Origin of the sequence: Bradyrhizobium sp. (genome assembly GCF_035570375.1) — a bacterium.
Classification (GTDB): Bacteria; Pseudomonadota; Alphaproteobacteria; order Rhizobiales; family Xanthobacteraceae; genus Bradyrhizobium.
This window is the reverse complement of record NZ_DATMLW010000154.1, coordinates 1-51,987: the sequence shown is the minus strand read 5'-3', so window position 1 is coordinate 51,987 and position 51,987 is coordinate 1. Positions and strand designations below refer to the sequence as shown.

The 51,987-nt window shown below is 62.1% G+C and carries 48 protein-coding genes; 24 read left to right on the top strand and 24 right to left on the bottom strand.

The window, feature by feature from the left end:
• From dxs to VNX23_RS16765, 4 genes are all read left to right on the top strand, one after another.
• Positions 1-1,510, top strand: a 1,510-nt coding sequence (gene dxs, locus VNX23_RS16780) for a 1-deoxy-D-xylulose-5-phosphate synthase (RefSeq protein WP_325631796.1), incomplete at its 5' end; no start/stop codon positions are given.
• A gap of 55 nt (positions 1,511-1,565) precedes the next feature.
• A complete protein-coding gene (locus tag VNX23_RS16775; protein WP_325631794.1) occupies positions 1,566-2,135 on the top strand; it encodes a nucleoside 2-deoxyribosyltransferase in 570 nt (189 codons plus the stop codon).
• Between the two features lie 2 nt (positions 2,136-2,137).
• Entirely contained in the window at positions 2,138-2,893 is a 756-nt protein-coding gene (locus VNX23_RS16770) for a TlyA family RNA methyltransferase (protein WP_325631793.1), read from the top strand.
• A complete protein-coding gene (locus VNX23_RS16765) occupies positions 2,886-4,127 on the top strand; it encodes an RNA methyltransferase (RefSeq protein ID WP_325631791.1) in 1,242 nt (413 codons plus the stop codon). Before VNX23_RS16770 ends, VNX23_RS16765 begins: the two co-directional genes overlap by 8 nt.
• 131 nt (positions 4,128-4,258) lie before the next feature.
• On the opposite strand, the gene VNX23_RS16760 is transcribed toward VNX23_RS16765, so the two are convergent.
• Entirely contained in the window at positions 4,259-5,137 is an 879-nt protein-coding gene (locus VNX23_RS16760) for a DUF1194 domain-containing protein (protein WP_325631789.1), read from the bottom strand.
• 276 nt (positions 5,138-5,413) lie between these two features.
• On the opposite strand from VNX23_RS16760, the gene clpS reads away from it, so the two are divergent.
• A complete protein-coding gene (clpS, locus tag VNX23_RS16755) occupies positions 5,414-5,719 on the top strand; it encodes an ATP-dependent Clp protease adapter ClpS (RefSeq protein ID WP_325631804.1) in 306 nt (101 codons plus the stop codon).
• Here the strand turns inward: clpS and VNX23_RS16750 are convergent.
• The 3 genes from VNX23_RS16750 to fabI form a co-directional block, all read right to left on the bottom strand.
• Entirely contained in the window at positions 5,683-6,921 is a 1,239-nt protein-coding gene (locus VNX23_RS16750) for an adenylate/guanylate cyclase domain-containing protein (RefSeq protein ID WP_325631788.1), read from the bottom strand. The genes clpS and VNX23_RS16750 overlap by 37 nt on opposite strands.
• Before the next feature lie 68 nt (positions 6,922-6,989).
• Entirely contained in the window at positions 6,990-8,078 is a 1,089-nt protein-coding gene (gene aroC, locus VNX23_RS16745; RefSeq protein ID WP_325631786.1) for a chorismate synthase, read from the bottom strand.
• Positions 8,079-8,399: 321 nt separating this feature from the next.
• Complete coding sequence (gene fabI, locus VNX23_RS16740) at positions 8,400-9,218, bottom strand: enoyl-ACP reductase FabI (protein WP_325631785.1); 819 nt, start codon at positions 9,216-9,218, stop codon at positions 8,400-8,402.
• A gap of 420 nt (positions 9,219-9,638) precedes the next feature.
• Between fabI and VNX23_RS16735 the strand changes: the two genes are divergently transcribed.
• A complete protein-coding gene (locus tag VNX23_RS16735; RefSeq protein WP_325631783.1) occupies positions 9,639-10,127 on the top strand; it encodes a sigma-70 family RNA polymerase sigma factor in 489 nt (162 codons plus the stop codon).
• A 141-nt stretch (positions 10,128-10,268) separates the two neighbouring features.
• Positions 10,269-11,036: an anti-sigma factor gene (locus VNX23_RS16730; RefSeq protein ID WP_325631781.1), complete on the top strand. Its 768-nt coding sequence runs from the start codon at positions 10,269-10,271 to the stop codon at positions 11,034-11,036.
• Between the two features lie 381 nt (positions 11,037-11,417).
• Here the strand turns inward: VNX23_RS16730 and VNX23_RS16725 are convergent, their stop codons facing one another.
• The gene (locus VNX23_RS16725) at positions 11,418-12,365 is read right to left on the bottom strand and encodes a J domain-containing protein (protein ID WP_325631780.1); all 948 of its coding nucleotides are present in this window, start codon (positions 12,363-12,365) and stop codon (positions 11,418-11,420) included.
• A gap of 529 nt (positions 12,366-12,894) precedes the next feature.
• Complete coding sequence (locus VNX23_RS16720; protein ID WP_414643021.1) at positions 12,895-13,293, bottom strand: RT0821/Lpp0805 family surface protein; 399 nt, start codon at positions 13,291-13,293, stop codon at positions 12,895-12,897.
• Positions 13,294-13,416: 123 nt separating this feature from the next.
• On the opposite strand from VNX23_RS16720, the gene pdxH reads away from it, so the two are divergent.
• Both pdxH and VNX23_RS16710 read left to right on the top strand, forming a co-directional pair.
• Positions 13,417-14,058: a pyridoxamine 5'-phosphate oxidase gene (gene pdxH / locus VNX23_RS16715; protein ID WP_325631778.1), complete on the top strand. Its 642-nt coding sequence runs from the start codon at positions 13,417-13,419 to the stop codon at positions 14,056-14,058.
• 106 nt (positions 14,059-14,164) lie between these two features.
• Positions 14,165-14,920, top strand: coding sequence for an SDR family oxidoreductase (locus VNX23_RS16710; RefSeq protein ID WP_325631776.1), 756 nt, complete (start codon positions 14,165-14,167; stop codon positions 14,918-14,920).
• Between the two features lie 73 nt (positions 14,921-14,993).
• On the opposite strand, the gene VNX23_RS16705 is transcribed toward VNX23_RS16710, so the two are convergent.
• Together VNX23_RS16705 and VNX23_RS16700 are read right to left on the bottom strand one after the other, a co-directional pair.
• Positions 14,994-15,197, bottom strand: coding sequence for a hypothetical protein (locus VNX23_RS16705; RefSeq protein WP_325631775.1), 204 nt, complete (start codon positions 15,195-15,197; stop codon positions 14,994-14,996).
• Between the two features lie 190 nt (positions 15,198-15,387).
• Complete coding sequence (locus tag VNX23_RS16700) at positions 15,388-16,368, bottom strand: magnesium transporter CorA family protein (RefSeq protein WP_325631773.1); 981 nt, start codon at positions 16,366-16,368, stop codon at positions 15,388-15,390.
• 508 nt (positions 16,369-16,876) lie between these two features.
• Here VNX23_RS16700 and VNX23_RS16695 point away from each other — a divergent pair.
• A complete protein-coding gene (locus VNX23_RS16695) occupies positions 16,877-17,563 on the top strand; it encodes a L,D-transpeptidase (protein ID WP_325631771.1) in 687 nt (228 codons plus the stop codon).
• Positions 17,564-17,603: 40 nt separating this feature from the next.
• Here VNX23_RS16695 and VNX23_RS16690 read toward each other — a convergent pair whose 3' ends face one another.
• The gene (locus VNX23_RS16690) at positions 17,604-18,602 is read right to left on the bottom strand and encodes an extensin family protein (RefSeq protein WP_325631770.1); all 999 of its coding nucleotides are present in this window, start codon (positions 18,600-18,602) and stop codon (positions 17,604-17,606) included.
• 58 nt (positions 18,603-18,660) lie between these two features.
• On the opposite strand from VNX23_RS16690, the gene VNX23_RS16685 reads away from it, so the two are divergent.
• The 3 genes from VNX23_RS16685 (at position 18,661) to VNX23_RS16675 (ending at position 22,875) form a co-directional block, all read left to right on the top strand.
• Positions 18,661-20,289 carry a fatty-acid--CoA ligase gene (locus VNX23_RS16685; protein ID WP_325631768.1) on the top strand — a complete coding sequence of 543 codons (1,629 nt, stop codon included), beginning with the start codon at positions 18,661-18,663 and terminating at the stop codon, positions 20,287-20,289.
• Between the two features lie 477 nt (positions 20,290-20,766).
• Complete coding sequence (locus tag VNX23_RS16680) at positions 20,767-21,624, top strand: DUF1499 domain-containing protein (RefSeq protein ID WP_325631800.1); 858 nt, start codon at positions 20,767-20,769, stop codon at positions 21,622-21,624.
• Between the two features lie 48 nt (positions 21,625-21,672).
• Positions 21,673-22,875 carry an ATP-grasp domain-containing protein gene (locus VNX23_RS16675; RefSeq protein WP_325631766.1) on the top strand — a complete coding sequence of 401 codons (1,203 nt, stop codon included), beginning with the start codon at positions 21,673-21,675 and terminating at the stop codon, positions 22,873-22,875.
• A gap of 25 nt (positions 22,876-22,900) precedes the next feature.
• Here VNX23_RS16675 and VNX23_RS16670 read toward each other — a convergent pair whose 3' ends face one another.
• The 4 genes from VNX23_RS16670 to VNX23_RS16655 all read right to left on the bottom strand — a co-directional run bounded on the left by VNX23_RS16670 (position 22,901) and on the right by VNX23_RS16655 (position 28,215).
• A complete protein-coding gene (locus VNX23_RS16670; RefSeq protein ID WP_325631799.1) occupies positions 22,901-23,821 on the bottom strand; it encodes an MBL fold metallo-hydrolase in 921 nt (306 codons plus the stop codon).
• A gap of 117 nt (positions 23,822-23,938) precedes the next feature.
• A complete protein-coding gene (locus tag VNX23_RS16665) occupies positions 23,939-25,153 on the bottom strand; it encodes an acyl-CoA dehydrogenase (RefSeq protein WP_325631765.1) in 1,215 nt (404 codons plus the stop codon).
• Positions 25,154-25,217: 64 nt separating this feature from the next.
• Entirely contained in the window at positions 25,218-26,294 is a 1,077-nt protein-coding gene (gene ribB / locus VNX23_RS16660; protein ID WP_325631763.1) for a 3,4-dihydroxy-2-butanone-4-phosphate synthase, read from the bottom strand.
• A 637-nt stretch (positions 26,295-26,931) separates the two neighbouring features.
• Positions 26,932-28,215, bottom strand: coding sequence for an amidohydrolase/deacetylase family metallohydrolase (locus tag VNX23_RS16655; RefSeq protein WP_325631762.1), 1,284 nt, complete (start codon positions 28,213-28,215; stop codon positions 26,932-26,934).
• A 495-nt stretch (positions 28,216-28,710) separates the two neighbouring features.
• Between VNX23_RS16655 and VNX23_RS16650 the strand changes: the two genes are divergently transcribed.
• Both VNX23_RS16650 and VNX23_RS16645 read left to right on the top strand, forming a co-directional pair.
• A complete protein-coding gene (locus tag VNX23_RS16650) occupies positions 28,711-29,985 on the top strand; it encodes a serine hydrolase domain-containing protein (RefSeq protein WP_325631761.1) in 1,275 nt (424 codons plus the stop codon).
• Positions 29,986-30,126: 141 nt separating this feature from the next.
• Positions 30,127-30,342: a hypothetical protein gene (locus VNX23_RS16645; protein WP_325631760.1), complete on the top strand. Its 216-nt coding sequence runs from the start codon at positions 30,127-30,129 to the stop codon at positions 30,340-30,342.
• 51 nt (positions 30,343-30,393) lie between these two features.
• On the opposite strand, the gene VNX23_RS16640 is transcribed toward VNX23_RS16645, so the two are convergent.
• Complete coding sequence (locus VNX23_RS16640) at positions 30,394-31,212, bottom strand: aldo/keto reductase (RefSeq protein ID WP_325631759.1); 819 nt, start codon at positions 31,210-31,212, stop codon at positions 30,394-30,396.
• Positions 31,213-31,379: 167 nt separating this feature from the next.
• Positions 31,380-32,966, bottom strand: coding sequence for an alkaline phosphatase D family protein (locus VNX23_RS16635; protein ID WP_325631757.1), 1,587 nt, complete (start codon positions 32,964-32,966; stop codon positions 31,380-31,382).
• 134 nt (positions 32,967-33,100) lie between these two features.
• Here VNX23_RS16635 and VNX23_RS16630 point away from each other — a divergent pair, with 134 nt between their 5' ends.
• Entirely contained in the window at positions 33,101-33,364 is a 264-nt protein-coding gene (locus tag VNX23_RS16630; RefSeq protein ID WP_325631756.1) for a hypothetical protein, read from the top strand.
• Here VNX23_RS16630 and VNX23_RS16625 read toward each other — a convergent pair.
• Positions 33,348-33,521 (bottom strand): hypothetical protein, encoded by a 174-nt coding sequence (locus VNX23_RS16625; protein WP_325631755.1) that lies wholly within the window; start codon positions 33,519-33,521, stop codon positions 33,348-33,350. The genes VNX23_RS16630 and VNX23_RS16625 overlap by 17 nt on opposite strands.
• A gap of 204 nt (positions 33,522-33,725) precedes the next feature.
• On the opposite strand from VNX23_RS16625, the gene VNX23_RS16620 reads away from it, so the two are divergent.
• From VNX23_RS16620 to VNX23_RS16595, 6 genes are all read left to right on the top strand, one after another.
• On the top strand, positions 33,726-34,664 hold the full coding sequence (locus VNX23_RS16620) for an ABC transporter substrate-binding protein (protein WP_414643022.1): 939 nt from the start codon (positions 33,726-33,728) through the stop codon (positions 34,662-34,664).
• A 9-nt stretch (positions 34,665-34,673) separates the two neighbouring features.
• Positions 34,674-35,546: an ABC transporter permease gene (locus tag VNX23_RS16615; protein ID WP_414643020.1), complete on the top strand. Its 873-nt coding sequence runs from the start codon at positions 34,674-34,676 to the stop codon at positions 35,544-35,546.
• On the top strand, positions 35,539-36,321 hold the full coding sequence (locus VNX23_RS16610; protein WP_325631753.1) for an ABC transporter ATP-binding protein: 783 nt from the start codon (positions 35,539-35,541) through the stop codon (positions 36,319-36,321). Before VNX23_RS16615 ends, VNX23_RS16610 begins: the two co-directional genes overlap by 8 nt.
• 52 nt (positions 36,322-36,373) lie before the next feature.
• Positions 36,374-37,714, top strand: coding sequence for an amidase (locus VNX23_RS16605; protein WP_325631751.1), 1,341 nt, complete (start codon positions 36,374-36,376; stop codon positions 37,712-37,714).
• Between the two features lie 418 nt (positions 37,715-38,132).
• Positions 38,133-40,217 carry a carbon starvation CstA family protein gene (locus VNX23_RS16600; protein WP_325631749.1) on the top strand — a complete coding sequence of 695 codons (2,085 nt, stop codon included), beginning with the start codon at positions 38,133-38,135 and terminating at the stop codon, positions 40,215-40,217.
• Positions 40,210-40,443 carry a YbdD/YjiX family protein gene (locus tag VNX23_RS16595; protein WP_325631747.1) on the top strand — a complete coding sequence of 78 codons (234 nt, stop codon included), beginning with the start codon at positions 40,210-40,212 and terminating at the stop codon, positions 40,441-40,443. Before VNX23_RS16600 ends, VNX23_RS16595 begins: the two co-directional genes overlap by 8 nt.
• Before the next feature lie 232 nt (positions 40,444-40,675).
• Here VNX23_RS16595 and VNX23_RS16590 read toward each other — a convergent pair whose 3' ends face one another.
• The 8 genes from VNX23_RS16590 to VNX23_RS16555 all read right to left on the bottom strand — a co-directional run bounded on the left by VNX23_RS16590 (position 40,676) and on the right by VNX23_RS16555 (position 49,808).
• Complete coding sequence (locus VNX23_RS16590; RefSeq protein ID WP_325631745.1) at positions 40,676-41,671, bottom strand: oligopeptide/dipeptide ABC transporter ATP-binding protein; 996 nt, start codon at positions 41,669-41,671, stop codon at positions 40,676-40,678.
• Between the two features lie 119 nt (positions 41,672-41,790).
• Positions 41,791-42,819, bottom strand: coding sequence for an ABC transporter ATP-binding protein (locus tag VNX23_RS16585; RefSeq protein ID WP_325631744.1), 1,029 nt, complete (start codon positions 42,817-42,819; stop codon positions 41,791-41,793).
• 29 nt (positions 42,820-42,848) lie between these two features.
• Positions 42,849-43,772, bottom strand: coding sequence for an ABC transporter permease (locus VNX23_RS16580; RefSeq protein ID WP_325631742.1), 924 nt, complete (start codon positions 43,770-43,772; stop codon positions 42,849-42,851).
• The gene (locus VNX23_RS16575) at positions 43,769-44,710 is read right to left on the bottom strand and encodes an ABC transporter permease (protein WP_325631741.1); all 942 of its coding nucleotides are present in this window, start codon (positions 44,708-44,710) and stop codon (positions 43,769-43,771) included. The genes VNX23_RS16580 and VNX23_RS16575 overlap by 4 nt, the downstream gene beginning before the upstream one ends.
• Positions 44,711-44,727: 17 nt before the next feature.
• Positions 44,728-46,332 carry an ABC transporter substrate-binding protein gene (locus tag VNX23_RS16570; RefSeq protein ID WP_325631740.1) on the bottom strand — a complete coding sequence of 535 codons (1,605 nt, stop codon included), beginning with the start codon at positions 46,330-46,332 and terminating at the stop codon, positions 44,728-44,730.
• Between the two features lie 487 nt (positions 46,333-46,819).
• Positions 46,820-47,977 (bottom strand): amidohydrolase/deacetylase family metallohydrolase, encoded by a 1,158-nt coding sequence (locus VNX23_RS16565; RefSeq protein WP_325631738.1) that lies wholly within the window; start codon positions 47,975-47,977, stop codon positions 46,820-46,822.
• A 328-nt stretch (positions 47,978-48,305) separates the two neighbouring features.
• A complete protein-coding gene (locus tag VNX23_RS16560) occupies positions 48,306-49,082 on the bottom strand; it encodes an SDR family oxidoreductase (protein ID WP_325631736.1) in 777 nt (258 codons plus the stop codon).
• 27 nt (positions 49,083-49,109) lie between these two features.
• Positions 49,110-49,808: a GntR family transcriptional regulator gene (locus VNX23_RS16555; protein WP_325631734.1), complete on the bottom strand. Its 699-nt coding sequence runs from the start codon at positions 49,806-49,808 to the stop codon at positions 49,110-49,112.
• Between the two features lie 231 nt (positions 49,809-50,039).
• Between VNX23_RS16555 and VNX23_RS16550 the strand changes: the two genes are divergently transcribed.
• Together VNX23_RS16550 and VNX23_RS16545 are read left to right on the top strand one after the other, a co-directional pair.
• Positions 50,040-51,278, top strand: a complete 1,239-nt coding sequence (locus VNX23_RS16550) for a tyrosine-type recombinase/integrase (RefSeq protein ID WP_325631732.1) — start codon at positions 50,040-50,042, stop codon at positions 51,276-51,278.
• 144 nt (positions 51,279-51,422) lie between these two features.
• Complete coding sequence (locus VNX23_RS16545; protein WP_325631731.1) at positions 51,423-51,893, top strand: hypothetical protein; 471 nt, start codon at positions 51,423-51,425, stop codon at positions 51,891-51,893.
• Positions 51,894-51,987 lie beyond the last annotated feature (94 nt).

Below are 51,987 nucleotides of genomic sequence, written 5' to 3'. Positions count from 1 at the left end.
CGGCGGAAAGAATAATGTCATCGCCGTGATCGGCGACGGCGCGATGTCCGCCGGCATGGCCTATGAGGCCATGAACAATGCGGGCGCGATGAATTCGCGCCTGATCGTCATACTCAACGACAACGACATGTCGATTGCACCTCCGGTCGGGGCGATGTCGGCCTATCTGTCGCGACTGTATTCCGGCAGGACCTATCGCAGCTTGCGCGAGGCCGCCAAGCAGCTCAGCAAACACCTGCCGAAAGTGCTCGCCGACCGCGCCAACCGCGCCGAGGAATATTCACGCGGCTTCATGGTCGGCGGCGGCACGCTGTTCGAGGAACTCGGCTTTTATTATGTCGGCCCGATCGACGGCCACAATCTCGACCACCTTCTGCCGGTGCTCAGGAACGTCCGTGACATGGAGACCGGGCCGATCCTGGTTCATGTCGTGACTCAGAAAGGCAAAGGCTATGCGCCCGCCGAAGCCTCCGCCGACAAGTACCACGCGGTGGTCAAGTTCGACGTCGCCACCGGCGCGCAGAGCAAGTCCAAGCCGAATGCGCCCGCCTATCAAAACGTCTTTGGCCAGAGCCTCGTCAAGGAAGCAGGGAAGGACGACAAGATCGTCGGCATCACCGCGGCGATGCCGTCCGGAACCGGCATCGACATTTTCGCCAAAGCCTTCCCTGATCGCACCTTCGACGTCGGCATCGCCGAACAGCATGCGGTGACGTTTGCCGCCGGGCTTGCCACCGAAGGCTACAAGCCGTTCTGCGCGATCTATTCGACTTTCCTGCAGCGCGGCTATGACCAGGTCGTGCACGACGTGGCGATCCAGAGCCTGCCGGTGCGATTTGCGATCGACCGCGCCGGACTTGTCGGCGCCGACGGCGCAACGCACGCCGGTTCGTTCGACAACGCCTATCTCGGTTGCCTGCCGAATTTCGTGATCATGGCCGCTTCCGACGAGGCGGAACTGGTGCACATGGTGGCGACCCAGGTCGCCATCAACGATCGGCCGAGCGCGCTGCGCTATCCGCGCGGCGAGGGTCGCGGCGTCGAAATGCCCGAAATCGGCGTTCCGCTCGAGATCGGCAAGGGCCGCATCGTCCGCGAAGGCACCAAGATCGCGCTGTTGTCGTTCGGCACGCGCCTTGGCGAGTGTGAGAAGGCGGCGGACGAACTGGCCGCGCACGGGCTTTCCACCACGATCGCGGATGCGCGTTTCATGAAACCGCTCGATGTCGACCTGATCTTGAAGCTCGCGCGCGAGCACGAGGTTCTTCTCACCATCGAGGAAGGCGCGATCGGCGGTTTCGGCTCCCACGTCGTGCAGATGCTGGCCGAGCATGGCATGCTCGACGGCGGCCTGCGGATACGCTCGATGGTGCTGCCGGACGCGTTCCTCGACCACGACACCCCGGCCGCGATGTATGCCCGCGCTGGCCTCGATGCCAAAGGCATCGTCGCCAAGGTGTTCGAGACGCTGGGCAAGGACTTCAAGACCGAGGCGGTCAAGCTCGCCTGAGGCGGCTCAGCGGCTTCGGCCTGCAAGGCCGGCGCCGCCCACTCGCCATTCAAGGATGAAAATATATCTGGCCGGCCCCGACGTTTTCCTGCCCGATGCCATTGATATCGGGCGGCGCAAGGCCGACATCTGCGCGCGTCATCACCTCGTCGGATTATATCCGATGGACAATGCCATCGACGTTGCGGCCAAAGAGGCTTCCCTGCAGATCTTCCGTGGCAACGAGGCCATGATGAACGAAGCGGACGCCGTCATCGCCAACCTTACGCCGTTTCGCGGACCGAGCGCGGACGCAGGCACGGTCTACGAACTCGGCTACATGGCCGGTCGCGGCAAGCTGTGCCTTGGATATTCCAACGATCCCTCACCCTATGTCGATCGCGTGCGTGAATTCACCAAAGTGACGTCAGACGAGGGAGGCCTGAAAGACGCGCTGGGATTAACGGTGGAGGATTTCGGCCTCGCCGACAATCTGATGATCATCCATGCGCTCGATCTTCACGGCTGCGCGCTGGTGATGCCGCGGCAAAGACCCGTTGATACCTGGCGCGATCTCGCCGCGTTCGAGATTTGCGTGCGCCTGGCGGCCGCTCGGCTCGGCGTCTCGCAACCCGCATCGGGCTGAACATGGCCGCGCGGGACACGAGCCGAGCCGTTCCCCGCAGGCGCGCGGATATCTTGCTGGTCGAGCGCGGGCTGTTTGAAAGCCGCGCGCGGGCACAGGCTGCCATCGAGGCGGGGCTCGTCTCGGCCAATCAGAAGCAGGTGCTGAAAGCTTCCGAAACCGTTCCCGCCGACGCGGTGCTGAAGGCGGAGCCGGCGCACCCCTATGTTTCACGCGGCGGAGTCAAGCTCGCGGGCGCGCTGGAGCAATACCCGATTGCGATCGAGGATCACGTCTGTCTCGATGTCGGCGCATCGACCGGCGGATTCACCGAAGTATTGCTCGCGAACGGCGCCAGCATGGTTTTCTCTGTCGACGTCGGGCGCGCCCAACTGCACCCGTCGCTGCGCCACCATCCGAAGATCCGATCCATGGAGGAAACCGACATCCGCTCGCTCGAGGGCAAGCGCCTGCCCGCGCGGCCCGATATCGTCGTGATCGACGTCAGCTTCATTTCGCTGAAGCTCGTGCTTCCCGTTGCGCTGTCGCTTGCGGCAGCACCGATGTATCTTCTCGCGCTGATCAAGCCGCAATTCGAGACTTCGCGAAAACATTCAAGGCGCGGGATCATCCGCGACGCGGCGGTGCATCAGGAAGTCTGCGACGGCATCGCCGCATTCGCAGCTTCGCTCGGCTGCACGGATATCCGCGTCTTTCCCTCGCCAATCAGCGGTGGCGACGGCAACGCCGAATTCTTCATCGGTGCGCGACGTGGTTGAGCGTCTCACCATCGATCATGTCGGGCATTTTGGCGACGGCGTCGCCTTTGCCGGCGGCGAGACGCTTTACGTGCCGTACACGCTTGGCGGCGAGACCGTGGAGGTCGTCCCGGCGCCGGGACAACATCCCGACCGCAGGCGCCTTCTTAAGGTCGAGCGCGCAAGCAGGGAGCGCATCGCACCGATCTGCCAGCACTTTGGAACCTGCGGCGGCTGCGCGATCCAGCATTGGGAAACCGAACGCTACCGCTCATGGAAGCGCAACCTCGTCATCGAGACGCTGGCGCAAGCCAAAATCGCTTGCGAGGTGCATTCGCTGATCGACGCCCATGGCCGGGGGCGACGGCGCATGACCCTTCACGCGCGCCTTGGCACCCACGACGTGCTCAAGGTGGGATATGCGGCGGCGAGCTCCCACGACATTGTCCCGATCGATCGCTGTCCGATCCTCGATCCGGCGCTTGACGGCGCGCTCGACGCAGCCTGGGCGATTGCCGAGCCGCTGAAGCCGAGCGGAAAGCCGCTCGACATCCAGCTCACCGCAACGGATGGCGGCCTTGACGTCGATGTACGCGGCTCGGGGCGGCTCGCGGCTGCGATGATCTCGACCTTGTCGCGCGTGGCCGAGCAACATCGCCTGGCGCGGCTGACGCGCCATGGCGAGCTGATATTGCTGCGTAACCCTCCCGTGATCGCGATCGGCACTGCGCAGGTCATGCTGCCGCCCGGTTCGTTCCTGCAAGCCACAGTTGCGGGGGAAGAGGCGCTGGCGACGCTGGTATCGGACCATTGCAAGGGCGCCAGACACATCGCCGATCTCTTCTGCGGCGTCGGTCCCTTCGCCTTGAGATTGGCGGAAAAATCGCGGATCTCGGCATTCGATAATGACGCGGGCGGCGTGGCCGCGCTGCAGAAGGCAGCAGGCACGACGCCGCGGCTGAAGCCGGTCAGGGCGGAGAGGCGCGATCTCTTCCGCCGGCCATTGGTGATGCAGGAATTGCGCGAATTCGACGCCGTCGTGTTCGATCCGCCGCGACAGGGCGCGCAGGCACAGGCGCAACAACTGGCAGCGAGCAAGGTCGGCGTGATTGTTGCGGTGTCCTGCAACGTAGCGACCTTCGGCCGCGACGCGCGCATCCTGATCGAGGGCGGATACAGAATCGAAGGCGTGAGCCCCATCGACCAGTTTCGCTACAGCCCGCATGTCGAGCTGGTGGCGAAGTTCGCGAAGTAGTATTCGCATGTCCGGACGCGGTGCAGCGTGCCATCAGCGCGTTTACGCGCGTCTTCGACGCGCTATGGCTGCTCCCAGAGCGGGAACCCAAACGGACCCCGGTTCAGCAGTTTCCGGGGCACATTGCGGCTTCAGCGGCCCCAGCGATCCTGCCAGATCTTCTCGCCGATCAGGCACGACACGCGCGGCTCCCTTTCCGCCGGCGCCTTCTCCGCCACCGGGACGACGCGGCGCTCTGGCGCGCGGCCCGCGACCTCGAGCAGGAGTTTGGTCCTTATCGCCTCCCTGAACTTGTCCTTGTCCTTGATCGGCACCACGAAGGAGCCCGGGCCGCCGATCACGCAATCCTCGTAGTACCAGTCGAGATTCTCGATATCCATCGACGAAAAGGTGGGCTCCTTGACCATGATCGGAAGGCCGTTGATGGTAATGCCCTTGGCGAGCGCGGCCTCCCGCGCGGGAAGGACCGGCGAGCCGTTGTTGTTGGGCCCGTCGCCGGAAATATCGATGACACGCCGCAACCCGCGATACGGGTTGGCCTCGAACAGCGGCATGGCAAAATAGATCGCGCCCGAAATCGAGGTGCGCGAGGCGCGACGGATCGGCGCCTTCATGATTTCGTCGGCGACCGCGTCCGCGGTTTCGGGGCCATCGATTACCCGCCAGGGAATGATAATCTTCTGATCGCTCGAGGCTGCCCATTCGAAATAGGTGATCGAAATCTTGCCGTTGGGGAGGCTCTTGAGCGCCTGCAAGAATTCCCTGGAAACGAGGGCCTGCGCATATCCATCGCGCTGCACCGCGAGTTCGTCCATGTCCATGGAATAGGAGACATCGACCGCGATCGCGAGTTCGACATCGACGGTGGCCGCATCTTCCTTGTCCGCCGTTCGCGCGTCCTGTCGGTCGACCGAAAACGGATGAAAATTCGGCGCGGCCAGGCCCGCAGCGACACCGCCTGCGATCACGCCTGCGACAAGCACCGCTCCGATCGAGATATACCTGCGCATGAGCGGCCTCCCGTCGTGTCCGATCATGTTGACACGCAAAGTGGCGAACGGAAAGGCGGAACGCGCATTCGCGTTCACATTCAGGTTAGCTTCAAGATTGCCTCGAAGCAGACAAGTTGCGCGGCGCTGAAACAGGCCGACCCGGCCGACGTCATCGCTGTTCCGCGCAGGAAACCCGGCAGCGAAGCGGGCTGCCGCAAATCCGCCGGTTCCAACGCCGGCCTTAAGGCTATATTCTCAATCGACCATGGCGAACGTCAGGAGGTGCTGAACGGAATGATCGAAACCGTCACCAAGCCGAAGACCAAGGTCAAGACCAAGACCGAACGCCCGCGGCTGCACAAAGTCATCCTGCTCAACGACGACTACACGCCGCGCGAATTCGTCGTTGCGGTGCTGAAGGCGGAATTCCGCATGACCGAAGACGAGGCGCACCGGGTCATGATCACCGCGCACCGGCGCGGGGTATGCGTGGTTGCGGTCTTCACCAGGGACGTTGCCGAAACCAAGGCGACGCGCGCCACCGACGCCGGCCGCGCCAAGGGCTATCCGCTGCTGTTCACCACCGAACCCGAGGAATGAAGCGGCGCGCCAGCCACCTCTGCGTCCGAGGTCTCGTCCAGCAATCCGTACACGCGTTCCGGCTTTGAAAATCCCGCGATCGGAAATTCGCCGAGGTCCGTCCAGCCGCCGGGGCAGGCGTCGGCAAATGCCCGAGATGCCACTACCGTGCGATGCAGGCGCCCTGCGATCTTTTCCAGCCGAGCCGCAAGATTGACCGCGGGTCCGATACAGGTGAAGTCGAGCCGGTCGCCGCCGCCGATATTGCCGTAAAGAATTCGACCGACATGCAACGCGACTCCGAAGCGGAAGTGCTCAGCGGTGTCGCCGATCGGATATTGCAGCGCTTCGACATTGGCGCGCGACTCGCGAACGGCTTCCACAACCTGCGTGGAGACCTTCCTGACGTCGCCGACATACTCATCGATCGGAAACACCGCGAGCAGCCCATCACCCATGAATTTGAGGACCTCGCCGCCATGCGTCCTGATTGCACCCACCTGACAATCGAAATATTGATTGAGAATATCGACCACGGTCTCTGCCGGAAGGCGGTCCGAGAGCGCGGTAAAGCCACGCAGGTCCGAGAGCCAGATCGCCGCATTCATCGTGTAGCCGTGGCCGCGGCGAATCTGCCCGCCGAGAATCCGCTCGCCGGCGCGGTTGCCGACATAGGTGTCGAGCAGGACGGATGCGGTGCGGCGCCAGCGCATGATCTCGACCAGCCGGGCAAGCGGCGCCATCAGCGAACGCAGGCCGACCAGCTGCTCGTCGGTGAATCCTCCGGGCTGCTTCGTGGTCCAGCTCGAGGCATGAAAGGAGCCATCGATGTGTACGAGCGGCAGAGCGATATAATCGGTGACGCCCTCCTCGCGCAAATCATCGAACAGCGGGAAGCGCTTGCCGTCGGGCCCGTCGAGCAGCGCCCTTACCTCCCGCCCCTCGCGAAAGACGATTGCGAGCGGACTGCTCAAAAATTCCGGCGAACCCAGCATGTCGTAATTGGCGGTGCCGACAACCACCTCGGCCCCCTGCCGCCATATCAAATTGCGGCCGATGATGTCGGGGTGCAACGTCCGAACAAAGATGCCGACGCGCCACAGCGGCAAACCCGCCGCAACCAGGCGTTCGCAGGTCTCGGCCATCATCCGCGGCGGGCTGGGCGCTGTCCTCGCACCGTCGATCAGCCATTCGGCCAGTTTCTGCAGGTCGGAAGCGTTCATGGACGGGACATTGCTGCGCGTTTTGCGGCTACGTCAAGGCCGGCAGCGACGTTCAAACGTTTCGCGCCTTACCCGCCCACCTGTCCGCGATGGCGCAAAAAGTGATCCGCGAGCACGCAGGCCATCATGGCCTCGCCGACGGGGACGGCACGGATGCCGACGCAAGGGTCGTGACGACCCTTGGTGACGATCTCGGTTTCATTGCCCTTGCGATCCACTGTGCGGCGGGGCGAAAGAATCGACGACGTCGGCTTGACCGCAAAGCGCGCCACCACCGGCTGTCCGGTGGAGATGCCGCCCAAAATGCCGCCGGCACGATTGGAGAGAAAAGTGACGCCCTGATTGCCCATTCGCATCTCGTCGGCGTTTTCCTCGCCGGACAGTTCGGCCGCCAGAAAACCCGCGCCGATCTCGACGCCCTTCACCGCGTTGATGCTCATCATCGCGCTCGCAAGATCCGCATCGAACTTGCCATAGACCGGCGCGCCCCACCCCGCAGGCACACCATCGGCGACCACCTCGATCACCGCGCCGATCGAAGAACCGTTCTTGCGGATGCCGTCGAGATAGTCTTCGAAGAAGGCGGCCTTGTCCTTGTCGGGACAGAAGAACGGGTTGCGCGCGACCTCGTCCCAGTCCCATTTCGCCCGATCGATCCTGTGCGGCCCCATCTGCACCAGCGCGCCGCGCACGGTCACGCCCGGAATGATTTTTCGCGCGATCGCGCCGGCCGCGACCCGCATCGCGGTTTCACGCGCCGAGGAACGCCCGCCGCCGCGATAATCGCGCAAACCGTATTTTGCGTCGTAAGTGTAGTCGGCGTGACCGGGGCGAAACTTGTCCTTGATGTCGGAATAGTCCTTCGAGCGTTGATCGGTGTTCTCGATCAGAAGCCCGATTGGCGCTCCGGTCGTGACCTGCACGCCCGTTTCCGGATGCGCCATCACGCCGGAGAGAATTTTCACCGCGTCAGCCTCCTGTCGCTGCGTGGTGAAGCGCGATTGGCCGGGGCGGCGGCGATCGAGATCGCGCTGGATCTCTTCTGCGGTCAGCGGCAACAACGGCGGACAACCATCGACCACGCAGCCGATCGCAACCCCGTGGCTCTCGCCGAAGGTCGTGACGCGGAACATGTGGCCGTAGGTATTGAACGACATGCTGTCCCCAGCTTCGCTCGCCCATGTTGACAATCAACATAATACGTCAAATGTCGGTAAAGCGCGCGGTTGAAGCGGTCAATCTCCACTCGTCATGGCCGGGCTCGTCCCGGCCATCCACGCCTGGCCTTGCCATTAACAAAGACGTGGATGCCCGGCACAATGGGCCTGTGCTCGGGCCGGCGAAGCCGGACCCGAGTGCCGGGCATGACGGTGGTGGGATGGGGTTTGCCACCAATTCTTAACCATACTTCGCAATACGTCGGCATGCACCCGGCATATTTTTTCCAATGCGCGGATCGAGCCCGCGCATGACATTTCTCATTCCCTGGCGAGCGAAATATCCGGCGCGTCCGGCCGCTTCATGCCGACGACATGATAGCCGGAATCGACATGGTGCACTTCGCCTGTGACCCCGCGCGACAGATCCGACAGGAGATAGAGCGCGCTGTCGCCGACTTCCTCGATGGTCACGGTGCGGCGCATCGGCGCGTTGTATTCGTTCCATTTCAGGATGTAGCGGAAATCGCTGATACCGGAGGCCGCCAGCGTCCTGATCGGCCCCGCCGAGATGGCGTTGACGCGGATGCTCTTTTCGCCGAGATCGGCGGCGAGGTAGCGCACGCTCGCCTCAAGTGCGGCCTTTGCAACGCCCATGACGTTGTAGTGCGGCATCCATTTCTCGGCGCCGTAATAGGTCAGCGTCAGCATCGAGCCGCCGTCGGTCATCAGCTTTTCAGCGCGCTGGGCGATCGCGGTCAGCGAGTAGCAACTGATCAGCATCGTCCTGGAAAAATTGTCCGCCGTGGTCTCCAGATAACGACCATCCAGCTCGTCCTTGTCGGAAAAGGCGATCGCGTGCACCACGAAATCGATCCTGCCCCATTTCTCCTTCGCGACGGCGAAGACGGCATCGATGGTTGCGGGATCGGTGACGTCGCAGTGCCCGAGCAGGGCGCCGTTCAGTTCCCTGGCCAGCGGCTCGACCCGCTTCTTCAAGGCGTCGCCCTGCCAGGTCAGGCCGATTTCTGCACCGGCCGCGTGGCACGCCCTGGCAATGCCCCAGGCGATCGAGCGGTTGTTGGCGACCCCGAGGATCACCCCGCGCTTGCCCTTCATCAGATCCGGATACTTGGTCATTCGATTTCCTGATCGAGGAGAAACAGGTTTGGAGGTACATTAGTGTCCCGGTTCCGACGTTCGCAGGACTTAGCCGCACGCATTTTTTGAACATCGGAAGGGACACTAACAACTCCATGAGTCTTCATGAGTCTAGTGTGGCTTTCGATTGGACGTTCCTATAACGCACTCGCGGCGAGACGGATAGGAACCTCAAATCCGCCACACTTGCCTCATGGACGGTAAGTCTCGATTCTTCGTGCCTGAGACCGTTTGTCGCGCAACCTTAGCGAGGGAATAGCCCCTTTATCCTGGTGTTAGTTGTGTGTGGCGCTCGAGACGCCCGGCACAGCAGTGGCGCGGACCAGACATTCGCTGCAGCACCAAACCACTGGCGCCAGTGCCCGTCTTGAGCCAAAGGGACAAGTTGGATCGCGCGCAATGACTGCGTTTCGCGAGAGTGTGGAAGCCATGATTCCAGCGCTGCGCCGCTATGCGCGCGCCCTCACGCGTGACGCTGATATTGCCGACGATCTGGTGCAGGATACGCTGGTGCGGGCGCTGCGTTCGGAGCGACTGTTTCTTGGAGGCGATGTCAGAAGTTGGCTTTACACGATCCTGACCAACCTGAACAAGAACCGCCGGCGATCGCTGGCGCGAAGACCGCAATTCATGCCGCTTTTGGAGAACAATCCCGATGCGAGCGGGACAGAGGCGGAGGGACGCGATATTGCCAAGGCGCTGGCAACTTTGGTCGAAGAGCAGCGCGCCGTGCTGCTGCTCGTGATGTTGGAGGGATTGAGTTACCGCGAGGTCGCCGACATTCAGGGCGTACCGATCGGCACCGTGATGTCACGCCTGGCGCGCGCTCGCGCCCATGTGAAGGCCGTTCTCGAAGGAGAACGCCCTGCATTGCGGAGAGTGAAATGACGATTAATTCCGTGCGTGAAGCATAGATGCGAGAGCCGTTTTCTGCCGGGTTTTCCGGGGCAACCACATTGCAGCCAGGCTTGTCCTTCCGCGGGGGCGGAAGGCAAACGGAATGATTGCGAAAGAGAAGAGATCACGACCATGAACGATACGAAGATCCCTGTTACCGAAGACGAACTCCACGCCTACGTAGACAATGAGTTGCCGGCGGAGCGGCTCGACGACGTCGAGGCCTGGCTCGTCGCCCATCCGGACTGTGCCAAACGGGTAAGGGCATGGCGCGAAATGGCCGAGATGCTGCATTCGCGCTATGATGAGGTCGCCGACGAGGCGGTGCCGAAGCGGCTTGAGATCGAGCAGCTGGTGCGGACTCCGCGCAAGTGGATGTACGGCGCGATTGCTGCAGCGTTGGCCGCGTTCGTGATCGGCGGCAGCGCGGGCTGGCTGGTGCGTGGCGTTGCGGCTGCGCCGTCCGCCCTTCAGAGCCTGACCGCCGACGCACTCGACGCGCACCGGCTTTACGTCGTGGACGTTCGCCATCCGGTCGAGATTCCCGGCACCGATCGGGCGCATCTGCAGACCTGGCTGAGCAAGCGATGCGGCTGGGACGTCCGGGCGCCGGAGCTCGATTCGACCGGGCTCAAACTGATCGGAGGCCGGCTGTTGCCGGGTCCCACCGGGCCGGCATCCTTCCTGATGTATGAGTCCGCAACAGGCGAGCGCTACACGCTTTACGCTTCACGCGCGAAGACCGGAACCGAGCAGATGCGCTACGCCGCCGCCGAGAACTCGGGCGCGATGTATTGGTCGGACGAGGACGTCGGCTACGTGCTGAGCGGTCCTGGCAACAAGGAGCGTCTGCAGCAGGTCGCCCGGCTGGTCTACGAACAGAACGAGAGGGGCGGCTGAGAGCCGGTCGAGCGGCGCGCGCGGCTGGTGTGGCGGTTCAGAAGTCCGCGTCATTATTGCCGCGAGTTCGTCATGCGGACTTCTGAACGAGAAGCCACACTAGAATCATAGATTTGCTGGTGTCCTTTCGATTCCGAAGTTCGTAAACGAGCGTGCCGTTGCAATGATACGAACTTCGGAATCAGGACACCAGTGTCCAAATTCGGACATTAAGAATCTGAAATTGGAACATGGACACGTCTCAATATCGCACCATGTACCCACGACAAATTGTCGCGCGTTCGATCCGCCGATCGACGCAAGCGGCCTCGCCTGGGGTCTTGTACCGCGCTGGTCCCCCAGGCCGAGGCCGCACCCTTTTTTGCGTCTCGCACCCGCTCATCAAAAATCGCTGCGCGGGTTGTAGGGATGTGTTTCCCGCCATTTCTGCATCAGCTGTTCCAGCTCCGCGTCATTGCCGTCCGGCAACATGATCCGGGTGGTGACGAACAGGTCGCCGGCGCCGCCGGCCTTGGGCAAGCCCTTGCCCTTCAGGCGAAAGATCCTGCCGCTTGAGGTGTTCTTGGGGATCGACAATTCGACCGCGCTGCCAAGCGTCGGCACGCGGACTTTCCCGCCGAGCACCGCTTCATACAGCGTGATCGGCAGATCGAGGCGCAGATCGCTGCCGTCGACCTTGAAGAACGGGTGCGGCGCGATGTTGACCGTAATCAGGAGATCGCCGGGCGGATGACCTGGTGCGGACTCGCCCTGCCCCTTGAGCCGGATCTGCTGGCCCGCAACAACGCCTGCGGGAATCTTGACGTTGAGCTCCTTTCCGTTTGGCAGCCGGACGCGTTTCTCGGCCCCCTTGACCGCCTCCTCCAGCGACACCGCCATAGAAACCGAAACGTCGAGGTCGAGCGCGATCGTGCCGGGGTCGAATTCGAAGGTGCTGCCGCCTGACCCCCTTCGCCCGCCGCGTGCGGCGCCGGCGCCGAACATGCTGTTGAGGATGTCCTCAAAGCCGCCGCCGCCGCCGAACCCACCCCCGGTCCGGAAGGTATGGGTTTCGAAGCCGCCGGCGCGCCCACCGGGGCCGCCTCCGGGGAATCCCTGGAATCGCGGTTTGCCATCAGCATCGATTTCGCCGCGGTCGAACTGCTTGCGCTTCTCATCGTCACCGATGATCTCGTTGGCCGAATTCAGTTCGGCAAATCGGGCCGCCGCCTTCGGATCGTTCTTGTTGGCGTCGGGGTGATACTTCTTGGCAAGCTTACGATAGGCGCTCTTGATCGCTGAAGCGCTGGCACCCCGTGGCACCCCCAAGACCTCATAGGGGTCGCGCATCCGTCAGGTCTCCTTCCGGGGAATCTTGAGATGGGGCGAAGCGCCCGTTTGAAAATTCATTTGGGGTCGTCGTGGCATTTTTGCAACGGGCATGATCCGCCTGGAACGAGGAGCCTCGGGTCGAAATGCACCAGTGCGGCGAATTTGAAGTTCCTATCAGTATCGCGGCAAGCTCGTGAAGGAACTTCAAATTCAAAGCCGCTACTCAAATCAACAAGTTGCTAGAGCTCCTTTGATTCCGAAATTCGCATCGGAGGTGGCCACGATAGCTTGCGAACTTCGGAATCGGGACACTAGTGTGGCGGTTCAGAAGTCCGCATCATTATTGCTGCCAGCTCGTCATGCGGACTTCTGAACCAAAGCCACACTAGAAACAATGACTTGCTAGTGTCCTTTCGATTCCGAAGTTCGTAAACGAGTATGCCGCGCAATGATACGAACTTCGGAATCGGGACACTAGCGCCCTTCCCATAGTTTAGAACCCGACCAGACGCAAAACCGGATTCTCGAGCGGATCGGGCTTTGCGGTTCAGCCCTGCCTCCACGGTTTGAGAGTGTGAATTTCCCACTGCCCATGGCCGGTCTGGCACGCTGCTCCCTGCAGCCAGCTTTCGGCTGTGCCGTTGACATAGCTCGCCAGGAAATCCCGGCAGGTCCGCCCGTCGGACGTGTAGGCCTGGGCCAAAGGCGTCACCGAGCCCCGCGCGCCGGTCTCGGGATTTTCCCAGGGCTGACTGGCATCCTTGTCGCCCTTGGTCAGTACGTCGGAGGCCGCATTGCGGGTAAAGGCCAGATCCGAATCGGTGGGCACCGGCGCGCCGGGTGGGCCGAGCGAACCGGTAAAATCATTGCCCGTTTTCGCGAAGCTGCCGTCCTGGCGGCCCATGCTGCAGCCGCCGGCGCCAATGCCGATGAGAATCAGCGCCATCACGGTCCCCGCGGGCGCGATCGCCGATAGGCCAAAGCGCCCCCATGCCCTATATAGAGCGAGCCTGGCATGAGGCTGCAAACCGCATCTGGCCGCGGGCGGGCGCAATCCGGAACTCCGAAAATGACGGACACGACCTCCATCAAACACCCGACACCCTTAACATCCGGTGATTTCACGGCAGCCGAAGAGCCGTTCGCGCTGTTCGGCGAATGGTTCGCCGAAGCGGTGAAGGCCGAACCAAGCGACCCCAACGCCATGGCGCTCGCAACCGTCGACGCGGACGGCCTGCCGGACGTGCGCATGGTGCTGATGAAGGGTTATGACGCCGAAGGATTCGTGTTCTACAGCCATGTCGCGAGCCCGAAGGGTCGCGAACTCGCCGCAAATCCCAAGGCGGCGTTACTTTTTCACTGGAAGTCGCTGCGCCGCCAGGTGCGCATCCGAGGACCCGTGAGCGCGGTGACGGAGGCGGAAGCCGACGCCTATTTCGCCACCCGGCCGAAGCAGGCGCAGATCGGCGCCTGGGCCTCCAAGCAGTCGCAGCCGCTGGAAAGCCGCTTTGCCTTTGAACAGGCCATTGCAAGCGTCGCGGCCAAATACATCGTCGGCGAGGTGCCGCGGCCGCCCGGCTGGAGCGGCTGGCGCATCGCGCCGTTGCAGTTCGAGTTCTGGCACGACCGTCCCTTCCGCCTGCATGACCGCATCGAATTCCGTCGCGACGTTCCAGGTCAAGCTTGGTCCAAGACGCGGCTTTATCCCTGACCCACGTCATTCCGGGGCGACGCGCGAGCGTCGAACCCGGAATCTCGAGATTCCGGGTCTGGTCCTTCGGACCATCCCGGAATGACGTAGACCGAGAGAATAGACTATGCCCACTTCATCCAATAACGGACCGCGTCGCACGCTGCTTCTGACCGGCGCCAGTCGCGGCATCGGTCATGCGACCGTGATCCGCTTTTCGAGCGCCGGATGGCGCGTGATCACCTGTTCGCGCCATCCGTTTCCCGAGGAATGTCCCTGGGGCGCAGGGCCCGAGGATCACATCCAGGTCGACCTTGCCGACCATGACGACACTTCGCGCGCGATCTCGGAAATTCGCCGGCGCCTCGAAGGCGGCGTGTTGCATGCGCTGGTCAACAATGCCGCGATCTCGCCGAAGGCCGAAGGCGGCGCCCGGCTCGGCTCGATCGATACCGACATCGAGACCTGGCGCCATGTCTTCAGGGTCAATTTCTTCGCGCCGATCATGATGGCGCGCGGGCTGATCGAGGAATTGAAGGCGGCCAAGGGCTCGGTGGTCAACGTCACCTCGATCGCCGGCTCACGCGTGCATCCCTTCGCGGGCGCAGCCTATGCGACTTCGAAGGCCGCGCTGGCGGCGCTGACCCGCGAGATGGCGTCCGATTTCGGCCGGCTCGGCGTGCGCGTCAATTCGATCGCGCCGGGCGAGATCGACACCTCGATTCTTTCGCCGGGCACCGAAAAGATCGTCGAACAGCAAATCCCGCTGCACCGGCTGGGTACGCCGGACGAGGTCGCCAAAATCATCTATGTACTGTGCACGGAGACGAGTTCTTACGTGAACGGCGCGGAGATCCACATCAACGGCGGCCAGCACGTTTGACGGCCGATGTGCTGCATCGGCGCGCCATCGCGTTCCCTGCGAGTTTTCGAAAAGGCCAGCGCGACAGTCGAGATCAGACCAATCCGCGCAGGATTTGCGCGGCCTGAAGCCGCAGCGACGCCTCGATATTGGCAATGCTCGAGCACTCGTCTTCGCGCTCGCCCTCCGACAGCACCGCGCCGCAATGCCGGCAGGTCCGCGCCGAGATCGCCTGCGCGCGGGCACCGTTGCGGCCCTGCTGATAGCTGGCGAAGTCGACGACGTTACGCGCGCGCATTATGACTTTCTCAACCATTGCTGTCCTTTCGATACAGGCCAGCGTTATCGCAGAAAGGCGTCGCGCAAAGGTTCAGTCCAACGCTCAAATTTTACCGGAGGGGCTCGCGCAGGCATCGACCTGGCCGCAGCAATTTTTTTAACCTCAAGGGAATGCGAATCCGATTGCGGAAAGAGCGCCAGGCGGTTCCCTACAGCCACTTCTTCCACTTGAAATACATGTAGGGCCCGATCGCGGCGAGCAGCATCGCCAGTATCGCGAGCGGATAACCGTGATGCCATTCGAGCTCCGGCATATCCTTGAAATTCATGCCGTAGATCGAGGCGATCAGGGTCGGCGGCATCAGGACCACCGCCATCACCGAAAACAGCTTGATGATGTTGTTTTGCTCCAGGTTAACGACGCCGAGCATGGCGTCGAGCATGAAAATGATCTTGTTGGAGAGATAGGAGGCGTGGTCGGTCAGCGAGATCACGTCGCGCTGCATGGTCTTGAGCTGCTCGCGCATGTCCTTGGACCATTTGACGCCATCGACCGCGGCCGCAACGAAGGTCACCAACCGCCCGATCGAGACCAGGCTTTCGCGCACTTTCGAGGTCAGGTCGCCCTTGCGGCCAATCGCGATCAAAATTTCGGAGTAGCGTCTGGCGTGGCCGGTGCGCGCGGCACCCTTGGGCTCGAAAATCTCGTGGCTGATCGCATCCATGTCGCCGGCGGCGCGCTCCAGAATGTCGGCGTTGCGGTCGATGACCGCATCCAGCAATTCCATCAGCACCATTTCCCCGGTAATGCCGGCCGAGCAGAAACGCGCCAGCTTGTTCTCCACCAGCACAAACGGCCGCGGGTCGTCATAGCGCACGGTCACCAGGCGATGGTTGGCCAGGATGAAGGTGACCGCCGTGGTGCGCGGGTTTTCCGTATCGGCCCCACACATCAGCGTCGCCGTCATGTAGCGCGCGCTGTTCTCGATATAGAGGCGGCTCGAAATCTCGATCTCCTGCATGTCTTCCCGGGTCGGTACGGCGATGCCGGCGAGCCGCTCCACCGCCTTGTCCTCGGCCGCCGTGGGCTTGACGAGGTCGATCCACACCGCGCTGTCCGGCAGGGCCTCCAGATCGGTAACGGCTGCCTTCTTCAGCGAGGATTCGGATGGGACGAACACCGAGAACATGGGTAACTCCGGGCGGAAACGGCGAATTGATCGAGAGTATTAGCCGGCAGATTTGACATCCGTTACCGTACCGGTCTCGATCTCAAAAGCGACCGTCAAATCCAAAACTCCACTGCAAACCAGCATTTGCAGGAGGTCGTTTGCTGCCAACTTGCGCAGAAACGGGCGGCTGAAGCGGGATGCGAGAGCCAAAATCGAACCCCGCCGGTTCGTTCCCGGCAGAGCCTTCCTGACCGGGCGGACGAGGGGGAAGTACACATTTTTGGCAACCTGGTGGCGACAGGATGGCAGGATTCGCTGGCAAAAGGGCGGCATTTCCGAGGGAATCGTGCCTTCTTCGTGGAACTTGCGGCAAAAAAGACACAACCCGACTGCCGCAGTGCAGGGCAAGCATCTAAGCGCTGGAATTGTACCCAAGTTGAGCGATAATGCGGGCCTTGTTAGTGGAATCGTGGCGTTAAGGCACAAATAACCGCCTTCACGCGTGGCTTTCGATTGGAACTACACCATGTCGTCTATGAAGATAACCTTGGGTGTACTGGCTGTCGGCCTGCTGCTGTCTGGTTGCATGGAAACTGCGACTTATGAGGCGACCAACACCGGCAACTTCAAGCAGCGCGACAAGGAGTTGTTGGCGAAGATCCGCTACGAAAACGTGCAGCCGCCGGACAATTTCCGCCGTGCGATCGTATCGTACCATCGCAAGGAAGCCCCCGGCTCGATCGTGGTCGATTCCGACAGCCACTACCTTTATTTCGTGCTGAACGACGGTAAGGCGATCCGCTACGGTATCACGGTCGGCGAGGAAGCCATGACCTGGTCGGGCATCGCCAAAATCGGCAGCATGGCCGAGTGGCCACCCTGGCATCCGACCAAGAGCGAGATCGAGCGTCTGGGCGTTCCGACCTTTGTGGCGCCGGGTCCGGACAATCCGATGGGTTCGCGCGCGCTCTACCTTTATTCGGGCGGCAAGGACACCCTGTTCCGGATTCACGGCACCAACCAGCCGGAATATATCGGCTCCTCAATCTCGTCCGGTTGCATCCGGATGACCAACGAGGACGTCATTGACCTTTACAACCGCGTGAAGATGGGCACGATCGTGGTCGTGCTCGAGCCGCACCATGGCGACACGCCCTGGGGCGCCGGTAGCTCGCAGATCGCAAGCCACACCAACTTCGGCGCGGTGCAGTAGCGGCCGAACGGACCATTTTCGGACCAACAAAGCGCCGGTCTTACCGGCGCTTTTTCTTTGCCGGCTTCTCGTTCGAGGATTCGGCTGGCTGTTTGCGATTGGCATCGCTCTCGTCGGCGTCGGGTTCTGCGCCGTCCGGCTTGGCCGCGACTTCGCGCGGCGGCGCGCCCTCGGGGCGCGGCGCGGGCAGCATCGGTGCGATCTGCGGCAGCGCCTCCCATATATCCCATTGACAGATCCTGTAGCCGTTACGGCGCTCCATCAGATCGAGATGGATATGGTCCTCGTGATAGCCGTCCGAACCCGGCCCAAGCACCGTCGTGAAGCGTGCGCATGCCGAACGCAGCACGGCCTCACGCACCTCGCGCGGCACCGTGCGATCGGTAAGTGATATCGCCCGGCCATTGGCAAGCGCGAACGAGCGCACGTCGAGCGCATTGGCACGGCCATGCTCGGACAATCTCGCACCGGCGATGCGGTTGCGGCCGCGGCACTCAAACGAGTCGAAATTGTCGAGCTCGGTAATGCCGCTGCCAAGACCCTTCGCGAGCTTCGTCATATCGGTGCGAATCCAGTCGGCGACCACTGAGGCCATTTCGCATCGCAGGATCGCCGCAGGCTTGACCGCAACTTGATGCTTGTCGGGCAGGACCACCGCTTCCAGCCGCACGAGATCTTCTCCGCCGCAACCGCCGGGACCATGGATATCGGGAATGCTGGGCGCGATCGCGATGGCGTCGCTCAGCGCGGCGCGGCAAGCCGAGACTTCACGCGCCGGTGGCGCTGCCGCAGGCGGTTTTGCGCCGGAGGACGTCTCCTGCCCGTCCGCGGGCCCCTCCGGTTTAGCAGGCGGAGCTTCGGCGGGCCGGGGTCTTGGCAGCGGTACCGCCGCCGGCCTGCCTCGCGACACGGCCGCGCCCGCTCCGGCATGCCAAAAGGACGCAAGCATCACCGCCGCCGCGGTAACCATGGCCCATTGGCGGCGGAAACCCCCGCGACAAGGCCATTTGCGGCGCGCACCGGTCGCGCTACAGTTCATGGCAATTCCGCAAAACAAAGCCGCGGGAAGCAATCGAACCTTGAGGAGGGACGTCCGTATGCTTGGGTTGATGCAAGACTGGCCTTTGCTCTGTCACCGGATTCTCGAACATGCCGCACAATTTCACGGGACACAGGAGGTCGTCACACGGTCGGTCGAAGGTCCCATCTACCGCACCAATTATGGCGAAATCCACAAGCGCGCGCTGAAGATCTCGCAACGGCTGGAACGCGACGGCATCAAGCTCGGCGATCGTGTCGCCACCATTGCGTGGAACACCTGGCGCCATCTCGAGGCCTGGTACGGCATCATGGGTATTGGCGCGATCTGCCATACTGTCAATCCGCGACTGTTTCCCGACCAGATCGCCTGGATCATCAACCACGCCCAGGATCGCGTGGTGATGACCGACATCACCTTCGTGCCGATTCTGGAAAAAATCGCCGACAAGCTTCCAAGCGTCGAACGCTACGTCGTGTTCACCGACAAGGCACATATGCCGCAGACCCCGCTGAAGAACGCGATCGCCTATGAGGACTGGATCGCAGAGGTCGACGGCGATTTCAAATGGAAGACGTTCGACGAAAATACCGCAGCCGCGATGTGCTACACTTCCGGCACGACGGGCGATCCGAAGGGCGTGTTGTATTCGCATCGATCCAACGTGCTGCACGCGCTGATGGCCAATTCCATCGATTCACTGGGCGCAAGCGCCAGCGATACGATGCTGCCGGTGGTTCCGCTGTTCCACGCCAATAGCTGGGGCATCGCCTTCTCCGCCCCCTCGATGGGCACCAAGCTGGTGCTTCCGGGCGCCAAACTCGACGGCGCATCGGTATTCGAACTGCTGGACACCGAAAAGGTGACCCACACCGCCGGCGTTCCCACCGTCTGGCTGATGCTGCTCAACCACATGGCCGCCAACAACCTGAAACTGCCGCATTTGCGAATGGTCGTGTGCGGCGGTTCGGCGATGCCGCGCTCGATGATCAAGTCTTTCGTCGACATGGGAGTTACGACCCGGCATGCCTGGGGCATGACCGAGATGAGCCCGATCGGCACGCTGGCGGCGCTGAAACCTCCTTTTGCCGAACTCAAGGGCGATGAGAAGCTCGACATTCTCCAGACGCAAGGCTACCCGCCGTTTGGCGTGCAGATGAAGATCACCGACGATTCCGGCAACGACCTGCCGTGGGACGGCAAGACTTTCGGACGGCTGAAGGTGAAAGGACCGGCGGTGTCGAAGGCCTATTTCCGCGTCGACGCCGACATCCTCGACGATGACGGCTATTTCGACACCGGCGATGTCGCCACCATCGACAAGCATGGCTACATGCGGATCACCGACCGCTCCAAGGATGTCATCAAATCCGGCGGCGAATGGATTTCATCGATCGATCTGGAGAACCTGGCGGTCGGTCATCCCGCGGTGGCCGAGGCTGCCGTGATCGGCATCCGTCATCCCAAATGGGACGAGCGTCCGCTGCTGATCATTCAGCTCAAGCAGGGCCAGAACGCGACACGTGAGGAACTCCTCAAATTCATGGATGGCAAGATTGCCAAATGGTGGATGCCCGACGACATCGTGTTCGTCGATGGCATCCCGCACACGGCGACGGGAAAGATCCTGAAAACCGCGCTTCGCGACCAGTTCAAGAGCTACAGGTTCCCGAACGCGGCCGCGTGAGCACCGCCGCGGGCGTCATCGCGCGGCGCGACCTCCATGGCGCTGGCCATCCGATAAAAGACTGGAATGCCCGGGACAAAGCCCGGGCATGACGGTTCCTGAGCAATGCGGCCGAATCCCTACCTTGAATTTGGGGCGGGTCCGTGGTCTCAAAGGGACACTAGTGTCCCGATTCCGAAGTTCGCATGATTTTCGCGGCGACCTCGTTTGCGAACTTAGAAATCGAAAGGACACCAGCAAGTCATTGTTTCTAGTGTGGCTTTGGTTCAGAAGTCCGCATGGACGAACTCGCAGCAGCAATGATGCGGACTTCTGAACCGCCACACTGGCAAATATCGGATTCTGGTGTGGTTTTGGATTTGATATTCGCTCTTTGAGGACTCGCGGCGGCACTGAAGCGAATGTCAAATCCACCACACTGGTTCGATGGTCAGGTCCATTTGGGCCGGCAAGATCCAACCCGGCAGAATTGAAGCGATGGCGCGCAGGTTTTCTGCTCCCTACCAATCGGAGCCCGTGTCTGGCCTCGCGTCCTGGTCGCGTAATCTGGCCATATTTTCGGTCGTGGCGGTGCTGGTCTCCGTCATCATCGTCCGGTTCGGCATTCTCGAGCTCAAGCCGGCGCTGGCGACCTTCTTCGGCGCGCTGGCCTTTGCCGGTCTGTCGATGCTCGTCGGCCTCGCCGGCGCGATCGCGATCTGGCGCGACGGCTCGCGCGGCATCAGCCGAATCCTGCTGGCATTTTTGATCAACGCGGCGCTCCTCGCCTATCCCGCCTATCTCGCCGTGCAATACCGCAGACTGCCTCCGATCCACGACATCACCACCGATCCGATCGATCCGCCTCGCTTCGACGCGCTGGCGCGGCTGCGCACCGGCGACGGCACCAACCCTGCCGTCTACGCCGGGCTATATTCGGCCGAACAGCAACGGATCGCCTATCCGGATATCGAAACGGTGGAACTCGAGCTGCCCGTGCAACGGGCCTATGAGATCACGCTGCAACTGGTCAACAAGCGCAAATGGCTGGTCATCGACGAGCGTCCGCCGCAGCTGCCGCGCCGGATCGGGCGCATCGAGGCGGTGGCACGCACGCCGATCATGGGGTTCCGCGAGGACGTGTCGATCCGCGTGACGCCGGATCGCGAGGATTCCCGCGTCGATATCCGTTCTGCATCGCGCTATTTCGAGAGCGATCTTGGCAGCAATGCCGCTCGCGTGCTCAAGCTGATCGATGATATCAATACCGCCGCCGAAAGCGCCGCCAACAAGCCGGCGGTCAAGAAGCCGCCCCTGCCGACACCCAAGACTCCGCCGAAGGTTGTGAAGAAGTGACGTGGCGCGCCCTTGCGCAGAAGCGTTGACACCACGCGGAATGACGTGATGCGCGTTCTGCTCAGCGAAGGCTCGGGATTGACATCGCGCCAGGTCGCAACGCGGCTTGGCGCGCTCGGCCATCATGTGGAAATCCTGTCCTCGACGCCATTCTGCCTCACCCGTTTCACCCGGCATGTTCGCGCGCTTCACGAGGTGCCGCGCTTTTCCGATGATCCGGTGGAGTGGTTTTACGCCGCCAATCGCATCGCAAAGGCACGCGCGATCGACGTGTTGCTGCCGACGCAGGAGCAGGTCGCAGTACTTTCGGCACTGCGCGCACGGCTCGAGGTCGCAACCGTGGTGCCGGATTTTGCCGCACTGCGCCGCGTCCAGGACAAGATCGAGGCGTGGCGCACCTTACAGGCCGTCGGGGTTCCGCAGCCAGCCTCCGTCGTCGTGCGCGGTATCGATGATCTGGCAACGGTGACGCAGTTTCCGGTGTTCGTTAAGCGGCCTATCTCGACCGCTAGCGCCGGCGTGCGTCGCGCCGCCACGGCTGACGAACTGATCGCGGCCGCAGCAGCGCTCGGGCTCGGCAAAGACGAGCTGTTGGTGCAGGTGCAGGTCTCGGGCGCCCTCGCGATGGTCCAGGCGCTCGCCGACCGCGGGCGCCTCATTGCCCATCACGCCAATCTGCGCATCGTCAAGGGCATCGGCGGCGGCGCTGCGGTGAAGGAGAGCGTTCGGCTGCCTGAGTTGGCCGCTCATCTGGAGCGCCTCGTGCAAGCGCTTGGCTGGCACGGGCCGATCTCATTGGACGTCATCGTCACGGACAAGGGACCACTCGTTATCGACGTCAATCCGAGGCTGGTCGAGCCGGTCAATGCACTATTTTCCGGTGTCGACCTTGTGGGCGCGATGCTGGAGCTGGCGAAAGACGGTCACCCGCCGGCGCAACCTGCCGGGAAGGCCGGGGTGCGCTCGCACCAGCTCCTGCTCTGTGTGTTGGGCGCTGCCGAACGCGGATCACGCCGCTCCGTGCTCCTTGAGCTTATGGCCGCGCTGGAAGGCCGTAACGACTATAAGGACGCCGCGGAAGAATTGACGCCGGTCGGCGGCGACCCGGTTGCTGCGATACCAGTCGTCGTCGCCACGCTCGCGACATTGATCGAACCGTCACTGTGGCGCCGGTTTTACACAGGCGCCACCGGCCCATATGCGCTGACGGCCGAGGCATGGCGCAAGATCATCGCGGCGAGCGAGCAATAACGCACCCAAGCGTGCAAGGCCGCGGCTAAGGCGCCAGCCTGTAGGTCCCGTCGATCACCGGATCGCCGTCGGTCGTTACGATCCCGCGCCCGACAAGGTCCTCAAGATGCGCCAGCACCGAATAACCTGCAGCCGTGGTGAGCCGCGGGTCGATGCCGATATAGACGGCCCGCACGATGGCCGGAATGTCCGCCTCCCCTTTCGAAAGGCGATGACGGATCGAAGCCTCGCGCGCCTGGCGGTGACGGATCAGAAAACGCACATAACGCGGCCCATCCGGGATTTCCGGTCCGTGACCGGAGAAATATAGATCCTCGCTGCGCGTCGTGAGCCGCTCCAGCGAGGCCATGTAGTCGACCATCGAGCCGTCCGGGGGCGCGACGATCGAGGTCGACCAGCCCATTACATGGTCGCCGACGAAGGTCATCTTCCGCTCGGTCCATGCGAACGCCAGGTGGTTGGCGGTGTGGCCGGGGGTCGCTACCGTCTCGAGTTTCCAGCCCTCGCCCTCGATCACCTCGCCGTCCCTCACCTCGACGTCCGGCCTGAAGTCGCGGTCCGCGCCGGATTCCGGATTGTGCTTCTCGCTTTCGAAGCGTGGCCGCGAGGCGCGATGCCGACCCTCGGCATATACCGTCGCGCCGGTTGCGGCCTTGATCGGCGCGACATTCATGGAATGGTCGCGGTGGGTATGGGTGACCAGGATATGCGTCACGGTTTCACCGCGTACCGCATCGAGCAGCGCAGCTGCATGGGCTTGATCCGCCGGACCAGGATCGATGATCGCGACCTTGCCCCTGCCCACGATGTAGCTCACCGTGCCGGTGAAGGTGAACGGGCTGGGATTGTTGCACAGGATGCGCCGCACGCCGGGCCTTGCTTCCTCGACGACAGCAGGCGGAAGCGGGAAGTTGCGGTTGAAGGGGACGTCGTCGTTATCGGCCATGCTTTTCTTTACCGTCATTCCGGGATGGCCCGGAAGGGCCAGACCCGGAATCTCGATGAGATGGAGTGATAAAGCCCGGGATTCCGGGTTCGCGCCCCGGAATGACGGTGTGAGGCGTTACGAAAACGCCTGAATGCCGGTGATGGCGCGGCCCAGGATCAGCGCATGGACGTCGTGGGTGCCCTCGTAGGTATTCACGGTTTCCAAATTCGCGGTATGCCGCATCACGTGATACTCGATCTGGATGCCGTTGCCGCCGTGCATGTCGCGCGCCACGCGGGCGATATCGAGTGCCTTGCCGCAATTGTTGCGCTTGACGATGGAAATCATCTCCGGCGCCATCTTGCCCTCGTCCATCAATCGACCCACCCGCAAGGAGGCCTGCAAGCCCAGTGCAATGTCGGTCTGCATGTCAGCGAGCTTCTTTTGCACCAATTGCGTCGCCGCCAGCGGACGATTGAATTGCTTGCGGTCGAGCGTGTATTGGCGCGCGCGATGCATGCAGTCTTCGGCAGCGCCCATCGCGCCCCAGGAAATGCCGTAGCGGGCGCGGTTGAGGCAGCCGAACGGCCCCTTCAGGCCCGAAACATTGGGCAACAGCGCGCTCTCCGGCACCTCGACGCCGTCCATCACGACTTCGCCGGTGACGGAAGCGCGCAAGGAAAGCTTGCCGGTGATCTTCGGCGCCGAAAGCCCCTTCATGCCCTTTTCGAGAATGAAGCCGCGGATGTGGTTGTTGTGTTCGGCCGATTTCGCCCACACCACGAAGACGTCGGCAATCGGCGCATTGGAGATCCACATCTTGGAACCGGTCAGCCGATAGCCGTCCGACGTCTTTTCGGCACGGGTCTTCATGCCGCCGGGGTCGGAGCCGGCATCAGGCTCGGTCAGCCCGAAGCAGCCGACCCATTCGCCGGTCGCAAGCTTCGGCAGGTATTTCTTGCGCTGGTTCTCATCGCCGTAGGCGTAGATCGGGTGCATCACCAGCGATGACTGCACCGAATTCATCGAACGATAGCCGGAATCGACGCGCTCGATCTCGCGCGCCACCAGCCCATACGCGACGTAGCTCGCATTGGCGCAGCCATATTCCTCCGGCAAGGTAATGCCGATCAGGCCGAGCTCGCCCATCTCGTGAAAGATGTCGCGATCGACCTTCTCCTCCAGATAGGCTTTGGTGACGCGCGGCAAGAGCTTGTCCTGCGCGTAGGCGCGCGCCGTGTCGCGGATCATGCGCTCGTCTTCGGTGAGCTGCTCGTCGAGCATGAACGGATCGTCCCACTGGAAGTTCACCGGGGACGGCTTGTCCTTGGCCTGAGGGCGTACGCTCATGGAAAATCCTTTCGCATCGCTGCCGCGTGTCGTGAGTATATCAAACTAATTAAATTCTTGAAGTTCAGCCTTCAAGCTGTTCGCTGGACACGATCTCGATTCCGAAACCTGACAGCCCCTTGTAGTCGTGCACCGACGACGTCAGATTCCGGATCGAGGTGACGCCGAGATCGCGCAGGATCTGCGCGCCGACGCCGACTTCGCGCCATTGCTTGTTGCGGTCTGCCTCCGCAGTCTTCTCCTCCGGCAGCGGCGAGACCGGCACGCCGGCGGCGCCGTCGCGCAAGTACACCAGAACACCGCTTCCGTTCTTCTTGAAATGCGCCAGCACCGACTGCATGTGCCTGGGCCCGGTGAAAATATCCCTGACGATGTTGGGCTTGTGGAAGCGCGTGAGCACGTTCTTGCCGTCGCCGACACCGTTGTAGACAAAGGCCATATGCGCGATCGAATCGAAGGGCGAACGATAGGCATAGCCCTGCATCGGCCCGATCGGGCTCTCGCTGGTGAAAGTGCAGACGCGCTCGATCAGCTTCTCCCGCGCCTGGCGATAGGCGATCAGCTCGGCGATCGTGACGTGTTTCAGCTTGTGGGCCTTGGCGAACCGCGCCACCTGCTCGCCTTTCATGACGGAACCGTCGTCGTTCATCAATTCACTGATGACGCCGACCGGCGGCAGGCCGCTCAGCTTGCAGAGATCGACTGCCGCTTCCGTATGGCCTGAGCGCAACAGCACGCCTCCGTCCCGCGCAATCAGCGGGAATACGTGGCCGGGCCGAGCAAAATCGCTGGCGCCGACATTCGGGTTGGCCAGCGCCCGGCAGCAGGATGCCCGCTCTTCAGCCGAAATTCCGGTTCCACCGTCCGGCTTGTAGTCGATCGAGACGGTGAAGGCCGTCGTGTGGCTGGATTCGTTGTGGGCCACCATGGGATCGAGCCGCAGCCGGCGCGCATCTTCGATGGTGATCGGCGCGCAGACGATCCCCGAGGTATGGCGAATGATGAACGCCATCTTCTCGGCGGTGCATAGCGACGCTGCGACGATCAGATCGCCCTCGCCTTCGCGATCGTCATCATCGGTCACGACGACGAGCTCGCCATGGGCGAAGGCATTCAAAACTTCCTGGATCGGGTCGGCCATTTAGGGGTCTCGTTTTGCGGTTGCGAGCAATATAGCGACTCGCGTGCCCGCGCCAGCTTCATTAACGCAGCCAGAACGGCGCCGGTGGCGTAACGATGCCATGACGGCAAGGGTGGCGATTCAGAACTCCGCATCATTGCTGCGGCGAGTTCGTATGCGGACTTCTGAACCAAAGGCCACACTAGAATCATAGATTTGCCTGTGTCCTTTCGATTCCGAAGTTCGTAAACGAGTATGCCGTGCAATGATACGAACTTCGAAATCGGGACACTAGTATACATATTTGCATAGGGCGAGGATCGATCAAGAGAGGCGGGCGATAGCTGCCACGCTGACCGGGCCGCGACAGAGCGAGGCCGCGTCGTCCCGGGCGGCTCGGATCGCGTACGCAATCCGAAGCAGCAGCACGATCGACACGTTGCCAGGCCGCAAGGATGTCCGGGATCGCATCACGCGCCACCTCACCCCCTTAACCCCGGGGCATGCTTGCCGAAGGTGAGATGGCCTGCATCGATGCGGATCAATCGACACTTGGTGACCCTTGGTGAGCCTTGGCGGCAGTGACCCTTGGCGGCAGTGACCCTTGGCGGCCCTTGGCGACCCTTGGGCCCGACAAAAGCCGGAAAGTCTTTCCGCACTACCTCACCGAGAACGGCGCCTGATAGGGCCGTCCGAACGGCACGCCGTTAACCACCGTCTGCACCGGCTTGAGAAGCACCTTGCCGTCGCGCTTGTTGTTGCGGGTATCGACGAAAGTGACGGGCCCCTCCACCACGTCCATGATCGCGACGTCAGCGGGTGCACCGACCTGAAGCGTACCGATCTTCGGCGCGCGGTTGATGATCCTGGCCGGAGCCGCGGTCGCCATCGACACCACCTGCTCCAGCGAAAAACCCAGCGTCATGAACTTGCTCATCACGTTGGGCAGATAGGGGATGCCGGGCGAATTGCCCGAGAATACGTGAATGTCGGAGGAGATCGTGTCCGGGGTGCAACCGCCGGGAATCGCGACTTCGGCCACTGTGAAATCGAAACTGCCGCCGCCATGACCGACATCGAAGAGTACGCCGCGCTGCTTGGCGGCAAGCGCGGCCGGCAACAGCCTGCCATCCTGCACGATATTGGTGGCGAGCCCTGCGTTGTTGAGAAAACCGGAATAGGAATGGGTCAGGACGTCGCCAGGCCGCAGCAAGTCGAGAATCTCCGACATCAGTTCCTTGGTCTCGACGCCGCCGATATGCACCATCATCTTGGCCGGCCAGCCGCACATCTCGCAGGCCTTGATGCCGCGCTTGAGCGGCTCGAGCCCATGCTTGAAGATCACGTTCTCCGACATCCTCACCTTGACGCCGATCAGAAAATCCGGGTTCTCGGCGAGCGCCATGGCGCAGGCCTCGACCTGCGCGTTGTCGATATTGTAGAGCTCCGCGACCGGGAAAGCCGACAGGCCATTGTTGGCGATGTGGACGAAGGCGTAAATTCGCGCGCGCGATTGCGCCACGATATAGCGCCGGAGCGCGGCCAGATTGTTGACGCCGGCATCCCCTGCGGAAACCACCGTGGTGGTTCCCTGGAATTGCACCAGCTCGTCGGCGGGAATGCCAATGGCAGAGCCGTAGGGGTAAACGTGGCAATGCAGGTCGACCAGGCCCGGCGTCACCAGCTTGCCGGACGCATCGATCGTCTTCGAGGCGCGCGCGGCTGGAATTTCCGCTTCCACCGCCTCGATCACGCCCCAGCGGATGCCGATGTCGCGCTTACCTCGCAGCGACTGGCTGGGATCGAGCACGTCGCCGCCCTTGATGACGAGGTCGAACTTGTCGGCCGGCCCCATCGCGGCGAAAGCGGAATTTGCAAGATGCCCCGACAATGCGGCGGCGGCGGAGCCGGCAAGAAAATGACGGCGTGACAGATCGGACATGCGAGGCGCTCCCCCCAAAGATGTTTTCTTATGCGGCGATGATGCGACGGCTCAAGGTTTTGCGCAAGCTGCCGGCGCGTTTGCAGCAAACGCAACCAGTGGCCACTTTTCGAAGTTCGTACTCCGTCGCAGCACCTCCCTTTACGAACTTCGAAAAGTCGAGGGCATTAGTGGTCCGATTCCAACATTCGCATCCCTTCCCGGCGGCCACTTTTGCGAATGTTAGAATCATGGGACCACTAGTAAATATAAGATTCTAGTGGAGTTTAGGATTTGACATTCGCTTTTCCGGACGCGCGGCCAGATAGGTAGCGAATGTCAAATCCACTCCACTAGCAAAGTTATGATTCCAGTGCCGCTTTTCCATTTGAAGTTCCTGATCGGAATTTGTCGCTTGTGGTGCAGGAACTTCAAATGGGCGGCACTGGCCGAAGGGTGGCGGTTCGGCATAGTCTGTCCGTGACGGGCCGCGCAGAGCCCGAACGGGAGACGTCCATGACTGGCCTTCGAGTTCTCGCGACCTCACTTTACCTGCTGGCTACCGGCGCAGCCTTCGCCGAAGACCCGCTGCCCCGGGCCAGGCCCGAGGAAGTTGGCCTCTCCAGCGAGCGGCTGGCGCGGATCGGCGAAACGCTGAAAGCCGACATTGAAACAGGCCGGATTCCGGGCGCAGTGATCGCGATCGCCCGCCACGGCCGACTGGTCGTGTTCGATGCCTATGGCTGGCGCGACAAGGCCGCCGGCATTCCCATGACCACCGACACCATCTTCAACATCGCCTCGATGACCAAGCCGATGACGACTGTCGGCGCGTTGATGCTTTATGAGCGTGGCAAGATGCTGATCGACGAGCCGCTCGCCAAATATTTCCCGAAATTTTCGACGATGCGCGTCGCCGCGCGCGATGCCGCAGGCGAACCCACCGCAGAAACCGTTCCGGCCAACCGCCCGATCACGATCCAGGACCTGATGCGTCACACCTCGGGCCTGATCTATGGCGGCCGCGGCAATACGCTGGTGCATAAACTGTATCCGGCGGGAAGCAGCGACGCTGCGCGCGAATATGACGGTCCGGCTTTCACCGACAAACTGGCTACTCTGCCGCTTCTGCATCAGCCCGCGACCGTTTGGGACTACGGCTTTGGTCTCGATGTGCTTGGGCTAACCATCGAAACCATCGCGAAACAATCCCTCGGACAATATCTGCAAGCCAACCTCTTCGCGCCGCTGGGAATGACCGACACAGGATTTTCGATTTCCGCCGACAAAGCCGCACGCTATGCCAGACCATTGCCGAACGATCCAGACACCGGAAAGCCACAAGCCCGCACCCCCGAACTGACGCAGCCGCTCAAGTTCGAATGCGGCGGAGGTTGCGCGGCCTCCACGGCGTCGGACTATCTGCGCTTTGCGATGATGCTGTTGAGTGGCGGGCGCAGCGGCGAAGCGCGCCTGCTCGGCCCGCGAACAGTTGCCTACATGCTGTCGGATCAATTGGGCTCCAACATCAAGAATCTTGTCGGCAATGCCGATCCGACCCGCGCCGATTACGGTTTCGGCCTCGGACTCGCGGTGCGCACGACGCCGGGCGTGGTCAGGATGATGGGTTCGCTCGGGCAATTCTCCTGGCCCGGTGCCAGCGGCACGGACTGGTGGGTCGATCCCAGGGAAGAACTTGCCGTGGTTTACATGTCGGCGGCGCCGGGTCCGATCCGCTGGCACTATCGGCAGAAGATCAACGCGCTGGTGTATCAGGCGATCATCGAATAGCGCATCGCCAATTGCGTCCCGCGCTCGAATTTCGACGAGACGATTCCAAAGCTGAACAGCCGTTCAGAATTCTCCTGCGGTTCCCGCGGAACGTTCCTCCTGCCTGCGGATTTAATTCCCCACTCAATGGAGGAGGAGAAAATGAGGAAGCTTGGATACGTTATCGCTGCGCTTGGCGCGATTGCGGTAGCGGCGCCGTCGATTGCGAGCGCCGAAACCGTCGTGATCAAGCATCGCGATCATGGCTGGCACCACGGCTGGCATCGCGATTGGCATCGCGCTTACGGTTATGACCGCGGTCGCGACTTCCGCCATCACGATCGAATGGTCATCACCAGGCATCGCGACGTCTACTGACACGGGAATGGCCCCGATAAGGGGCCATTCTTTTTTAAGTGGCGCGGATCCCTAATCCCAATCGGGCCCCCCTGCCGGATCGACGCAGCGCTTGTTCTTCGGCAAGCCTGCGATCGCCTGCCTGTCCTCGTCGTCGAGGCCGATGTTGAGTGCATCGAGATTGGCGCGCTGGCTCTCGCGCCGAGAAGCTTTCGGGATTGCCGCCACGCCGTCCTGATCGAGCAGCCATTTCAGCGCCACTTGCGCGGCACTCGCGCCGTGCTTGCGGCCGATTGCAACGAGCGTCGGATCGGCAGCTGCCCTGCCCTGCGCAAGCGGGCAATAGGCGACAAGCGGGATCGCTTTCGTGGCGAGATATTTTCGTAAACGAGTCTGATCGAGCATCACATGATATTCAACCTGGTTGCAGGCGATCGGCGCCTTGATCTCCTCGACCGCGGTCCTCAGGAGCGCAACGGGGAAATTGGCAACGCCGATTGCGCGGGTCCGGCCCTGTTCCTTCAATTTGAGAAGGGTTTCCAACACCGCCTGCAGGTTCATGTCGCTCCTCGGCCAGTGCACGAGGTAGAGATCCACATAATCGAGCCTGAGCTTTTTCAGGCTCGCATCGAACGCCTTTCGGATCGCATCCGGCGCCAAATTTTCGTGCCAGACCTTGGTGGTGACATGCAGATCGCTGCGCGCGATCCTGGCTGTCGCAATCGCGGCGCCGATCGCCTCCTCATTGCCATACATCTCGGCGGTGTCGATGTGCCGGTAGCCGAGCGCAAGCGCGCTTTCGACCGCCGCGCGGCAGGCCTCGCCCTGCATGCGGAAGGTGCCGAGCCCAAGGCGCGGCAGGCGGATGCCCTGGGTTTGCAGATATTCCATGGATGACTCCAAGACCAGAAACGGCTGTCAAGACGTTGCGGCACGCCACCAACCGCACGGCGAGCGCCGGCTGAGCACGATGCCCGCCACTCGCCACTTACTAATCTGCGTTTGGGACAGCGTCCAAATCAAAATGAGGTTAGCCCGTCGAGCCGAGCGCGAAAAGCTCAGATCGGCTGCGACGGCAACAACCCCGGCCGCGCGTCCGGTCGCGGTTCGATATCGACCGACCAAAGCGCGCGGTCATCGACATCCTTCAGCGTCACGGTCATCACTTCGGAACGTCCGTCGATGTCGACGCGGCCGAAAAACTGGAGTCCGAAACACGGCGCAAGATTCTCACCCTGATCCGCGCTGCACCCTTTCTGAAACATCGCCACCGGTCCGAACGTGTTGTCGAGTCGGCCCGGCGGCCAGGTTCCGGCGTGAATTGGACCGGAAACGAATTCCCAGAACGGCTCGAAATCGGAGAATACCGCCCGGTTTGGATCGTAGAAATGCGCAGCCGTATAATGCATGTCGGCGGTCAGCCAAACGATATTGCGTATACCGGCGCGCTTGGCGAAGCAGAGCAGATCGGCGATCTCGTGCTCGCGCCGCTCCGGCGGACCGTCACCGAGTCCTATCGCATCCATGCTGATCAATCCGATCGGAAGGTCGGCGGCAATCACCTTCCAGGTCGCGTCGGACGCTGCCAGTTCCCGCTTCAGCCAGGCCAGTTGAGCCTTCCCGAGTATGAAGGCTTCGGTCCCGGCGTCGCGCCTGTTCCAGGTCGAATCGCGATAGCTGCGCATGTCGATCAGAAAAACGTCAAGCAGGGGCCCGTATCCGATCCGGCGATAGATGCGGCCGGCTTGTTCGGGCACCTCGCGGATCGGCATGAACTCGAAAAACGCGCACCTTGCCCGCTCGACCAGTCGCGATTTGCCATCCTCGGTGTAACCGGTCTCGTCCGCTGTACCGATCGGCGACCAGTCGTCGCACACTTCGTGATCGTCCCATTGCGCAAACATCGGCACCCGCGCGTTGAAGGCGCGCAAATTCTCATCGAGCAGATTGTATCTGTAGTTGCCGCGAAACTGCGCGAGCGTATGCGCGATGAACGATTTGTCTTCTGTGACGACGTTGCGCCAGATGCCGCCGTCCGGAAGCTTCAACTCGGAAGGCACCGGGCAGTCGGCATAAATGTGGTCCCCTGAGTGAATGAAGAAATCCGGATCATTCTGCAGCATGGTGCGGTAGGTACGCATGCCGCCGCGGGAGCGATCGATCCCCCACCCCTGGCCTGCGGTATCGCCGGACCAGACAAACGAAATCGAGCTTTTGTCCGCGGGAGGGGTACGAAAATGCCCGGTCTGCGTTTTGCCGGCGAGCCCGCTCCCGAAGAGGTCTTCGAACCGCGCCCGGTAAATGATATCCTGACCCGGCGGAAGTCCGTTGAGCAGCGCCTTCGCAGTGAAGTCACGATAAGGCACTGCCTCCTGCTCGGCGACGCCGAGCAGGGCTTCGAAGCTCTCCATCGTGGCGTATTCGACCCGCAAGCGCGCGGGCCGGTCGGCTCTCGCCCACACGATTGCGGAGCCCCCCGTCACGTCGCCCGATTGCACGCCGCAACTGATTTCCGGGCGATCTGCTGCCCGGCTAAGGTAGGGCCTTGCGAGACTGCAGGTGCCAGCGAGCGCAAGCGTGGATGCGGATTTGACCAGCAATTGACGCCTGGTCAACGATCTGTTCGAGCGGATCGCAATCGCCATTTCGGCAGCCCTCGTCGAATCACGACGAAGGGTGCGCGCGCAACTTGACTCCTGGCCGAAGCTTTTACGACGAGCGTGTGACTCTCATGAGAGCCATGTGACTCCCGACGTGAGGGCGTGATGGAGATTTCTGCGTGGCCCGGTTTTCGCTACCGCTTCCAGTTGCAGATGCCGCCGGACCTGCAGGGCCAGACCTGGATCCGGGTATCGAGGGCCTGGGCATCGAGCGGGTTGCGATGGTGACGGGCGATCTTCGTGCGCGCCATCAGCCGCGGCTCGGCGCGAGCGTGTGCGACGCGCGCGCGCGGAGCAACCACCTTGGGCTCGGCTTTCGGCTCAGCAGTCACCTGCGCGCGGTTGCTCTTTTGATCGACCGTTACGTCACGGGCCCGGCGTGAAACTGGCGGCTGGGCCGAGCGGCCTGGGCGAAAGCACCGCCGTGGAAAGGTCGAGGCCGAGAAATTCGTCCGCCCGGTATTCGTCGGCGACCGCGAGGCTGCTCCAGACAAAAGCCGTGGCGCAAAAGCCTGCGATCAAAACCTTCTTCAGGACCATCAAGGCCTCCTGAAAAGCTGCAAAATACAATTTTACAATATCTAGGATACGCTCGGGGCAATTCCAATGCAATTTGCCGGCAAGGTTACCGCACGGATGCCGCGCTCCGATCAGCTCCAGGCGCATTTGGCGAGCCCTTTCGGGTGCTATAGAGTGCGCCGGCCGGGTTGCTGACAGAGCGCCCCCAAGAGGATTATGATGAAACTGGCGTCCAATTCGCGGTCAAACCTTCTCCTGTTCGTTGCCTTCGCGGCCTTGTCGCTTCTTGTTGCTCCGCCATCTCGGGCGGAAGACAGGGTTTTGCGGGTGGGCACGCTCAAACTCATTCACGGCATCACGCCTTATTTCTACGAGAAGTTCGCGCCCCCCGGCTACCGGATCGAGGTCGTGCCGTTCGAGAGCCCGACCGACGGCAAGAATGCCGTGCTGACCGGCACGGTCGACACCTGCATCCACGGGATTGCGGCCTTTCTGCTGGGCGCTGCCGCGGGCGAGCCGGTCGTCATCGTCGCGGCCGCGACCAATCGCGGCATGGGGATCGTTGCGGATGCCAAATCCGACATCAAGAGCATCAAGGACCTCAAGGGCAAGCGCGTGGCCATCTTCCCAGGCTCGACGCAGGAAGTCGTCATCCTCGAGCGCCTCAAGGCCGAAGGCATGTCGATCTCGGACATTCAGCCGATCCGGCTTTCGTTCAGCGACATGCCGGCGGCGCTCGCCCGCGGCGATGTCGATGCCTATGTCGGCGCCGAGCCCGGCCCCGGAATCTCACTTGCCAACGGCACCGGCCGTCTGGTCGAGTATCCCTATTCCACCCCGATCGGCTCGCTCAACATGATCCTTTCGACCAGCGAGAAACTGATCAAGGGCGACCCCGAGCGCCTCAAGCTGATCATCGACATGCACAAGAAGGCGACGGATTACGCGATGTCGCATCCCGACGAAATGGTGCAAGTCGCGATGCAGAAACTCGGCCAGCAGCGCAAATCGATCGAAATGGCCGTCCCCAACGTCGAATTGACCTGGAAGATCGATGACGAGTTCATCAAGCGCGCCAAGGCCTACAGCGAATTGATGGTCGAGAAGAAACAGGTTCGGCAGGCGCCCGACATGTCGCGGGCGATCACCGAACAATTCATGTAGACGGCCAACGTGAACGACCACGCCACCGCCTTGTCCGAGGGCGCGGAACGCACCCTGCCGGAAACGGCCGCCGCCGATCGCCGCAACCACCGGCAACGGCTGGAGAGGCTGCGCGCTTTCGTCCTCGGCGCCGGCTTTCCTATCCTGTTGATCCTGATCTGGGACCGCGCGGTTGCGGTCACCGGCACGCGGCTCATCCCGAGCCCGTACCAGGTCGCGGTGATGATGTATGACTTCACCTTCGGAGGCGTTTATGACGACGCCTTCTCCGGCACGATCCTCACCCACATCTTCAAATCGATGCAGCGCGTCTATGGCGGATTTCTTCTCGCCGCAGCGGTCGGCATTCCCTTAGGGATGATAATCGGGCGCATCAAGGTGTTGCGGCAACTGCTCGACCCCACAATCTCGCTGCTGCGCCCGATTCCCGTCACCGCCTGGCTGCCGCTGTCGATGATCTTTTTCGGGCTGGGGCCGAACGCGGCGATCTTCCTGGTCTTCCTCGGCGCGTTCTATCCGATCCTCCTGAACACGATTTTCGGGGTGCGCTCGATCGATCCGCGACTGTTCGAGGCGGCCGCGATGCTTGGATGTTCCGGCGCCGGGATGTTCCGGCAGATCGTGCTGCCGGCATCCCTTCCCGCCATCTTCAGCGGCTTGAGGATCGCGCACGGCTTCGCCTGGATATTGATCGTGGTCGGCGAAATGACCGGCGTTCCCACCGGTCTCGGATCGGTGGTGATGGACGGCCGCACGCTTTCACGCACCGATCTCGTGATCACCGGCATGATCGTCATCGGCGCCTGCGGTTTCGTCACCGACCGGATCATTGTCGCCATCAGCAACCGATTGCTCAGCTGGAGCCCGCAGCACCGTGAGTGAGGCCGCAGCCCAGGACATTTTGACCATCCGCGGCGTGACCAAACGCTTCGCCGTCGGCGACGGCGAGGTCGAGGCCTTGGCGGCGGTCGATCTGTCGATTCCGACGGGCGAGTTCGTCTGCATGATCGGTGCATCCGGCTGCGGGAAATCGACGCTGTTGCGCATCGTTGCAGGCTTCGAGGAGCCGACGACCGGCAATGTCGCGATGTACGGCAAGGCGATCACGGGTCCCGGCAGCGACCGTGGCATGGTGTTCCAGGACTACGCGCTGTTTCCGTGGATGACGGTGCGCGAGAACATCAGCTTCGGACCGCGGCAACGCCAGTTGCCGCGCGAGGAGAGCGCAAGGACCGCCGACGAATTCGTCAGGATGGTCGGGCTTGAACGCTTCGCCGACCGCTACCCCAACCAGCTCTCCGGCGGGATGAAGCAACGTGTCGCGATCGCCCGGGTGCTGGCCAACGACGCCAGCATCCTTTTGATGGACGAACCGTTCGGCGCGCTCGATGCGCTGACGCGCGAGCAGCTTCAGAACGAATTGCTGCAGATATGGAAGCGCACCGGCGTGACCACCATTTTTGTCACCCATTCGGTCGAGGAAGCCGTGCTGCTCGCCGATCGCGTGCTGGTCATGAGCGCGGGACCGGGACGGATCGAGAGCGATTTCCGCATCGATCTGCCGCGCCCGCGCGACGTGTCGTCTCCGGAGTTCAATGCGCTGCGGCGCGATATCGCGCGCCGGCTCACCAGCCATCTCACGCTTGCGCGGGCGTAACGCTAGCCGCATAACTTGAAAATCGTCATCGGCATCGCTAGGACCTTCCGACATGAACGATCCAACTTCACGCTCCCGCTCTGGCGGGGGAGTCCTTGAGCTTCTGCGCCGCTTCAAGGACGATTTTGCGCTCGCGGACAGCTACGCGACATCCTGCCTTGAGAAGGCGAAGGCCGCCGAGCCCGTCCTGAAGGCATTCGAATATCTTCCGCGGGATCTGACGCGCCGGCCGGGTCCGCTGTCGGGCATTCCGGTCGGGATCAAGGATATCATCGCTACCTCCGACATGCCGACCACCAACGGATCACCGATCTACCGGGATCACATTCCCGCAAGAGACGCCTGGGTGGTGGAACGCCTGCGCAATCTCGGTGCCACGATCTTCGGCAAGACGGTTTCGACCGAATTCGCCTGGCGTCATCCTGGGCCGACCACCAATCCCTGGAGTTCGAAGCACACGCCGGGCGGCTCGTCGTCCGGCTCCGCGGCGGCGGTAGCGGCCGGGATCGTACCGCTGGCGCTCGGCACGCAAACGCTGGGCTCGGTGATTCGGCCGGCGGCCTTCAACGGCGTCGTCGGTCTCAAGCCGAGTTTCGGCGCCATCCCGCGCAGTGGCGTGCACCCCTTGAGCCCTTCGCTCGATCACGTCGGTTTCTTCGCCCGCTGCGTGGATGACGTGGCCTATGCATTGTCACTGCTCGCGGCCACCAGCGAACTCGACCCGCATGGCCGGCCGGTGCCCCGCTTTGATGTCGACGTCAAAGAGGGCGTGGCGCCGCTTGAAAAGCCGCGCCTGCGGATCGTGCGATTCCAGAAATGGTCGCGGGTCGAACCGGATCAGCAGAAAATGTTTGAGGCAGCCGCGGCGAAATTGCGCGATGCCGGTGCGGTTGTGGAAGAGCGCGAATGGGAAGAACTCGATGCAACGAATTGGAGCACGGTCAATACCATTCTCTCCAGCGAGGCCGCGCTGATCTACAGCGATCTCGTCGAAAATTATCCCGATCGCACCAGCGATCATTTGAAGTCGGCCGTCAAGGCCGGAAAGGCGCTCACTGCCTTTGATTATCTCGCTGCCAGGTCGCTGCAGGAAAAATTGCGGGCCGCACTGACTGCAGAGATGTCAGGCGTCGATGCGGTCCTGACCGTTCCGGCGTTCGGCGAAGCCCCGGAAGGTCTCGGCTCTACCGGCAACGCCGAATATTGCGCGCCATGGACCCTGCTCGGCGCGCCCGCGCTATCGCTGCCGGCGGGTTTCGGCAAAAACGGCCTGCCCTTGGGCATTCAGATCGTCGGTTCCTATCGGCAGGACCTCCGTTTGCTGCGAGTAGCGAAATGGATCGAAGGCGCGCTCGCTTTCGATCCGGGCATGCCAAAAATTGCGGCCGGGTAGATCCAGTCTGACCAGAGCGGGTTTGACCTTTGCTTGAATGGTTTGTCGCTTCGACTGTTTGTCCATAAAGCCGGCGACCTGACCTTAAGGTCAACGTCCGCTCGTCTCTGACCGGCGCAGTTGCTGCGCAGCAGCGAAAACACGATGGCCAAACGGTAACGTGTGGCTGGTTGAGCGGGTCTTCGCCGGCCGAATTTGCTCAACCAGCTTGTCTCGCATCTCCCGATCCCTTTCCAAAGCACAAGCAGGATCGTAGAATTGTAGCGTCAGGCGGAGACCATTGGCATTCCGAGCCTGGTGATGCCCTGACCGTTGTGTGTGCGGAAAGGAAGGATCCGGCCAATATTTGCCTCGATCTGACGTCGCCTCGAGGGTGAAAATTGTTCGGTTGCGCTTCCTGCAGCGCGGGAGGACATCCATGAATGCGATCAATCATTCAAGTACGCAGACGAAAATCTTGTGGATTGCCGTTGCTCTTCTGGGTGCGCTGTCATTTGGGATCGTGGCGCTCCACCGGGGTGAATCGGTCAACGCCGCCTGGCTCGTCGTCGCCGCGACCTGCATTTATTTCATCGCGTATCGGTTCTATGGATTGTTCGTCGCCAACCGGGCGCTCGGAGTAGATGCCAGGCGGCAGACCCCTGCCATCCGGCACAATGACGGTCTCGATTACGTCCCGACCAATCGTTACGTCCTCTACGGCCATCATTTCGCGGCGATCGCCGGCGCGGGTCCATTGGTCGGTCCGGTGCTTGCGGCGCAAATGGGCTATCTGCCGGGCACGCTCTGGATTCTCGCTGGTGCGGTATTTGGCGGAGCGGTCCAGGACATGACCGTGCTGTTTCTGTCGACACGGCGCGATGGCCGCTCGCTCGGCGACATCGTGCGTGCCGAGATGGGACTGATGGCAGGCACCATCGCAGGCATAGGGATTCTTTTGATCTGCGTCATCGTGCTTGCGGTGCTGGCGCTCGTCGTCGTCAAGGCGCTGATCGGCAGCCCGTGGGGAACTTTTGCGGTATTCTGTTCGATACCGATCGCGCTCCTGATGGGAGTTTACAGCCGGTATATCCGCCCGGGCATGATCGGCGAAATGTCGGTACTCGGCTGCGTATTGCTTCTCGCGGCGCTGATCTATGGCAAGACCGTGTCCGAAGCGCCCGAGCTTGCCCGCTATTTCGATCTGAGAGGCGAGACATTGGCGCTGATCATCATCGGATATGGCTTCGTGGCGTCGGTGCTGCCGGTCTGGTTGCTTCTGGCTCCGCGCGACTATCTCTCGACCTTCCTCAAGATCGGCACCATCGCGCTGCTTGCCATCGGCATCCTCATCGTTCGTCCCGATCTCCAGATGCCGGCCGTGACCAAATTCATCGACGGCAGCGGACCGGTTTGGGCCGGCAACCTGTTCCCGTTCCTGTTCATCACCGTTGCCTGCGGCGCTGTTTCAGGATGGCACTCGCTTATTTCGTCCGGCACGACGCCGAAGATGATCGAGAACGAAGACCAGATCGCCTTCATAGGCTATGGCGCGATGCTGATGGAATCCTTCGTCGCCATCATGGCAATGATCGGCGCCAGCATCATCCATCCTGGCGTCTATTTCGCGATGAACAGTTCAGCGGGACTGATCGGCACCACGGCCGAGCAAGCGGCGCAAGTGATCTCGGGATGGGGGTTCACGGTGACCCCGGCCGATATCACCCAGGTTGCAAAGGACGTCGGCGAGAACTCGATCATGTCGCGCACCGGCGGCGCGCCGACGCTCGCCGTCGGCATGGCCCATATCCTGTCGTCGTTCCTCGGCGGCCGCACCCTGATGGGCATCTGGTACCACTTCGCGATCCTCTTCGAAGCCCTGTTCATCCTTACGACGGTCGATGCAGGAACGCGCGTGCTCCGGTTCATGATTCAGGATCTGATCGGCAACGCCATTCCAGCCTTCAAGGAGACTTCGTCCTGGACCAACAATATTATCGGTTCGGCGCTTTCCTGCGCACTGTGGGGCTACTTTCTCTACGTTGGCGTGATCGATCCGTTGGGTGGCATCTGGACGCTGTGGCCGTTGTTCGGGACTGCCAACCAGATGCTGGCGGCCATCGCGTTAACGCTGTGCACCGTCGTCCTGTTCAAAATGAAGCGTGAACGCTTCGCGTGGGTGACGATGGTGCCCGCGGCCTGGCTCGTGATCTGCACGACGACCGCGGGTCTCCAGAAGGTACTCAGTCCCGATCCAAATGTAGGGTTCGTCAGCCACGCTCTCAAATATGGCGACGCGATCGCGGCGGGTCAGTTACTAGCACCTGCGAAGTCGCTCGGCGAAATGCGCCGGATCGTATTCAACGACTATGTCGATGCAACGCTGGCAGCCGTGTTCGTGCTGGTGGTGGTTGCGACTGTGGTCTACGGCCTGATCAGCATTAGGCGGGCGCTCGGCAATCCGCGTCCGACCGTCATGGAAATCGGGCTCGCCGGAGCGGGCGCGGGAGGTGGCCATGCGTGAGCTACAGGATCTGTTCGACCGGTCCGCCAGTGCGGCGCGCGCCGCCCGCTATTGGAGCACGCGTACCGCGCGCCTCATGATCGGCGTTCCCGATTATGAGACATACGTCGCGCATCGGCAGGCGAAACATCCCGACCAGCCGATCATGACGTATGTGGAGTTTTTCCGCGAGCGTCAGGAAGCGCGTTATGCGATCGGGAAAGGCCGCTTCAGAGCCTGCTGCTGAAGCTATGCAGCAGGCCGGCGGACACGCTTGAGCAGCGGTTCGAGCGCTCGTTGGACTGGTTCGGTTCACCTCTCCCGCTTGCGGGGGAGGTCGCCGCACTCGCCAAGTGCGGCGGGTGGGGGCCTACTTTGAAAATTGCGCGGTGTTCGCAGTGAATACCCCCTCCCCAACCCTCCCCCGCAAGCGGGAGAGGGAGTTACTTCCATCGTCAGTTCAACCAAACTTGTCACGCCTAGCCGGCAGCCGGCGCCTCGGGCAGTTCATCGAGATGGCACGCCGCCCACTGGCCTTCCACGATCTGGCGAAGTTCCGGTACCTCGGTTCGACAGCGATCGAACACGAATGGACATCTTGTGTGGAAACGGCATCCGCTCGGCGGATTGATCGGGCTCGGGACATCGCCCTTGAGGATCATCGGTTTGCGGCGGGCCGCGGGGTCCGGCACCGGCACCGCCGAGAGCAATGCCTTGGTGTAGGGATGCCTCGGCGCGGCGAAGATTTGATGCCGTGACGCCATCTCGACGATCTTGCCGAGATACATGACTGCGACACGGTGCGTCATGTGCTCGACGATCGCGAGGTCATGACTGATGAAGAGCAGGGCCAGGCCAAATTCCCGCTGCAGATCAGAAAGCAGGTTGACGATCTGCGCCTTGACCGAGACGTCGAGTGCCGAGACGGCCTCGTCGCAGACGATCAAGTCCGGCTCTGCCGCGAGCGCCCGCGCGATGCAGATGCGCTGGCGCTGGCCGCCCGAGAATTCGTGAGGCCGTCGGTTGAGCACATCGCGCGGCAGCCGCACCGTATCCATCAGTGCAGCGACTTTCGCGTCGAGCTCCGCGGACGATCTGGCAAGGCCAAAATTGCGGATCGGCTCGGCCAGGATATCGCGCACGCGCAGCCGCGGATTAAGGCTGGAGAACGGATCCTGAAACACCACCTGCACGCGTCGGCGTATCGGGCGCAGCCTGTCGGCTGACAGATCGTCGATGCGTTGGCCATCCAGCACCACCTGGCCGGCGGTGATGTCGAACAGGCGCAGGATGGCGCGCCCAACCGTCGATTTGCCGCAGCCGGATTCGCCGACGAGTGACAGGGTCTCGCCACGTCCGATCTCGAAGGATACGCCGTCCACCGCATAGACCCAGCTTGCCTTCCGGCTGAACAGGGGGCCGCGAACCGGAAAATATTTCTTGAGGTCGTTGACCTGCAACAGCGGGGCGCTCATGCCGCGGCAGCTTTCCAGTGTCCCGATTCTGAAGTTCGTATCATTTGCGGAACCCACGTTTACGAACTTCGGAATCGAAGGGACACTGGCAAATCAAGTTAATCTGCTGTGGCTTTGGTTCAAAAATCCGCATGACGACCTCGCGGCAATAATGATGCGGACTTTTGAACCGCCACACCAGGTGCAAAATGACAGGCGGCGAGGTGACGGGAGGATTTTTCCTCAAGTCCCGGCGCCACCTCACGGCAAAGATCGGTGGCAAGAGAACAGCGCCCGGCAAAGGCGCAACCCTCGACGCGTTGGCTGGGACCGGGCACCTGTCCCGGAATCTCGGCGAGACGCCGTGCCGCACCGGTGAGCGAGGAGCCGAGCCTGGGCACCGCGCCGAGCAGCCCCCTTGTATAGGGATGCAGTGGAGCGCGGAAAAGCTCGGCCACCGGCGCCTCCTCGACCTTGCGGCCGGCATACATGACCATGACGCGCTCAGCGACTTCGGCGACCACGCCGAGATCATGGGTGATCAGGATGACAGCCGCACCGACGCGGCGTTTGAGGTCCAGCATCAGCTGCAGAATCTGCGCCTGGATCGTGACGTCCAGCGCCGTGGTCGGCTCGTCGGCGATCAGAAGCTTCGGACTGCAGGCGAGCGAAATCGCAATCACGACGCGCTGGCGCATGCCACCCGAGAGCTGGTGCGGATATTCGCGCACGCGACGCGCCGGTTCGGGGATGCCAACCAGGGTCAGCATCTCGATGGCGCGTGCCTCGGCGGCCTCCTTGTCGAGCCCCTGATGCAATCGCAGCGTCTCGCGGATCTGGCGGCCAACGGTCAGCACCGGATTGAGGCTCGTCATCGGCTCCTGGAAGATCATCGAAATGTCGTTGCCGCGGATGGCGCGCATTTCGGCATCGGAGAGTTTTAGGAGATCCTTGCCGCGGAACCGGATTGTGCCCGAAATCTTGCCCGGCGGCTCGGGGATGAGCCGCATCAGCGACATCGAGGTGACCGACTTGCCGCATCCGGACTCGCCGACGATGGCCAGCGTCTCGCCTTCGTCGACATGGAAGGAGACGCCGTCGACGGCACGGTTGATGCCCTCAGGCGTGCGGAAATGGGTCTGCAGGTTCTCGACCTCGAGCAATGCCATCGGCTAGCGACCCTTTTTCCGCCCGCGCATCATAAGCCTTTGGCCATGCGCGGGTCGAGCGCATCGCGCAAGCCGTCACCGAGCAGATTGACGGCGAGCACGGTGACCGACAGAAATGCGGCAGGAAAGAATACGATGAAGGGCTTAACCTGCCACAGCGCTCTTCCCTCGGCCATGATGTTGCCCCACGACGGAATCGTGGGCGGCGTGCCGGCGCCGATGAAGGAGAGAATGGATTCCACGATCATGGCGCTGGCGCAGACGTAAGTGGCCTGCACCAGTATCGGCGCCAGCGTGTTGGGCAGGATGTGGCGAAGGATGATCATCGGCGTTCGCGTGCCGGAGGCGACGGCGGCGTCCACGTAAGCCTGCTCGCGCAACGACAGCACCACGCCCCGCACCAGGCGCGAAACGCGCGGGATTTCGGCAACCGTGATCGCCATGATGACGTTGCCGACACTGCCGCGCGTCAATGCCATGAGCGCCACCGCGAGCAGGATCGGCGGGATCGACATCAGCCCGTCCATGAACCGCATGATGACGGTGTCGGCCCATCGCACGAAACCCGAGACCAGGCCAACGACAAGACCGGCGAACGTGGCCAATACAGCGACCGAGAGGCCAACCGTCAGCGAGACCCGGGTGCCGTAGAGCACGCGTGAATAGATGTCGCGGCCAAGTGCGTCGGTGCCGAACCAGAAGTCCGCGGACGGAGGGCGCGTACGCTTTGCAGGTGCCAAGGCGGTGGGATCAACGGTCCCGAGGTAGGGCGCGAAAATCCCGATGAAAACCAGGCCAAGGAGCAACAGGCCGCCGATCGCGACCGTCGGATTATTGCGCAGAAAGCCGAACACCCCGCGGTGGACTTTCACCGGCAGCAACAGGTCCGGCAGTTGCGGCGCGACGACGAGACCGGGCGGCACTGGCGCCGAGCTGGTGGCCGAGACGGTCAATAGCGTATCCTCGGATCGATCAGGGTGTAGGTGACGTCGACCACCAGATTGACCAGCGCATAGAGAAAGCTGAACATCAACACGATGCCCTGGATGACCGGATAGTCGCGGCGCAGGATCGCATCGACCGTCAGGCGGCCGAGGCCCGGAATCGCGAATACGCTTTCGGTCACCACTGCGCCCCCGATCAGCAAGGCTACCCCAATGCCGATCACCGTTACGATCGGCACGGCCGCGTTCTTGAGCGCATGAACGAACAGGATATTGCGCTGGCCCAAGCCCTTGGCGCGCGCGGTGCGGATATAATCCTGCTGCAACACCTCGAGCATGGAGGCGCGGGTAATACGTGCGATCAGCGCGATGTAGACGCAGCCGAGCGCGACAGACGGAAGGATCAGGTTCTGTAGCCAGGGCCAGAAGCCGTTGGCGAGCGGGCTATACCCCTGCACGGGAAGCCATTCGAACTCAAGCGCAAACACATAGGCAAGGACATATCCGACCACAAAGACCGGAAGCGAAAAGGCGGACACGGCGAATGCCATGATCATGCGATCCACCCAGGTTCCCGCCTTCCAGGCCGCCAACACGCCAAGCGGAATCGCGACGAGGATGGTAAGGACCAGAGTAAGAGACATCAGCGAAAGCGTCGGCTCGATCCGCTGCGCGATCAACGAGGTGACCGGCAGGTTGGTGAAGATCGACGTGCCGAGATCGAAGTGCAGAATTCGCCAGGACCAGGTTCCGAACTGGACCAGGAACGGCCGGTCAAGGCCGAGGCTCTCGCGAATCCGTTCGACGTCGGCAGGGCTCGCCTGATCGCCGGCGATCACCGCCGCCGGATCGCCCGGCGCGATGTAGAGCAGGCTGAAGACGAACAGCGCGACGATCGCCATCAACGGAATGGTCAGGAGGACGCGGCGGAAGATATACGAAACCATAAGGGTTCACCGCACCGTCACGCGGTCTTGGACACGCCCCAGAAGAAGGGCAGCGGCCCCTTTGCGATACCGGAGACGTTCTTGCGCCAGGCCGTGTAACTCAGGAAGAAACCGGTCGGCGCATAAATAACATCCTCGAGCGCCGCCTTGTTGAGGCGACTGACCGCAGCCTTCTCCTCATCGAGGTTTCCGGCGGCAAACCAGGCGGCGACTTCAGCCTCCACCTTCTCGCTCGTTGGCCAACCAAACCACGCCTTGTCACCAGTGGCGCGAATGGCGATATAGACGGCAGGATTGACGCAGTCCGCGCCGGCGTGCCAGGTGTGGAACATCTCCCAGCCGCCCTGGCTGTGAGGCGCCTTCTGGGCGCGGCGCGCGCCGACCGTGCCCCAATCGGTGGCGACGAAGTCCACATTCATGCCCATGCGTTTCAGGAGGTCCGCCGTGACGTCACCCTGCGCCTTGGTGATCACCTGGTCCTGCGCCACGATGCAGGAAACCGGCTGGTTGGCATAGCCGCTCTCGGCCAGAAGCTTCTTGGCGAGATCGAAGTCGCGCTTGCCTTTAAGGATCTCACCGCCCTCTTCCGTATAGAGCGGGGTATTGGGCGTGAAGTAGCCCGGCAGCGGCTTCCACAGCGAGGTATCGTCTCCGACCAGCGCCCGCATGTAGTCTTCCTGGCTCAGCGCCGTGAGTACCGCACGTCGCGCCCGCACATCGTTGAAAGGCGGGTGCAGATGGTTCATCCGGAATGAACCGATGTTGCCGAGCGGGTCGGCGATGTCGACGCTGATATTGCGATTTTTCTTCAGCACTGGCACGAGATCGGGAAGCGGATTCTCCCACCAGTCGACCTCGCCATTCTGCAAGGCGGCCGCCGCGGTGGCAGGATCGGGGATGACCACCCATTCAATGCGATCGAACAGCATCTGCTTGCCGCCTGAAAGCCAGGACGCCTTTTCCTGCCGCGGCACGTAATCGGCAAATTTCTCAAACACCGATCTGGCGCCCGGTACCCACTCGCTCCGGACGAACCTCATGGGGCCCGAGCCCACATATTCGCTGATCTGCTTGAACGGGTCGGTCCGGGCGATGCGCTCCGGCATGATGAAGGCGCAAGGCGTGCTGTTCTTGCCCAGCGCCAGCAGCATTTTCGGATAGGGCTGCTTCAGCACCCATTTGAATGTTCGGTCGTCGACAGCGGTGAGTTCGTTCTGGATCGCCTTGAGCATCAGCCCCATGGAATCGCGGTTCGACCAGCGGGTCAGGCTCGCCACCACGTCCTTGGCCAGCACCGGCTCGCCGTCATGGAACTTGAGACCCGGCCGCAGGCGAAAGGTCCAGATCAGGCCGTCATCCGACGTCTCCTCCGACTCAACCATCTGGCGCTGCGGCTGCAGCGAGGAGTCGAAGCCGTAGAGAGTGTCCCACACCAGCGCAGCCGCGTTGCGCACCACATATTGCGTGGTCCAGATGGGGTCGAAATTCGCAAGATCCGCCTGCGGCACAAAGCGCAGGGTGCGCGCGGCGGCCCCCTGCGAGAGCGCCGGCATGGAAAGGCCACCCGTTGCCGCCAGGCTTCCCGCTCCGGCCAATCCCTTCAACAATGTCCGGCGATCCATCGGGCCCTCCGGTTCAAAAATCGCGATTGCGCCTCGAGCTAGAGCTCCGATTCCGAAGTTCGCAAGCTATCGCGGCGACGTCTAATGCGAACTTCGGAATCGAAGGAGCTCTAGCAACTTGTTGATTCTAGTGCGGCTTTGAATTTGAAGTTCCTATTACGAACTTGCCGCGATGCCGATAGGAACTTAAAATTCACCGCACTAGCCGGTCGGCCAACGGCGAACAGGCTTTGTCGTCTGCAAATGATGTGCCAGCGGCCCCCGATCTACCGGCGGGTCTGGTCGAACAAGGCAATTCAAGTATTCGTTTTGCGAACCGATCACATCACTTTCAGCCCGGCTTGGCCAGACTGTTAGTGCGGCGGATTTGACATTCGCGTCGCATCACCGCGAGTCCTCATGGCGAATGTAAAAATCCAAAACCGCACCAGAAGCTTTTATTTTACTGGTGTCCCTGCAACATGACACGAATGCCAGAACCGGGACATTAGCTGAATTTCGCCGACGGTTTCGGATGCCACCAGCGACCGCCGATCACCACGCCTTCGGACACGATCTTGCGCTCGCCGATCAGGTGCTCACCGACGACATCGACGTAGTCGAAGCGGCCCTCCTTGACCGAGATCATGGTTGCATCTCCGACACTGCCCGGCTTGAGGCTGCCAAGCTCGGGGCGGCGCAGCGCCATCGCCGCATTGACGGTCGAGGCCGCCACCACATCGGGAAGCGACATTCCCATGCACAGGAACTTGGACATGGTCGTCACCTGATCGAAGGCGGGGCCGTTGATGCAGAGGATATGGACGTCCGAGGAAATGGTGTCCGGGTAAAAGCCGTTGGCAAGCATGGCGCGCGCGGTCTTGAAGGCAAATGAGCCTTTGCCGTGGCCGATGTCAAACAAGACGCCGCGCTCGCGTGCTTCCAGTACAACCTTTTTTACCGTTCCTTGCGCGGTGGCAGGCGAGTTGGGAAACGGCCGGAAGGCGTGGGTGAGAACGTCGCCCGGGCGCAGGCGACTGACCACCTCCTCGTAACTCGGCGGCGGATGGTCGATATGTGCCATCAGCGGCATGCCGACCGCGTCGGCGACCTCAAGGGCAATTTCGAGCGGCACGATCCCCGAGGTGCCGGACGAGTTCCGGCCGACCCGCACCTTGATGCCGACGATCAGGTCGCGGTTGGCGTCCGCGACCTCCGCTGCGTCGATCGGATTCATCAGACGTATTTCCTCGCTCTCCCCGACCATGACCCGATGCGAGTAGGCGTAAATGCCGGCATGTGAAACATGCAGATAGGCAAGGATGCGGACCTGGCTCGGTTCGATCACGTGCTTGCGAAAGCCTGCAAAATTGCCCGGGCCGGCGCTGCCGGTATCGATCGCCGTGGTGACGCCGGAGGTGCGGCAGAACTCCTCGGCGTCGATGCCGATCGAGGTGCCTCCCCAATAAACATGCGTGTGCAGATCGATCAGGCCGGGGGTGACGATACAACCCGATACATCGCGCACCTCGGTCCCGCGCTCGGCCTTCAGTGCGTTTCCGATTACGGCCACCTTGCCGTCGGCGAAGCCGACATCCGTGACGGCGTCGAGTTTTTGAGAGGGATCGACAACGCGTCCGCCGCGCAGGATCAAATCAAGGGGCATCATGTTCTCCGAATGAAGGGGTGACAAAAGCAACCGGAGCATTTCGGCCGGGCGCAAATAATTGAGCAAATAGTTGCATCGCTGTCACCTTTCGCGGCAGGCGATGTCGCCGCTTTTTGCCCGGCCGCGATCTCCAAAAATCGAATGGCGAGGACGACGCGAATTAGCCGCTCGCCCCAAATCATGATGCGATTAACTAAAATCGCATCATGATCTCATCTCTTTGGTTGAGCATGATCTCAGCGCCAACGCGTTTTCGCGTTTGTTAGCTGAGGGAAAACCGGTTCCCACTTTGCGCTAGCGCGGCCCTTCGGGTCCGGATCATGCCCTAACCGAGCATCTGGGTATCGCCGCAGATCGAAATCGCCTGGCCTGAAATGGTCTTGCCGCGCGGGCTGCACATGAACAGAATTTGGTCGGCGAGCTGATCGGGCGTCACATATTCCTTGATCGAGGTGTAGGAGAACGCGGTGCGCTCCATCTCCGTGTAGGAAATGCCGCGCTGCTGCGCCTTGGCCTGAAGCACGCGCCGCTGCCGGTCTCCCGCGACGAGCCCGGGCAGGATCGCGTTGACGCGGATGTTGTCCGGACCGAGTTCGATCGACAGCGATTTGGTGAAACCGATCACGCCCCATTTCGCCGCTGCATAGGGCGTTCGCATCGCAAAGCCGAGCCGACCCGCGGCCGAGGAGACGTTGACGATCGAAGCGTTTTTGCTCCTGCGCAGCAGAGGCACGGCGAGCCGCGAGCAGTTGAACTGCCCGGTGAGACAGATTTCGAGACAGCGGTCCCAGTCTTCGGGATTCATCTCCTCGACCTTCGACGTCGGCCCGGCGACGCCGGCATTGTTGACCAGCACGTCGAGGCCGCGAAGGTTTCCGCTCGCTTCCTCGAACAATCGCTTCACGGCACGACGGTCGGAAACATCGCACTTGGTCTGCGTGATCGAGGGATCGTTGTTGGCAAGCGCGGCCAGCGCCGCGTCATCGACGTCGCAGGTGTGAACCCGCGCGCCTTCGCGGACGAAGGCCCGCGCGATCGCAAGCCCGATGCCGTTGGCGCCTGCCGTCACCAGCACGCGCAAGCCTTTGATGTCGAGGTTCATGATCGCTCCGAATTATCGTCGAGAATGTCAACCCGAAAGCCCGCCGCGCGAAACAATGACCTCAGCCGCGCCGCTGATGTCGGCGGCGATGCCCGCCTGCGCCGCCGCCGCATCGCCCTCGGCAATTGCCTTGCGCACATTGGCGTGAAAACGGATCGCATCGCCCTTCGCCAACCGTTCGGGATTGGCACGCAAATCGAGATTGATGACCGGGCCGGCCTTGAGCCAGAGCGCGCGGATGATTTCCACCAGGATCGGCGAGCGCGCCGCTTCGTAAACCGCAAAATGAAACGTCTTGTTGAGTTCGACGGCGCGCGGCAGATCGGGCCTCGACTTCATGCTCTCGGCCCGCATTGCCTCCTCGGCGCGCGCGATCGCGGCAAGATCGTCGTCGTTTCGTTGCAGCGCCGCCTGGGCTGCGGCATGGCCCTCGATCGCGATCCTCACCTTGGTCAAATCCCGAAACTGCGCCACCGACATCAACGGCACGCGCACCGCACGGTTCGGCATCACTTCCAGCGCCCGGTCGGCAACGAGCCGCGATACCGCTTCGCGTACCGGCATGATCGAGACGCCGAGCACCTCGGCCGCGGTGCGCAGCGACAATCGCTCGCCCGGCGCAAGGCGGCCGGAAATCAGGAGATCGGCGAGTTGCGCATAGGCGCGTTCACCGAGCGTCTGACGGTCGAGCGGTTCGACCAGGTTGAGCGCCGCCGGTAAATTCAACGCGTGGTCTCCAGCGATGGTTTTGAAGACGAGGAGGACTCGACAAGCCCGCTTTCTTTTGCAACTCTAACTGTGATCACAGAACCCCGTCGTTTTCAACCGCACAAAACGCAGGTGACGCAGGAGCCTTGAAATACAAGGCTTTATGCTTACACTTATCGTGACGGATCGGGGCGGGAAGCGGCAGATCACGCACCAGACTGCTTCCCATATGCTTCCCAGAGGTTTGTGATGACGAAACGACAGAGTAAGCCGGAAGCCCTGCGACTGACAGATGCGAGCGTTGCCGGGCTCGAGCTGCCCGAGGGCAAAGACGAGCATTTCGTCTGGGATGCGGCATTGCCGTCCTTCGGAATTAGGATCCGCGCCGGCGCCAAGCGCTGGTACATCCAGTACCGGGTGGGTCGGCAGCAACGCCGTGAAAGCCTAGGCGACGTTCGCAAGATCAAACTTGTCGACGCACACAAGATCGCTCGGCAGCGTTTCGCGCAAGTCGAGCTGGGCGCCGATCCCGCCGGCGATCGAGCCCGCTCTCGGGCGGAAGCCGCGGCCATCAAGCAGACTGTCGGGTCGGTGGTCGAGCTCTACCTCACGGCCAAGAAGGGCGAGCTGCGCCCCGCGTCTCTGCAAGCGGCGAGCCGATACCTGCGATCGCATTGCCGGGCGCTGCACTCCATTCCGATCGCGACTGCTGCGCACGCGCGCGCCGACGTGGCTGCCGTTCTGCAGACGGTCCATTCCAATAACGGCCGAATTGCCGCAGCCCGGTGCCGTGCCAATCTGTCGGCGATGTTCGGCTGGGCGATCCGCGCCGGGATGTGCGACGTCAACCCCGTGCTCGCCACCAACAATCCCGGGAAAGGCGCCCGAGCCCGCGAGCGTGTGCTCAGCGATGCAGAGTTACGTTCTATCTGGCGTGCGTGTCCGGATGATCTCTTCGGCCGCGCCATCAAACTGTTGGTCTTGGTTGGGTGTAGGCGCGGAGAAGTCGGCGACCTTCGCTGGGACGAGATCGATCTCGAGACCGGTGTGATGACAATCCCAGGCACGCGCACGAAAAACGGCCGGGCGCTGGTCCTGACTTTGCCGGAAATGGCCCTCGAGATCCTGCGCACAACGCCTCGACGGCCCGGGCAGCCGTACGTCTTCGGCAAAGCCGGTGCCGCGGGCTTTAACGCCTGGAATTATCATCTAGGCCCACTCAACGCTCGAATTGCCGCCGCCGGCGGCGCCTTGCCACCCTGGACAATTCACGATTTGCGCCGATCGATGCGTTCCGGCCTGGGCCGGCTCGGCGTGCCGCCGCACATCGCAGAATTGGCGATCGGCCACCACCAGCGCGGCGTTACAGCGGTTTACGATCGATATTCGTACCAAGCCGAGATCAAGACCGCGCTCGCCCGCTGGGCTGATCACGTTGCGGCCATCGTCGACGATCGCCAGAGCAACGTGGTGTCGATACGGGTATAACAAAACGCGCGAGGGATAGGCCGGCCAGCCGACAAGCCGAGGTGCACCTCTCGGTTTCCCGCGCGCACCATAAAGGTGCTTGTGCGAGGTGCGCACATGGGTATCGATTATGGCGAGCTTGACCTAGAGGGCCTTGTCCGGCTTTTGATCGATACCGCCAACACGTCCCTGGAGTCCAAGATCGACGATCGCGAACCCTTGCAATGGGCGGTCGGCAAGCTGAGCAGGTTTTGCGCCGCGATCGAGGCGCTCGAACAATCAGGATTTAGTCCGGCACAGAAACGCGCAGAAAGGCGGTCCCTCATCTCGCGCGCGTTGGCGGCCGCCTTCGAAATTGGCTCTCTCGCCACGGAATCCAAAAACACTGTCAGCGTCATCAAGCATCGGGGCACGACCCCAGCCCGCGCAGAGAGAAGCCGGCTAAAACGAGAGAGCGACCGAATCTTGTCGGAGATCGTTGCAGGGTTGCAGCGTCCTGGCGATGAAGCACATCCCTATAAAGCAGCCGACGCCATCTTGGGCAGGGTCAATCAGGCGCTTGAAGCGGAGGGCCACCCTCACGTTGGCCGTGATCGAGTTGCCGGACTCCTCAAAGGTCAACCTGCGCGCTCTTGAAGTTTCGCGCGTTCTGTCAGTCCACGACTCAAAGTTTGTCGCGTTCTGACAGTCTGCGACAAGCTCCGCGCGACATAAATCATCCTATCGGTTT

Coding starts and splice junctions, on each gene's coding strand:
- VNX23_RS16775 (WP_325631794.1), top strand. CDS start 1,566: ATGAAAATATATCTGGCCGGCCCCGACGTTTTCCTGCCCGATGCCATT.
- VNX23_RS16770 (WP_325631793.1), top strand. CDS start 2,138: ATGGCCGCGCGGGACACGAGCCGAGCCGTTCCCCGCAGGCGCGCGGAT.
- VNX23_RS16760 (WP_325631789.1), bottom strand. CDS start 5,137: ATGCGCAGGTATATCTCGATCGGAGCGGTGCTTGTCGCAGGCGTGATC.
- clpS (WP_325631804.1), top strand. CDS start 5,414: ATGATCGAAACCGTCACCAAGCCGAAGACCAAGGTCAAGACCAAGACC.
- VNX23_RS16750 (WP_325631788.1), bottom strand. CDS start 6,921: ATGAACGCTTCCGACCTGCAGAAACTGGCCGAATGGCTGATCGACGGT.
- aroC (WP_325631786.1), bottom strand. CDS start 8,078: ATGTCGTTCAATACCTACGGCCACATGTTCCGCGTCACGACCTTCGGC.
- fabI (WP_325631785.1), bottom strand. CDS start 9,218: ATGACCAAGTATCCGGATCTGATGAAGGGCAAGCGCGGGGTGATCCTC.
- VNX23_RS16735 (WP_325631783.1), top strand. CDS start 9,639: ATGACTGCGTTTCGCGAGAGTGTGGAAGCCATGATTCCAGCGCTGCGC.
- VNX23_RS16730 (WP_325631781.1), top strand. CDS start 10,269: ATGAACGATACGAAGATCCCTGTTACCGAAGACGAACTCCACGCCTAC.
- VNX23_RS16725 (WP_325631780.1), bottom strand. CDS start 12,365: ATGCGCGACCCCTATGAGGTCTTGGGGGTGCCACGGGGTGCCAGCGCT.
- VNX23_RS16720 (WP_414643021.1), bottom strand. CDS start 13,293: ATGGCGCTGATTCTCATCGGCATTGGCGCCGGCGGCTGCAGCATGGGC.
- pdxH (WP_325631778.1), top strand. CDS start 13,417: ATGACGGACACGACCTCCATCAAACACCCGACACCCTTAACATCCGGT.
- VNX23_RS16710 (WP_325631776.1), top strand. CDS start 14,165: ATGCCCACTTCATCCAATAACGGACCGCGTCGCACGCTGCTTCTGACC.
- VNX23_RS16705 (WP_325631775.1), bottom strand. CDS start 15,197: ATGCGCGCGCGTAACGTCGTCGACTTCGCCAGCTATCAGCAGGGCCGC.
- VNX23_RS16700 (WP_325631773.1), bottom strand. CDS start 16,368: ATGTTCTCGGTGTTCGTCCCATCCGAATCCTCGCTGAAGAAGGCAGCC.
- VNX23_RS16695 (WP_325631771.1), top strand. CDS start 16,877: ATGTCGTCTATGAAGATAACCTTGGGTGTACTGGCTGTCGGCCTGCTG.
- VNX23_RS16690 (WP_325631770.1), bottom strand. CDS start 18,602: ATGAACTGTAGCGCGACCGGTGCGCGCCGCAAATGGCCTTGTCGCGGG.
- VNX23_RS16685 (WP_325631768.1), top strand. CDS start 18,661: ATGCTTGGGTTGATGCAAGACTGGCCTTTGCTCTGTCACCGGATTCTC.
- VNX23_RS16680 (WP_325631800.1), top strand. CDS start 20,767: ATGGCGCGCAGGTTTTCTGCTCCCTACCAATCGGAGCCCGTGTCTGGC.
- VNX23_RS16675 (WP_325631766.1), top strand. CDS start 21,673: ATGCGCGTTCTGCTCAGCGAAGGCTCGGGATTGACATCGCGCCAGGTC.
- VNX23_RS16670 (WP_325631799.1), bottom strand. CDS start 23,821: ATGGCCGATAACGACGACGTCCCCTTCAACCGCAACTTCCCGCTTCCG.
- VNX23_RS16665 (WP_325631765.1), bottom strand. CDS start 25,153: ATGAGCGTACGCCCTCAGGCCAAGGACAAGCCGTCCCCGGTGAACTTC.
- ribB (WP_325631763.1), bottom strand. CDS start 26,294: ATGGCCGACCCGATCCAGGAAGTTTTGAATGCCTTCGCCCATGGCGAG.
- VNX23_RS16655 (WP_325631762.1), bottom strand. CDS start 28,215: ATGTCCGATCTGTCACGCCGTCATTTTCTTGCCGGCTCCGCCGCCGCC.
- VNX23_RS16650 (WP_325631761.1), top strand. CDS start 28,711: ATGACTGGCCTTCGAGTTCTCGCGACCTCACTTTACCTGCTGGCTACC.
- VNX23_RS16645 (WP_325631760.1), top strand. CDS start 30,127: ATGAGGAAGCTTGGATACGTTATCGCTGCGCTTGGCGCGATTGCGGTA.
- VNX23_RS16640 (WP_325631759.1), bottom strand. CDS start 31,212: ATGGAATATCTGCAAACCCAGGGCATCCGCCTGCCGCGCCTTGGGCTC.
- VNX23_RS16635 (WP_325631757.1), bottom strand. CDS start 32,966: ATGGCGATTGCGATCCGCTCGAACAGATCGTTGACCAGGCGTCAATTG.
- VNX23_RS16625 (WP_325631755.1), bottom strand. CDS start 33,521: ATGGTCCTGAAGAAGGTTTTGATCGCAGGCTTTTGCGCCACGGCTTTT.
- VNX23_RS16605 (WP_325631751.1), top strand. CDS start 36,374: ATGAACGATCCAACTTCACGCTCCCGCTCTGGCGGGGGAGTCCTTGAG.
- VNX23_RS16600 (WP_325631749.1), top strand. CDS start 38,133: ATGAATGCGATCAATCATTCAAGTACGCAGACGAAAATCTTGTGGATT.
- VNX23_RS16595 (WP_325631747.1), top strand. CDS start 40,210: ATGCGTGAGCTACAGGATCTGTTCGACCGGTCCGCCAGTGCGGCGCGC.
- VNX23_RS16590 (WP_325631745.1), bottom strand. CDS start 41,671: ATGAGCGCCCCGCTGTTGCAGGTCAACGACCTCAAGAAATATTTTCCG.
- VNX23_RS16585 (WP_325631744.1), bottom strand. CDS start 42,819: ATGGCATTGCTCGAGGTCGAGAACCTGCAGACCCATTTCCGCACGCCT.
- VNX23_RS16575 (WP_325631741.1), bottom strand. CDS start 44,710: ATGGTTTCGTATATCTTCCGCCGCGTCCTCCTGACCATTCCGTTGATG.
- VNX23_RS16570 (WP_325631740.1), bottom strand. CDS start 46,332: ATGGATCGCCGGACATTGTTGAAGGGATTGGCCGGAGCGGGAAGCCTG.
- VNX23_RS16565 (WP_325631738.1), bottom strand. CDS start 47,977: ATGCCCCTTGATTTGATCCTGCGCGGCGGACGCGTTGTCGATCCCTCT.
- VNX23_RS16560 (WP_325631736.1), bottom strand. CDS start 49,082: ATGAACCTCGACATCAAAGGCTTGCGCGTGCTGGTGACGGCAGGCGCC.
- VNX23_RS16550 (WP_325631732.1), top strand. CDS start 50,040: ATGACGAAACGACAGAGTAAGCCGGAAGCCCTGCGACTGACAGATGCG.